General features: G+C 66.7%; 55 protein-coding genes and 1 tRNA gene (1 of these 56 cut by a window edge). 24 read left to right on the top strand and 32 right to left on the bottom strand.

Translation table 11 applies throughout. The annotated features are described in order from the left end of the window. On the bottom strand, positions 1 to 635 hold the 5' portion of the coding sequence (locus AC3WL7_RS14875) for an energy transducer TonB (RefSeq protein WP_108747847.1). It extends 4 nt beyond the left edge of the window; 635 of the gene's 639 nt are visible here — the first part of the coding sequence; it begins with the start codon at positions 633 to 635; its stop codon lies off the left edge, out of view. 113 nt (positions 636 to 748) lie between these two features. Between AC3WL7_RS14875 and serS the strand changes: the two genes are divergently transcribed. Then, positions 749 to 2,029, top strand: coding sequence for a serine--tRNA ligase (gene serS / locus AC3WL7_RS14870; RefSeq protein WP_283220800.1), 1,281 nt, complete (start codon positions 749 to 751; stop codon positions 2,027 to 2,029). A 94-nt stretch (positions 2,030 to 2,123) separates the two neighbouring features. Here serS and AC3WL7_RS14865 read toward each other — a convergent pair whose 3' ends face one another. Then, a complete protein-coding gene (locus AC3WL7_RS14865; protein ID WP_492751201.1) occupies positions 2,124 to 2,474 on the bottom strand; it encodes an SH3 domain-containing protein in 351 nt (116 codons plus the stop codon). A 147-nt stretch (positions 2,475 to 2,621) separates the two neighbouring features. Beyond that, the gene (locus AC3WL7_RS14860) at positions 2,622 to 3,206 is read right to left on the bottom strand and encodes an FMN-dependent NADH-azoreductase (protein ID WP_079222337.1); all 585 of its coding nucleotides are present in this window, start codon (positions 3,204 to 3,206) and stop codon (positions 2,622 to 2,624) included. Between the two features lie 125 nt (positions 3,207 to 3,331). Here AC3WL7_RS14860 and AC3WL7_RS14855 point away from each other — a divergent pair, with 125 nt between their 5' ends. Beyond that, a complete protein-coding gene (locus tag AC3WL7_RS14855; RefSeq protein ID WP_079222336.1) occupies positions 3,332 to 4,324 on the top strand; it encodes a LysR family transcriptional regulator in 993 nt (330 codons plus the stop codon). A gap of 72 nt (positions 4,325 to 4,396) precedes the next feature. Here AC3WL7_RS14855 and AC3WL7_RS14850 read toward each other — a convergent pair whose 3' ends face one another. After that, on the bottom strand, positions 4,397 to 5,743 hold the full coding sequence (locus tag AC3WL7_RS14850) for a DUF7256 domain-containing protein (protein WP_492751198.1): 1,347 nt from the start codon (positions 5,741 to 5,743) through the stop codon (positions 4,397 to 4,399). A 152-nt stretch (positions 5,744 to 5,895) separates the two neighbouring features. Here AC3WL7_RS14850 and AC3WL7_RS14845 point away from each other — a divergent pair. Continuing rightward, positions 5,896 to 5,985: transfer RNA gene (locus AC3WL7_RS14845), tRNA-Ser, on the top strand. A 688-nt stretch (positions 5,986 to 6,673) separates the two neighbouring features. On the opposite strand, the gene AC3WL7_RS14840 is transcribed toward AC3WL7_RS14845, so the two are convergent. The 4 genes from AC3WL7_RS14840 to acuI all read right to left on the bottom strand — a co-directional run bounded on the left by AC3WL7_RS14840 (position 6,674) and on the right by acuI (position 11,763). Then, a complete protein-coding gene (locus tag AC3WL7_RS14840) occupies positions 6,674 to 7,186 on the bottom strand; it encodes a hypothetical protein (RefSeq protein WP_492751196.1) in 513 nt (170 codons plus the stop codon). 185 nt (positions 7,187 to 7,371) lie between these two features. Next, positions 7,372 to 7,581, bottom strand: a complete 210-nt coding sequence (locus AC3WL7_RS14835) for a hypothetical protein (protein ID WP_492751194.1) — start codon at positions 7,579 to 7,581, stop codon at positions 7,372 to 7,374. A gap of 256 nt (positions 7,582 to 7,837) precedes the next feature. Continuing rightward, positions 7,838 to 10,624, bottom strand: a complete 2,787-nt coding sequence (locus AC3WL7_RS14830) for a UvrD-helicase domain-containing protein (protein WP_492751192.1) — start codon at positions 10,622 to 10,624, stop codon at positions 7,838 to 7,840. Between the two features lie 149 nt (positions 10,625 to 10,773). Then, positions 10,774 to 11,763, bottom strand: coding sequence for an acrylyl-CoA reductase (NADPH) (acuI, locus tag AC3WL7_RS14825; protein WP_492751190.1), 990 nt, complete (start codon positions 11,761 to 11,763; stop codon positions 10,774 to 10,776). A 102-nt stretch (positions 11,764 to 11,865) separates the two neighbouring features. On the opposite strand from acuI, the gene AC3WL7_RS14820 reads away from it, so the two are divergent. Continuing rightward, on the top strand, positions 11,866 to 12,213 hold the full coding sequence (locus tag AC3WL7_RS14820; protein WP_108746931.1) for a winged helix-turn-helix transcriptional regulator: 348 nt from the start codon (positions 11,866 to 11,868) through the stop codon (positions 12,211 to 12,213). Between the two features lie 1,733 nt (positions 12,214 to 13,946). On the opposite strand, the gene AC3WL7_RS14815 is transcribed toward AC3WL7_RS14820, so the two are convergent. After that, positions 13,947 to 15,143: a PAAR domain-containing protein gene (locus AC3WL7_RS14815; protein ID WP_492751188.1), complete on the bottom strand. Its 1,197-nt coding sequence runs from the start codon at positions 15,141 to 15,143 to the stop codon at positions 13,947 to 13,949. 631 nt (positions 15,144 to 15,774) lie between these two features. Here AC3WL7_RS14815 and AC3WL7_RS14810 point away from each other — a divergent pair. After that, complete coding sequence (locus tag AC3WL7_RS14810) at positions 15,775 to 16,182, top strand: hypothetical protein (RefSeq protein ID WP_492751186.1); 408 nt, start codon at positions 15,775 to 15,777, stop codon at positions 16,180 to 16,182. Here the strand turns inward: AC3WL7_RS14810 and AC3WL7_RS14805 are convergent. Then, complete coding sequence (locus tag AC3WL7_RS14805; RefSeq protein WP_492751184.1) at positions 16,130 to 16,576, bottom strand: DUF805 domain-containing protein; 447 nt, start codon at positions 16,574 to 16,576, stop codon at positions 16,130 to 16,132. The two genes, AC3WL7_RS14810 and AC3WL7_RS14805, sit on opposite strands and share 53 nt — an antisense overlap. A 275-nt stretch (positions 16,577 to 16,851) precedes the next feature. Between AC3WL7_RS14805 and AC3WL7_RS14800 the strand changes: the two genes are divergently transcribed. Beyond that, positions 16,852 to 17,307 carry a hypothetical protein gene (locus tag AC3WL7_RS14800; protein WP_108746930.1) on the top strand — a complete coding sequence of 152 codons (456 nt, stop codon included), beginning with the start codon at positions 16,852 to 16,854 and terminating at the stop codon, positions 17,305 to 17,307. A gap of 129 nt (positions 17,308 to 17,436) precedes the next feature. Here the strand turns inward: AC3WL7_RS14800 and AC3WL7_RS14795 are convergent, their stop codons facing one another. The 8 genes from AC3WL7_RS14795 to AC3WL7_RS14760 all read right to left on the bottom strand — a co-directional run bounded on the left by AC3WL7_RS14795 (position 17,437) and on the right by AC3WL7_RS14760 (position 25,243). Then, the gene (locus AC3WL7_RS14795; protein WP_313141358.1) at positions 17,437 to 17,814 is read right to left on the bottom strand and encodes an EF-hand domain-containing protein; all 378 of its coding nucleotides are present in this window, start codon (positions 17,812 to 17,814) and stop codon (positions 17,437 to 17,439) included. Between the two features lie 31 nt (positions 17,815 to 17,845). Then, entirely contained in the window at positions 17,846 to 18,238 is a 393-nt protein-coding gene (locus AC3WL7_RS14790; protein ID WP_492751180.1) for a hypothetical protein, read from the bottom strand. Between the two features lie 91 nt (positions 18,239 to 18,329). Beyond that, positions 18,330 to 20,300 (bottom strand): MacB family efflux pump subunit, encoded by a 1,971-nt coding sequence (locus tag AC3WL7_RS14785; RefSeq protein ID WP_492751178.1) that lies wholly within the window; start codon positions 20,298 to 20,300, stop codon positions 18,330 to 18,332. Continuing rightward, positions 20,297 to 21,490 carry an efflux RND transporter periplasmic adaptor subunit gene (locus tag AC3WL7_RS14780; RefSeq protein ID WP_492751176.1) on the bottom strand — a complete coding sequence of 398 codons (1,194 nt, stop codon included), beginning with the start codon at positions 21,488 to 21,490 and terminating at the stop codon, positions 20,297 to 20,299. The genes AC3WL7_RS14785 and AC3WL7_RS14780 overlap by 4 nt, the downstream gene beginning before the upstream one ends. 126 nt (positions 21,491 to 21,616) lie before the next feature. Then, a complete protein-coding gene (locus AC3WL7_RS14775) occupies positions 21,617 to 22,369 on the bottom strand; it encodes a hypothetical protein (RefSeq protein ID WP_492751174.1) in 753 nt (250 codons plus the stop codon). Between the two features lie 118 nt (positions 22,370 to 22,487). Next, the gene (locus AC3WL7_RS14770) at positions 22,488 to 23,828 is read right to left on the bottom strand and encodes a sensor histidine kinase (protein ID WP_492751172.1); all 1,341 of its coding nucleotides are present in this window, start codon (positions 23,826 to 23,828) and stop codon (positions 22,488 to 22,490) included. Continuing rightward, a complete protein-coding gene (locus AC3WL7_RS14765; RefSeq protein WP_492751169.1) occupies positions 23,828 to 24,502 on the bottom strand; it encodes a response regulator transcription factor in 675 nt (224 codons plus the stop codon). The genes AC3WL7_RS14770 and AC3WL7_RS14765 overlap by 1 nt, the downstream gene beginning before the upstream one ends. 93 nt (positions 24,503 to 24,595) lie before the next feature. Further along, on the bottom strand, positions 24,596 to 25,243 hold the full coding sequence (locus AC3WL7_RS14760) for a TetR/AcrR family transcriptional regulator (protein ID WP_492751166.1): 648 nt from the start codon (positions 25,241 to 25,243) through the stop codon (positions 24,596 to 24,598). 81 nt (positions 25,244 to 25,324) lie between these two features. Here AC3WL7_RS14760 and AC3WL7_RS14755 point away from each other — a divergent pair, with 81 nt between their 5' ends. Further along, complete coding sequence (locus AC3WL7_RS14755; RefSeq protein ID WP_492751163.1) at positions 25,325 to 26,848, top strand: FAD-dependent monooxygenase; 1,524 nt, start codon at positions 25,325 to 25,327, stop codon at positions 26,846 to 26,848. Here AC3WL7_RS14755 and AC3WL7_RS14750 read toward each other — a convergent pair. After that, positions 26,832 to 28,025, bottom strand: a complete 1,194-nt coding sequence (locus AC3WL7_RS14750; protein WP_492751161.1) for a GAF domain-containing sensor histidine kinase — start codon at positions 28,023 to 28,025, stop codon at positions 26,832 to 26,834. The genes AC3WL7_RS14755 and AC3WL7_RS14750 overlap by 17 nt on opposite strands. Positions 28,026 to 28,142: 117 nt before the next feature. Here AC3WL7_RS14750 and AC3WL7_RS14745 point away from each other — a divergent pair, with 117 nt between their 5' ends. Next, positions 28,143 to 28,559: a hypothetical protein gene (locus tag AC3WL7_RS14745; protein ID WP_492751159.1), complete on the top strand. Its 417-nt coding sequence runs from the start codon at positions 28,143 to 28,145 to the stop codon at positions 28,557 to 28,559. Positions 28,560 to 28,591: 32 nt separating this feature from the next. On the opposite strand, the gene AC3WL7_RS14740 is transcribed toward AC3WL7_RS14745, so the two are convergent. From AC3WL7_RS14740 to AC3WL7_RS14705, 8 genes are all read right to left on the bottom strand, one after another. Then, the gene (locus AC3WL7_RS14740) at positions 28,592 to 30,355 is read right to left on the bottom strand and encodes an EAL domain-containing protein (protein ID WP_492751157.1); all 1,764 of its coding nucleotides are present in this window, start codon (positions 30,353 to 30,355) and stop codon (positions 28,592 to 28,594) included. 189 nt (positions 30,356 to 30,544) lie between these two features. Further along, positions 30,545 to 32,665 carry a methyl-accepting chemotaxis protein gene (locus AC3WL7_RS14735; protein WP_492751155.1) on the bottom strand — a complete coding sequence of 707 codons (2,121 nt, stop codon included), beginning with the start codon at positions 32,663 to 32,665 and terminating at the stop codon, positions 30,545 to 30,547. 143 nt (positions 32,666 to 32,808) lie between these two features. After that, complete coding sequence (locus AC3WL7_RS14730) at positions 32,809 to 33,078, bottom strand: hypothetical protein (protein ID WP_079222317.1); 270 nt, start codon at positions 33,076 to 33,078, stop codon at positions 32,809 to 32,811. A 98-nt stretch (positions 33,079 to 33,176) separates the two neighbouring features. Continuing rightward, positions 33,177 to 33,920, bottom strand: coding sequence for an SOS response-associated peptidase (locus AC3WL7_RS14725; protein WP_492751152.1), 744 nt, complete (start codon positions 33,918 to 33,920; stop codon positions 33,177 to 33,179). Between the two features lie 15 nt (positions 33,921 to 33,935). Next, positions 33,936 to 34,118 carry a hypothetical protein gene (locus AC3WL7_RS14720; RefSeq protein ID WP_492751150.1) on the bottom strand — a complete coding sequence of 61 codons (183 nt, stop codon included), beginning with the start codon at positions 34,116 to 34,118 and terminating at the stop codon, positions 33,936 to 33,938. Between the two features lie 2 nt (positions 34,119 to 34,120). Next, positions 34,121 to 34,369, bottom strand: a complete 249-nt coding sequence (locus AC3WL7_RS14715; protein WP_079222314.1) for a hypothetical protein — start codon at positions 34,367 to 34,369, stop codon at positions 34,121 to 34,123. Positions 34,370 to 34,512: 143 nt separating this feature from the next. After that, on the bottom strand, positions 34,513 to 35,709 hold the full coding sequence (locus AC3WL7_RS14710; RefSeq protein WP_492751148.1) for an MFS transporter: 1,197 nt from the start codon (positions 35,707 to 35,709) through the stop codon (positions 34,513 to 34,515). Positions 35,710 to 35,817: 108 nt separating this feature from the next. Beyond that, positions 35,818 to 36,651 carry a hypothetical protein gene (locus AC3WL7_RS14705; RefSeq protein ID WP_492751146.1) on the bottom strand — a complete coding sequence of 278 codons (834 nt, stop codon included), beginning with the start codon at positions 36,649 to 36,651 and terminating at the stop codon, positions 35,818 to 35,820. 100 nt (positions 36,652 to 36,751) lie between these two features. Here AC3WL7_RS14705 and AC3WL7_RS14700 point away from each other — a divergent pair, with 100 nt between their 5' ends. Then, complete coding sequence (locus tag AC3WL7_RS14700) at positions 36,752 to 37,258, top strand: GNAT family N-acetyltransferase (protein ID WP_108758524.1); 507 nt, start codon at positions 36,752 to 36,754, stop codon at positions 37,256 to 37,258. Between the two features lie 40 nt (positions 37,259 to 37,298). Here AC3WL7_RS14700 and AC3WL7_RS14695 read toward each other — a convergent pair whose 3' ends face one another. Then, on the bottom strand, positions 37,299 to 37,523 hold the full coding sequence (locus AC3WL7_RS14695; protein WP_492751144.1) for a hypothetical protein: 225 nt from the start codon (positions 37,521 to 37,523) through the stop codon (positions 37,299 to 37,301). Positions 37,524 to 37,585: 62 nt separating this feature from the next. Beyond that, the gene (locus AC3WL7_RS14690; protein WP_079222310.1) at positions 37,586 to 38,023 is read right to left on the bottom strand and encodes an acetyltransferase; all 438 of its coding nucleotides are present in this window, start codon (positions 38,021 to 38,023) and stop codon (positions 37,586 to 37,588) included. A gap of 85 nt (positions 38,024 to 38,108) precedes the next feature. On the opposite strand from AC3WL7_RS14690, the gene tadA reads away from it, so the two are divergent. From tadA to AC3WL7_RS14670, 4 genes are all read left to right on the top strand, one after another. Next, complete coding sequence (gene tadA / locus AC3WL7_RS14685; RefSeq protein ID WP_492751142.1) at positions 38,109 to 38,636, top strand: tRNA adenosine(34) deaminase TadA; 528 nt, start codon at positions 38,109 to 38,111, stop codon at positions 38,634 to 38,636. A gap of 75 nt (positions 38,637 to 38,711) precedes the next feature. Next, entirely contained in the window at positions 38,712 to 39,284 is a 573-nt protein-coding gene (orn, locus tag AC3WL7_RS14680) for an oligoribonuclease (RefSeq protein WP_079222308.1), read from the top strand. Positions 39,285 to 39,452: 168 nt separating this feature from the next. After that, positions 39,453 to 40,325 carry an EcsC family protein gene (locus AC3WL7_RS14675; RefSeq protein WP_492751140.1) on the top strand — a complete coding sequence of 291 codons (873 nt, stop codon included), beginning with the start codon at positions 39,453 to 39,455 and terminating at the stop codon, positions 40,323 to 40,325. A gap of 99 nt (positions 40,326 to 40,424) precedes the next feature. Next, on the top strand, positions 40,425 to 41,540 hold the full coding sequence (locus AC3WL7_RS14670) for an alkene reductase (RefSeq protein WP_492751138.1): 1,116 nt from the start codon (positions 40,425 to 40,427) through the stop codon (positions 41,538 to 41,540). A gap of 85 nt (positions 41,541 to 41,625) precedes the next feature. Here AC3WL7_RS14670 and AC3WL7_RS14665 read toward each other — a convergent pair whose 3' ends face one another. Both AC3WL7_RS14665 and ppsA read right to left on the bottom strand, forming a co-directional pair. Further along, a complete protein-coding gene (locus AC3WL7_RS14665) occupies positions 41,626 to 42,510 on the bottom strand; it encodes a mechanosensitive ion channel family protein (protein WP_079222305.1) in 885 nt (294 codons plus the stop codon). A gap of 131 nt (positions 42,511 to 42,641) precedes the next feature. After that, the gene (gene ppsA, locus AC3WL7_RS14660; RefSeq protein WP_312738509.1) at positions 42,642 to 45,020 is read right to left on the bottom strand and encodes a phosphoenolpyruvate synthase; all 2,379 of its coding nucleotides are present in this window, start codon (positions 45,018 to 45,020) and stop codon (positions 42,642 to 42,644) included. Positions 45,021 to 45,163: 143 nt separating this feature from the next. On the opposite strand from ppsA, the gene ppsR reads away from it, so the two are divergent. From ppsR to AC3WL7_RS14635, 5 genes are all read left to right on the top strand, one after another. After that, positions 45,164 to 45,985, top strand: coding sequence for a posphoenolpyruvate synthetase regulatory kinase/phosphorylase PpsR (gene ppsR, locus AC3WL7_RS14655; protein WP_079222303.1), 822 nt, complete (start codon positions 45,164 to 45,166; stop codon positions 45,983 to 45,985). Between the two features lie 187 nt (positions 45,986 to 46,172). Next, complete coding sequence (locus AC3WL7_RS14650) at positions 46,173 to 46,685, top strand: DUF1249 domain-containing protein (RefSeq protein ID WP_079222302.1); 513 nt, start codon at positions 46,173 to 46,175, stop codon at positions 46,683 to 46,685. A 42-nt stretch (positions 46,686 to 46,727) separates the two neighbouring features. Continuing rightward, positions 46,728 to 47,216, top strand: a complete 489-nt coding sequence (locus AC3WL7_RS14645; RefSeq protein ID WP_108769173.1) for an NUDIX hydrolase — start codon at positions 46,728 to 46,730, stop codon at positions 47,214 to 47,216. 185 nt (positions 47,217 to 47,401) lie between these two features. Then, positions 47,402 to 48,031 (top strand): DUF2239 family protein, encoded by a 630-nt coding sequence (locus tag AC3WL7_RS14640; RefSeq protein WP_492751132.1) that lies wholly within the window; start codon positions 47,402 to 47,404, stop codon positions 48,029 to 48,031. A 118-nt stretch (positions 48,032 to 48,149) separates the two neighbouring features. Beyond that, positions 48,150 to 49,517, top strand: coding sequence for an MATE family efflux transporter (locus AC3WL7_RS14635; protein WP_492751130.1), 1,368 nt, complete (start codon positions 48,150 to 48,152; stop codon positions 49,515 to 49,517). A 62-nt stretch (positions 49,518 to 49,579) separates the two neighbouring features. Here the strand turns inward: AC3WL7_RS14635 and AC3WL7_RS14630 are convergent, their stop codons facing one another. After that, entirely contained in the window at positions 49,580 to 50,230 is a 651-nt protein-coding gene (locus AC3WL7_RS14630) for a class I SAM-dependent methyltransferase (RefSeq protein ID WP_492751128.1), read from the bottom strand. 345 nt (positions 50,231 to 50,575) lie between these two features. Between AC3WL7_RS14630 and AC3WL7_RS14625 the strand changes: the two genes are divergently transcribed. The 6 genes from AC3WL7_RS14625 to AC3WL7_RS14600 all read left to right on the top strand — a co-directional run bounded on the left by AC3WL7_RS14625 (position 50,576) and on the right by AC3WL7_RS14600 (position 54,542). Then, entirely contained in the window at positions 50,576 to 51,190 is a 615-nt protein-coding gene (locus AC3WL7_RS14625) for a CDP-alcohol phosphatidyltransferase family protein (protein ID WP_108746909.1), read from the top strand. 22 nt (positions 51,191 to 51,212) lie between these two features. Next, positions 51,213 to 52,298 carry a class III poly(R)-hydroxyalkanoic acid synthase subunit PhaE gene (gene phaE / locus AC3WL7_RS14620; RefSeq protein ID WP_492751125.1) on the top strand — a complete coding sequence of 362 codons (1,086 nt, stop codon included), beginning with the start codon at positions 51,213 to 51,215 and terminating at the stop codon, positions 52,296 to 52,298. Between the two features lie 6 nt (positions 52,299 to 52,304). Then, positions 52,305 to 53,372: a class III poly(R)-hydroxyalkanoic acid synthase subunit PhaC gene (gene phaC, locus AC3WL7_RS14615; RefSeq protein WP_283220753.1), complete on the top strand. Its 1,068-nt coding sequence runs from the start codon at positions 52,305 to 52,307 to the stop codon at positions 53,370 to 53,372. A gap of 83 nt (positions 53,373 to 53,455) precedes the next feature. After that, positions 53,456 to 53,824, top strand: a complete 369-nt coding sequence (locus tag AC3WL7_RS14610; RefSeq protein WP_492751122.1) for a YfeK family protein — start codon at positions 53,456 to 53,458, stop codon at positions 53,822 to 53,824. 65 nt (positions 53,825 to 53,889) lie between these two features. Continuing rightward, positions 53,890 to 54,093 carry a PspC domain-containing protein gene (locus tag AC3WL7_RS14605; RefSeq protein WP_079222293.1) on the top strand — a complete coding sequence of 68 codons (204 nt, stop codon included), beginning with the start codon at positions 53,890 to 53,892 and terminating at the stop codon, positions 54,091 to 54,093. After that, a complete protein-coding gene (locus AC3WL7_RS14600; RefSeq protein WP_079222292.1) occupies positions 54,090 to 54,542 on the top strand; it encodes a hypothetical protein in 453 nt (150 codons plus the stop codon). The genes AC3WL7_RS14605 and AC3WL7_RS14600 overlap by 4 nt, the downstream gene beginning before the upstream one ends. The last annotated feature ends 161 nt before the right edge of the window (positions 54,543 to 54,703 follow it).

Genomic DNA, 54,703 nt, shown 5'->3' with positions numbered 1-54,703 from the left:
TGCGGCTTGAAGTCAAACGGCACTTCAATGGAGCCCGGCACCGGCTGGCCATTGCTCAGCGCGGGGGTGAAGCGCCAGCGGCGCACCGCGTCGGTGGCCGCGCGGTCCAGGTCACGCGAACCGCTGCGCTGGATCACCGTGATGTTGTTGGCGTAGCCGGTGGCATCGACGTCCACCCGCACCACCACGCTGCCGGACTCGCCGCGACGCAGGGCGCCGGACGGGTAGGCCGGTGGCGGCGACTGGCCTGCCACGGGCATCGGCTGGCTGTTGCCCGTGGCCGGGGCGGTGCCGCCCGGTGCGGCCGGGGCCGGTTCAATGCTGGCCGGCGGCGGCGGGGCGGTTTCCACCAGCTTCGGCGCTTCCTCCTGCACCGGCGCCGGCTTGGCATCGGGCATGTCGCTGGAACCGGCCGCCGCGGCCAGGGGCTCGGGCAGCGGCTCGACCTGCGCGGTTTCCTGCGGGGTCTGCGTGGCCGGATCATCGGCGCGGAAGAATTCCTTGTCGCGGCCGGTCAACCAGACCACCACGAACAGCAGCACGCCCACGCCGAAGGCGATGCCGGCGATCTTCAGGGCGTTGCGCGGGATATGCACGGTGAACGACTTGGCAGGCGATGAGCGGGGTGCAGACATGGACCGGACCAGCAGGGAATGCCCCGATTCTGCCACGGCGGGAATGAACCGGGCGGCAGAAATCCGTATAACAGGCGATAATCCCGTCCCTGATACCCACCACGACACCTGCCATGCTTGATCCAGCCCTGCTCCGCCACCAGCCCGCCGACCTCGCCGAACGCCTGCGCACCAGCCGCGGCTTCGAGCTCGACGTGTCTGCCCTGGAGTCCCTGGAGGCCGATCGCAAGCGCATCCAGGTGCGGACCCAGGAGCTGCAGAGCCTGCGCAACAGCCGTTCCAAGGCCATCGGCCAGGCCAAGGCCAAGGGCGAGGACGTTTCGGCCATCATGGCCGAAGTGGCCGCGTTCGCCGATGAGCTGAAGGCCTCGGAAGTGGCGCTGGACGAGCTGCGCGAAAAGATCGACACCATCGCCGCAGGCATTCCGAACCTGCCGGCCGATGACGTGCCGGCGGGCGCCGATGAGAACGACAATGTCGAACAGGCGCGCTGGGGCACCCCGCGCACCTTCGATTTCCCGGTGCTGGACCACGTCGAGCTGGGCGCCCGCAACGCCGGCCTGGACGCGGAAACCGCCGCCAAGCTGTCGGGCTCGCGCTTCACCGTGCTGCGCGGCCAGATCGCGCGCCTGCACCGTGCCCTGGCCCAGTTCATGCTGGACCTGCATGCCGGTGAGCACGGTTATGAAGAAACCAACGTGCCGCTGCTGGTCAACGCCGATTCGCTGCGTGGCACCGGCCAGCTGCCGAAGTTCGAGGACGACCTGTTCAAGACCGCCGTGGGCGATTCCACGCGCTACCTGATCCCGACCTCGGAAGTGCCGCTGACCAACCTGGTGCGCGACGAGATCGTCGACGCCGAGCGCCTGCCGCTGCGCGTGACCGCCCATTCGATGTGCTTCCGCGCCGAAGCCGGCAGCGGTGGCCGCGACGTGCGCGGCATGATCCGCCAGCACCAGTTCGAGAAGGTTGAGCTGGTCTCGGTCTGCCGCCCGGAAGAGAGCGATGCCGAGCACACCCGCATGACCCGCTGCGCCGAAGTCGTGCTGGAAAAGCTGGGCCTGCCGTACCGCAAGGTGCTGCTGTGCACCGGCGACATGGGCTTCTCGGCCATCAAGACCTACGACCTGGAAGTCTGGCTGCCCTCGCAGAACACCTACCGCGAGATCAGCTCGTGCTCCAACACCGGTGATTTCCAGGCGCGCCGCATGCAGGCCCGCTGGCGCAACCCGGCCACCGGCAAGCCGGAACTGGTGCACACCCTGAACGGCTCGGGCGTGGCGGTCGGCCGCGCGATGATCGCGGTGATGGAGAACTACCAGAACGCCGACGGCACCATCACCGTGCCGGACGTCCTGCGCCCGTACATGGGTGGCGTCGAAACCATCGGCTGAACCCGGTAGCGCCGGGCCATGCCCGGCGGCTTTCGGTGGGGAACCGCGCATTGCGCGGTCCCGCATCCACGCATGGCGTGGATGAACCTCGCGATCACCCCACAACCTGCACCTTCTCCAACGGCACCCACCCGGGCTCGCCCGTCTCCGGCACGCACCACGCCCAACCATTGAGCGTGTGCACCCCGCGCAGCCGCTGCCCCGGCTCGACATCCAGCTCACGCGCGCAGTAGTCCTCCGTGGCAAACGCGTCACCCTGCGCATCGCGCCCGATTACCGGCGCAGGCACGAACCCCGGTTCCTGCCCCTCGGCCTGGCACAGAAACCAGTCTTCCCAGCCCTCGGGCCCTTCATAACGTTCACCCACCACCAGCGCCTGCCCACGGCGCAGGGTGATCGGGTGCGGAAATTCGCTGCGATGCGCAGCCGTCACGATGTAGTCCATGCCCCCAGCCTACCGGCAGCGCGCAACAAAAAACGGCCCCGCAAAGCGGAGCCGTCGGGGTGGGCCAGGATGGGGGAGGGACTCCCGGCCCGCAATCAGCGCCCCCGACGAGGAGGGGGGAGGGCGCCGATCGCTGGAACGCAGTACTTACGCAGCCACTTCTTCAGCAGCGTGCGACGGCAGGGCCGACAGCGCGCCGGCAATGGCGTCTTCGCGGTGCTTCGGCGAGTAGGCGATGCCCTCGGCACGCACGAACTCGACGTTGTCGATGCCCATGAAGGCGAACACCTGGCGCAGGAAGGGCTCCTGGAAGTCAGCCGGCGAATCGGTGTAGATGCCGCCACGGGCGCTGACCACGATCACGCGCTTGCCGCCGGCCAGGCCCACCGGGCCGTTCTCGGTGTACTTGAAGGTGCGGCCGGCCACGGCAACGCGGTCGATCCAGGCCTTCAGCGTGGACGGAATGCTGAAGTTGTACATCGGCGCGCCGATGACCAGGATGTCCGCTGCCAGGAACTGCTGCATCACCTGTTCAGCATCGGTCGCCTCGGCGGCATCCACACCGGCCAGCGAGCTGCTGCGCAGATGAGGTACCGGATTGGCGTCAAGATCGCGATAATCGACCTGCAGGCCGTCGATCTGGTTCTTGAACTGAGCGACCACCGCGGCGGTCAGCTGGCGGGAGACGGAGTTGTCGCCAAGCACGCTGGCGTCGAGATGCAGAAGCTTCATGGCAGTCACCTATGTTCTGGAAGGAGGGGCGGTGTTTGCCGCCGACGGAGAGAACGATAGGTTGTTGCATGGGCGGGATAAAGGTGGTTCAATGCCACGAATTGTTCTAGATATGGAACTCGGGTATGCATGACCTGAATGACCTGTACTACTTCGCCATGGTCGTCGACCACGGTGGTTTCGCCGCCGCCGAGCGCGCCCTGGGCATCCCCAAATCGCGCCTGAGCCGCCGTATCAGCCAGCTTGAGACCGACCTGGGCGTACGCCTGCTGCAGCGCTCCACGCGCCGCTTCGCCGTCACCGACGTCGGCACCAGCGTGCACCGCCACGCACAGACCATGCTGGCCGAGGCCCAGGCCGCGCGCGAGGTGGTCGATCGCCTCAGCGCCGAGCCGCGTGGCGTCGTGCGTGCCAGCGTGCCCGTCTCGCTGGCGCAGATGCAGCTGCCCAAGCTGCTGCCCAAGTTCCTCGAGCAGTACCCGAAGGTCCGCCTGCAGCTGAACATCAGCAACCGCCGCGTGGACATCATCAATGAAGGCTACGACGTGGCCCTGCGCGTGCGTTCGCGCTTGGATGACGACGGCAGCCTGGTGATGCGCAGCTTCGGCCAGGTGCAGGAACTGCTGGTGGCCAGCCCGAAGTACCTGGACCGCGCCGGTCGCCCGAAGGATCCGGAAGAACTGACCCAGCACGTCACCCTCAGCATCAGCGAAGACGAGGCGCGCCAGCGCTGGGAACTGCATGGCCCGGAAGGCGAAGTGCGCCGGGTGGATCTGCAGCCGCGCGTGGCCGGCTTCGATTTCCCGCTGCTGCAGAGCATGGTCAAGGACGGTTTCGGCATCACCATGCTGCCGGAAACCGTCTGCGCCGAAGCCGTGCGCAATGGCGAGCTGGAAGTGGTGCTGCCGGACTGGTCGCTGCCGCAGGGCGTGTGCCACGCCGTGTTCGCCTCGCGCCGCGGCCTGCTGCCGGCGGTGCGCGTGTTCATCGACTTCCTGGCCGAACACCTGCCGCCGCAGCTGGAGGCTTCGCGCCTGGATTGCGGTGGCGCGTGTGAGAAGGCCAAGGAGAAGATCAAGGCCAGTGCGCTGGGGGCGCTGGCGGTGGATGCGGGCTGAGGGTTGCCTCACCGCTGACATGACGAAACGCCCCGGCGATGTTCCGGGGCTTTTTGCTTTAACGCGAAAGGGTCACCCGCACGCCCAGTCGATCTTCATCTGCTGCAGATCCAGCTGCGCGTTGCCGCCACCGAAATTGAAGCCGCCAAAACCCTCCTCGAATTCGAGGTAGTAAGGGCCGAACTCAGGGTAGCCCTGCTGGGGCTGCATCGTTCCGCCGAGGTGGGCGATGGAATCCCAGCGACTGAGGTTCAGTTCCTCTCCACGCTCGCTGAATGCCTCGATGTAGCCACTGATGGCGCATTCGCTCTCCCATTCCCGCGGTGATCTGCCTACGTTCGGATCGTCAACACGGATGCCTGCGCTGATCGGCAACGCCACGGTTTCGCCGGAGGCACTTCCAATCCCCGCGCCAGGGATGACGGCGTCTCCGTTCCGGGTGTAAAGCCAGCGGTCGTAGAAGTAGCTCGCGTAGTCCTTCTCGATCCAGGTTGGCGGGTCATCCAGCAGGGCTGAATTCGGCTTGGGCGGCAAGGTCAGCTCGCCATCAAACTCCTGCTGCGTAAGCCAGATCGCGCAGAACTGCGTGCCAAGGATGTCTTCCATGCTGTGGCTGTGCGCATGCCTGGCCCGGCGATGCTGCCAGAAGGGAAGCAGGTCGCTGTCCTCTGGCGGGGTCATGGAAAGGGAGCTGGAGAAGTAGTCTGCGATCTCTTCCACAGAAGAGAGCTCCTCCTGCTGATCGTCGACGAACAGGGAAAGAGCAACCAGCTCATACCCCTTGGTTCGGTACTCCGACGGCAGATGCAAGGTAAAGGCGTGCCGCAGCGGATGCCCGTTGATGGAACTCAAAGGCCATTGTTCAGCGGTGATGCCTGGAGGAAGGCCCAGCGTCCAGCCTCCGTCCCATTCGGTGCCCCGTCCTGCTTTGGGGAGCACGCGCTGAGGGCCAAGCGCGATATCAAAGGCCTTGGTCAACGTCGGATCGAAGATGGGCGATGCAGGCTCACAGTAGGTGGCGTTCGGGTTCTCCAGACGAATGCTCTTGACCGTGTTGTCCCGCGTGTTCACGTTCGCTGCCACCTGCAGTCCGTCATTCGTGATGAAGCCGTAGGTCGCCCATCCCTCGCATGCGTCCTCGGGCTCTTCCGGCAGTACGGCGAGACGAGGGTCGTTGGCGAGAGCGTCGCCGATGGCCATGCCTGTACGCAGGCCCTCGACCAGCGCTGTCTTGGGCATTGAACAGGCGAAAATGACGTATCCAACGGCTCGATCTCTGTCCAGTCGAACGGAGACGTCTTTGCTCAGGCAAGTCAGATGACCTTGTTCATCCGGCTCCTTCCATCGGGTGCCCAGAAGCTCGGCGAGGGCGCTTGAAGGCATGCCTGGGCGTATGTCCAGGAGGCTGGCGTTGTCCATATGGGTTGGGACCAGAGGGAATTGGTCACTCTAGCCAGCCGGGGCGTGGGAAGGCTATGGGAATAGTTGCAGATGGCGGGGTGCAGGGGGGTCTTGGGCAAATCGCCCAGCCGTGCGAGAATGCGTCCCCGGCCAGCAGGCTGGGCCGATACGGAGAGATGGCCGAGCGGTTTAAGGCACCGGTCTTGAAAACCGGCGAAGGGTTAAACCTTCCGTGGGTTCGAATCCCACTCTCTCCGCCAAAGCGACGTATAAGTTGCTGTTTTCGCTAATTTATCTACGCTGTCCGCCCCGATTTTTGCCAGTATTCTGCGAATCGGTCACTTCGGCGGTCAAGCGGTCGATGTTCTCTTTTAACCATCCCCTGCGTGATCCAAATTTGTACGAATGCGGGAAAGCGACTTGCATCATTCGGCGGGAGATCGACGACTGGTCGAGGCTGGTGAGCACTTCGACAATCTCGATTGGTGGCAGATCCGCGTGCAATTCGGCGACCGTAGTCTCGCGTGTGTTTTTCGGCCGCTTTTTTGGGCCCGTGCACTTATGCGCGGCCCGCAATCACCTGGTGCTACCGGAAGAAGTGCAGCCGCTTCCGTGGCAGGTCAGAGGAAAATTGGCAGTGGTAACAATCCCCAATGGTGCAGAGTCGGCGCCTGTTTGGGGACGGCAGCAGAGTTGACCAATTTTATTTTACGGTTTCGTCCATCAGCCTCATGGCATCGAGTTTGATCTCCACCAGACCCAATTACGTACTGACGACCAAGCTGGAATTCTTGGCACGTTCCATCAGCAGGTACAAAGCTCGCGAGCGCGATTCACTGGGCAACATTCGGGCAAGTGACGCACGAAGTACTGCGCCTTGATAGCTCAGGCCGATCCCAAGCCGGAGACCAGAACTCGGAAGCCGGGCTGTCGCATGACAAGGAAGGCTCAGGGAAAGTAGCTCTCACTGCGATCAAGGGCGGCCAGAACGGACTGGGTGCTGCGGGGGTTGGCGTCGTAGACTGCATCGCACCCGTTGCAACGCCAGTAGTCCCCGTTATGCTGCAGAACCACCTTGGAGCCGCTAGCAAAGCAGGGCTGGCAGACGTAGTGCTTAGGCTGGGCACGGCCTGAAACGCCGGCCCCGCCTCCATCGGCTGTTACATTAGCCTCTAGTACAAAAACGCCACCACCGAGATCAACAAGGCTATAACTGTCTTTCTCCGCGACGCCTTCTTTGAGTTTTCGCAGTTCCTCTGTGGCCTGGAAATACTCACTCTGCAATTGCAGGAGCATTGTGTTATGAGCGAGCAGACCCTGCTGGGCTGCGAGCAGCTTCTCGTTGATCTGCGCGATAGCCGCGGCCGACTGGTTGAAGTCTCGAACGGACAGGGTGGCGGTTGCCAACTCTTGGGCGCTCTTGAGCGAGGCAATCGCAGTGGCAATTGAACTGAAATCCATTTCTGTCTCCGTCGGTAGTTGGGCTTGGTCTAACCGCTCCGCCAAATCTAACTGCAGACTGGCGTCTATACAGCCAGCTGATCTGGCCCTGCCTTGGTGCTTGCCAAGCTGAGGAGGCCGTGCTGGCCCTCCGCTCGCTGTCGTTCATTGCTGGCTGCTTCCGGTCGCTCGGCGTGCCCGATGACTCAGTCCGTCGAGTTCTCCTTGCCACGCAGCAACTCTATCGCAAGAGCAACGGGGTCGTCTGGCAGGCCCAGCGCGTGCCAGAACACTGGATGCCCTTCGTCGTCGACGCCGCCCTGGGTGGCTAGAAGGACCCAGCCCTCGCGTAGCATCCTGTTCACGTCTTCCTGTCGGTCAGTGTGGCCGACTTGCGAAATGTTCCTCAAATCCATGACTGCTCCTTCAGTTAATGGGGTAGTGCAAAGAGGAGTATCCCATGCAATGGTGGATTAAGACCGAGTAAACGCGGTGGCAGAGCTAGGATGGCCAGCAGAGGACCAATGCCGACACGTTGATGGTCGCCTGTTTGCTGACCGCCCCGCGCTTGAATGGCCTGCTCTGCTAGAGTTGCGCCGCCGACGCCGTGATCGCCGCCCTTCGCTGATCGATAGGAAGGGTTTTGGAAGATCTTTCCGGTTGTCAGCTGGCTTATCGCAACCCTCCGTAAGCCTGAATAGAATTCCTGCTATATCGCCCGCCATTCGGCTTGTTATGGCACAACGGATAACTAGAACACGATCGGAACGCCCCATGCGGGCCATTCCGCTCCACAAACACACCCACCTTGCACACCGGGCAGCGCTCCTCGTTGATCGCCGCACCTGAAACCCCGGTCACCTCCACAACGCCTTCCTCAACCAGCTCATCCAGGAAGGGCGAGTGCTTGCCCTGCAGGGTGAACATCGCCACGCTGCGCCGCGCACGCGTCAGCGCCACATAGAACAACCGCCGTTCCTCGCTCAGCGGGTACGTATCCCCATCCGGCATCGCCAGCGACAGCACCGGGTCATCCGCGCGCAGGCTGGGGAACCCACGGTTCACCATGCCAGGCAGGATCACGTAGTCCGCCTCGCGCCCCTTTGATCGATGGGCCGTGAGGAACTCAACCTCCATCGTGCTGCCAAATAACGTCTTCCAGTCTGCAGGCAGCGCATTCCGATCCGCTCGATAGCGGCCCAGCACAAACACGCGAACGCGCCCATCGCGCCCCTGCGGCACTGCCCCGGACAACAACTGCTGGTGCAGCTTGGCCAGGTACTGGCGAACACCGTCCTGCACTTCCTCACGCCGGGTCATCTGGAAGGCCTGCAGTACCGGCCCCATCGCCGGCGCAGCAGAACGCACCGCCTTGGCAATCTGTGCAGGATTGCGGCTGATGAAGCGGCTGGAGATATCGCACAGTTCCTGCGGGCAGCGGAAGGTCTGCTCCAGCTTCAGCACCTGGGCATGGCCCATCCATTCGCGGAACCCGGTCATCACCGAAACATCCGCACCGGCGAAGCGGTTGATCGACTGCCAGTCATCGCCCACCGCAAACAGGTGGCGGCCCGGCTGGCTGACCAGCGCGCGGCAGAGGCGGGCGCGGGCGCGCGAGGCGTCCTGGAATTCGTCGGCCATCACCAGCTCGTAGGGCGATTGGTAATGCCCTTGCTCCAGGATGCCAGCGGCCATGTTGAGCATGTCCTCGAAGTCGATGCCGCGCTCGTCGGCCAGCGCGTTGTCCCAAGCCTGGAAAACCGGCGCGGCGATTTCCAGGAACCGCCGATGGCGTTCCTTGAACTGGTCCTCGGGCATCTGCTGCAGGCGCGCGGCCAGATCGTCCAGCGTCAGGCAGTTGCTCTTGGCGTGGGCAATGAAGGTCCGCATCAGGCCGATCAGGTCCGCGTCCGGCATGGGCTTGGCGCCCTCGTTGGGCAGCTCACGGTCCGGGTTCGGGTCGAGTTGGACATCAGAATCGCCGAGTTTCCCGGCCAGATGTTCCAGTGCGTGCCCGCTGCGCAGGCCAAACGACGTCGTTTCGACCAGCGCGGTGCCGCGCGATACGTGCTGCTGGCGTTTCCACTGCATGCCTTCAGCGTAATTGGCGAAGTGCTTCGGCGGCTGGCCATTGGCATCCAGCGCAAAGTGCTCGTGATACAGCGCGGCGTCCGGGTAATAGAAGTCCGGTCGGTACTGGCGATGGGTATCGGTGGCGGTATCAAATTCGTAACGGCGCTCGTAGTCGTACGCCACGCCGTTGTAGAACAGCCAATCGGCAATGACGCACTCTTCCAGGCTCTTTACCCGCTCGCCCTGCAGGGTGCGGATGTAGGGCGTGCCATCGCGGTCGTAGCCATCGGCCATCATCTCGGCACCGAACGGCGGAAGATCGCGCCCGAACACCAATCGGAACATGTCCCACTGGGTGCGGAAGTGGATCGAGCGATCCTTCAGCTCGTCCACCAGCTCGGCCAGCTTGTTGAAGCCCAGCGTGGCATCGATGGCCCACTCGGGAATGTCGGGCTTGCGGCCGGTGGCCTTGCCGATGATCGCCAGGCCCAGCGCGTGGAAGGTCCGCGCCTCGACCACGGTGTTGCCCATGCCGAGCCGTTCGAAGGACCGCTGCGCGCGTTCCTCCAGTTCCTTGGCGGCGTCCTTGTTGAAGGCGAGCATCACGATCCGCTCGGGCTCAACGAACCCGCGGTGGATGGCATAAGCCGCCTTGGCAACCATGGTGGAGGTCTTGCCGGAGCCGGCCGAGGCGACGACCTGCACGCAGTTGTCGAAGCAGATGACCGCGCGGGCCTGTTCCTCGGTCAGCGGCCTGCTTTCCACCCGGTCCAGGAAGTCCTTGGCCAGCACCAGTTCCCGCGTTGTCATGGTCGCATTGGCGTCTGCCCACACGGCGGGCCAGTCCAGCTGCCAGTCGTGCAGGGCATCCAGCGCGACGCGGTGGCTGTGCGCCTGCAGATCGTCGTGCACGTCCTCATCGAGGAACAGTCGCTCCAGCTCGGCCGGCGACAGGGGCAGGGCGGGGCGCTCGGCCAGCAGCGCCTGCTGCTGCTCGTGGGTGATCCAGCGGCGGCCTGCAGTGCCCCGGTCGGTCAGGGCGTCGGCATCGGCCAGCCATGACTGGATCTGCTCCAGGATGTCCTCAAAGAGCGCCTTGCGCCCGCGCGTGGTGCGCGCAAAGAGCACCTGCTGGACAGCCGCCGAGAGCTGCGAAGCCTGGCGGTTCGGCAGGCCATCCACGGACAGCGTTTCGCCGTCATCGCTCTGCAGCGCAACCCTGGCCCAGAAAAGGCCTGGAAGCACCTGCACACGCTGGTCGCCGTCCACGTGCTGCCGGTACTGCCGGCCCGCAATCAGAAGCTCGACATGTTCGCCATCCAGCCGCAGCCGCCAGTCCGGCGAGCGGGTCACACGCTGGCCCCAGCCCGAGGGGCGCCATTCCATAGACATCCAGATACTGCCTTGCGTACGTCACTGGGCGTAAAGCGCCCTTACAGCCCCATGATAAGGGGGCTTGGTGTCGCGCGCAGGGCTTCTGGACTGGCGGGCCAGCTGCCAGCGATGGCGTTGCACCACCGCTGGCGTAACAGGCGTCAGGCGTTCACGTCGACCACGATCCGCCCGCGCACCTTGCCCGGGATGATCTGCTCGTACACATCCAGCACCTCGGCAAGGCCGATCTGCTGCACCGTGCTTTCAAGCTTCTGCGGGTCCAGGTCGGTGGCCAGGCGATCCCATGCACGCTGGCGCACGTCCTGCGGTGCGTTCACCGAATCCACGCCGGCCAGGGTGACGTTGCGCAGGATGAAGGGCAGCACTGAGCCATGCAGCGCATCGCTCTGTGCCAGGCCGCAGGCCGCTACGGCGCCGCGGTACTTGGTTTCGGCAAGCGCGTTGACCAGGGTCGGGCCGCCGGCCACGTCCACCACGCCGGCCCAGCGCTCTGCGCTGATCGGCTTCTTGCGCGGCTCGGAAAGCTCCGCGCGGTCGATGATCTCCGCCGCGCCCAGGCTGTGCAGGTATTCGGCATGTTCGGGGCGGCCGGTGGCGGCCACCACGCGGTAGCCCAGCTTGGAAAGAATGGCCACGGCAATCGAGCCCACGCCGCCATTGGCGCCGGTGACCAGCACATCGCCCTTTTCCGGGGTCACGCCCGCGTCTTCCAGTGCCAGCACGCACAGCATGGCGGTATAGCCGGCGGTGCCGATGGCCATGGCATCGCGGGTGGTCAGGTTGCCGGGAATCCTGTTCAGCCACTCACCCCGCACGCGGGCGCGCTGGGCCAGGCCGCCGTGGTGGCCCATGCTCAGGTCCCAGCCATTGAGCACCACGCGATCACCGGCCTTGAAACCGGCATTGCTGGATTCCAGCACCACGCCGGAAAGGTCGATGCCGGGAATGAGCGGAAACTTCTGGATGACCGGGCGCTCGTTGGTCAGCGCCAGCGCATCCTTGTAATTGAGGGTCGAATAATCAACCTGCACCAGGACATCGCCGTCCATCAGGTCGGCCTCGTCAAAATCGACCAGTTCGGTGGAAACACGGTCGTTGGTCTTGCTGGAAAGCAGAGCCTTGAACTTCATGGTGGGGCCTCACGTTCAGTGGATGAGGCCATGCTAGGCTCGCACCGTTATCGCAACAAGAACGACGATTTTTCGTAGGTACTATGGTTTTCCGGAGTATGTATGCGTAGCAAGCGTTGGGATGGCAAGAGCGGGTGCGCGGTTGAAGTCACGCTGTCGGTGATGGGCGGGGTGTGGAAACCGGTCATCCTGTTTCACCTGATGAAGCGCAAGCGTCGCTTCATGGAACTGACGCGGCTGGTGCCCAACGCCACGCAATCGATGCTGACCAGCCAGTTGCGGGAACTGGAGGCGGACGGCGTACTGATCCGCCATGTGTACCCGGAAGTGCCGCCGAAGGTGGAGTACGAACTTTCCGAATTCGGGCGTTCGCTGGTGCCGGTGCTGCTGGCCATGCGCGAGTGGGGCGAAACCTATCGCGGGTACCAGAGCACGCGCGGGGACAGTTGAAGGTTGGGAGCCTGGTGAGGTTCCTGCTGCAACGGTCTATATGGCTGCGCTCCTCTCATCAGGGAGGTAGCGAGGATGGGGGCACGTCCCCGCAGGTCACCACGATAGGCTTCAATTCGCGATCATCGACGGATTGATGTAGGTGAAAGCAGGCTTTGAACACGCGTTTCTTTCCCAGAGCCCCATTGTCTGGGTTGTCTGGCGTATATCCGGAGAGGACCACCTGGTAGTACGCGCCCACCTGAAGCGGCGGGGCAGGATGGGGTCCGGACCCATAGGGCATGCACTGGTCAGGTGGGAGCGCAGGTTCGGGAACATGCTCGTCCATGAAGACCCGTTCCCACATCGGGTAAAGACCCTGCCCAGCAGCGCTCACTCCGATGGAAGCAATCTCAGGCGGCTCGGATCGATTCTCGCGCGTGTCAGGAACACCAAAGCACAGCCTGCCGTCAGACGTGCTGACCGTGGCCTTCTGGTAGCGCCCGGGCGGTGGTGAGCAGCTGGCAACCAGTGGTAGCAGCAACGCGCAGAGGCCCCATGAGTGTCTGATCATCGTGTCGTCCTTGGAGGGAGCGCTTGTCGCCAGGCGGGTACTCCCCCACGCCGCCTCAGATGGCCGCTCACTGGACCTCCGCACTTCCGCTCATGAGGGGGGGCAGCGAAGATGGGGGCACCTCCCCACAGGTCACGAGGATAGGCTTCAATTCGATGCCATCGGCGGATTGACGTAGGTGAAAGCAGGCTCTGAATACACGCAGCTTTCCCGCAGTTCCATCGTCCAGGTTGTATGGCGTATATCCAGAGAGCACCACCTGGTAGTACGCGCCCATCTGCAGCGGCGGTGCAGCGATGGGTCCGGACCCATAGGGTATGCACTGGTCAGGTGGGAGCGCAGGTTCGGGAATGTGCTCGTCCATGAAGACCCGTTCCCACACTGGGTAGAGTCCTTGCCCAGCAGCGCTAACTCCAATGGAGTCGATCTCAGGCGGCTCGGATCGATTCTCGCGCGTGTCAGGAACACCAAAGCACAGCCTACCGTCAGACGTGCCGATCGTGGCCTTCTGGTAGCGACCCGGCGGCGCTGAGCAGCTGGCCACAAGGGATAGCAGCATCGCGCAGAGGGCCCATGGCTGTCTGATCATCGGGTGGCCCTCGGAAGGTGCGCTTTTCGCCAGGCGGGTACTACGCCGCACCGGCTCAGGTAGCCCCGTACCGCACCGCGAACAATTGGTCGCGGGCTCATGCGGCTGGCACCGCAGATCTTCGTGCTTTGTAGCAGTTCAGAACTACGGGTTTCAGTTCAGACCCGTCGGTGGCTTGACGAAGGTGGAAGCAGGCGATGAACACGCGCTTCCTTCCCGCACCACCTTTTTCTGGGCCGCTCGGCGTACTCCCGGAAAGGAGCACCTGGTAGTAGGTTCCTACCTGTAATGGTGGAGCCGGCGTCGGACCGGAAGCGTAGGGTATGCACTGGTCTGGAGGGAGAGTGCGCTTGGGCCTTTTCTCTTCCATGAAAATGCGTCTCCACATTGGGTATCGGCTTTGCCCAACCACGCTTACTCCGATGGTGACAATTTCAGGTGGAGCGGATCGCGTCTCACGCGTGTCAGGGACGCCAAAGCACAGTCTGCCGTCGGATGTGCTGACCGTGGCCTCTTGGTAGCGGCCGGATGGTGGCGAGCAGCTGGCGAGGAGCGGTGTGAGCAATGCGCAGAGAAACCATGACGGCTTGATCATCGTGTCGTCCTCGGAAGGTTGCTCTTGTCGCCTCTTGATGCAAGGAATCGCGAGAGAGTGCGCTCCAGCCGGACAAGGTCGTAGTGCACGGTATGATGAGCCGTATCGTTCTGCAGCCGTTGTGAATTACGGAATGCAGCGAGGAAATAGTCTGCGAGGATGTCGCCTTGTGCTTCCATGTTGTAATCGTGAAGCAGGCGCACATCATCAAGCACATAGTCGTAGCTCATGTTGGGTCGCGGTCCCCTTGTCAGCTTCACGTTGTAGCCAAGCTGATACTGCCAGACATGTGTCATTTCATGTATGAAGAGATGTTGGAGGTCAAGGTCCTCACGCAAGAAGTCATCGCTGTAAATCAGGTCTGGAAAATAGATCTCGCCATTGGGCGCAACCACAGTGTTATCTGGTTGCATCCCAATCAGCATCCAATACCCATGGTTGTGGATCCTCACCAGGCTGTAGTCAATCGCATCGCCGAATACCAGCTGTGCCATCTCGATCTCGCCTTGTGTCAAGCGGCGTTCATGGCTTGGCACCTGCACCGGTACGATCGACGTTCCCAAGGTGTCAGAGGTGGTGATCACACCGTCAACTTCAAAAATCTCTACATCATCGATCCCGGCCAACACAGTGCGTTCGCAACAGCCGCTCGTGGTACTGGGTGGGCGCAACTCCGCGCGCACCACTGCCACGCTTTCCCGGGTTGATACACGTGAGGTCTCGCCCAGCGCGCTGGTGATGCCGGAGAAGGTCTGGCCGTCCGACAGGTGGAGCGTGTAGGGAAGCTCACGCAACGGCATGCCCTGTGAGCCGGTGAAACGGATGGCCTGGTCGAACTGAAGGTGGCGGCCGCTGTGCAGCGGTGTTGCAGCAGGCTGCGTACTGGCTGAGTTGCGGCTGGCAGTTCCGCCTGTGGTGGCCGTATTGGATACATACACCCGGAGCTGCTGGCTGGACATCACCCTGCAGCCACACGCGAGCGCGCATCCGTCCAACGCAACAGGCTGGCCATCGATGATGATCGTGCTGTCGCCTTCGACAATAGAGAACACCCCTTTGTGCATCTGTGGGCAGGTCGCCTTGTCGCCCACGCGTGCAACGCCCATGCCCTCGATATCGGTTCGGTTCGACGCGGTGATTACACGCCCTCCGCTGGAGGTTGGGTCTCCCATCACAATCCAGTTCCGTGCCATGAATCGCTTCCATTGCTGATCGGCCGGGAGAATCCGATGCAATTCGGAATGGATTCGAGTGTCTTTTGCGACATGCCCGCCGGAATCGCACTGCAACGGGCGATTGCGGATTCTCTGGAGGCGCAGGCCTGCTCTCTGATGCCGGATCCGCAGAGTGTTCAAGGGTCGATTACGACACCTGATTCGTTCAGGCCTGAGCGGTTTTTGGGGGAGGCCTGAGCTAGGCGTGTCGCGTTCGGCTTGCTCGCATGCACAGCGGCATGCCATCTGCACGCGAACGTTCCCGCCCCATCGGGCACGTTTGATGGATAACTCGCCACAACATGACGCAAGTGCCATGACTGCACGCGAATGCGGCATTTCCCTACTTTTCATCCACGAACGAGTGCGCCAATCATCGCCTCGCCAAGGCACTCGCCCTGGCCGGGATTGGCGTCCCGAACTTACGTACCGCTACCGGTCGCGCTTGCAGCCAACGCTGCAGCCACGACAATGCACCGCCTGCCAGTCCATGGCGGACGGTGCGTGGGGATCTTTCGATCCGCCGGCTTTAGCGGTACGTATCCGGCACGCCAACCCGCACCGTCCGCCACCTTGCATCTGCAGGTGGCCACACCGTGAGGTTGCCGTCATGCCTGACCGTCTTCCCGATTATCCCCGCCTGCACGCGCTGCTCGGCGCTGCCCTGCGCGATCTTCCCAATACCCTTGCAGAAAAGCTCGAGGATGCCCTCTGCGACTCTGCCGAGCGCGCCGTACCTTCCACATTCCTTGCCCACTTGAAGGGCCATGGCGCGAACCTGCGTGCCGATGGGGAACCCTGGACCGAAACCCGCCTCAGCCCCGGGCGCGCCTTCGATATGGCCCTGGCCACCCGCAGCGCCTCGGGCATTACCGCACTGACTGCCGTGCTGCACGCGGCGCATGTGGCGCGGGAGAGCGAGGCCCCGGATGGCTACCCTTCGGCCGCCGTGGTGGAGGGCCTGTTCAACGCCTGCCAGGTGTTGTCGCTGCAGGTGGAGCGCTGCCTGGTGCCTTGAGGCTCAGCCCGGGCATCGAACGGGTCTGTGCGGTGCGTTCCGGGCCGAATCGGTTGTCATCGCCGGTTCCCGGCAGCAGCATCACCGGGAACAGGACGAACGCGCCCAACGGTACGAAAACGATCACCGCGTACCAGCCTGACTCGTCGATATCGTGCAGCCGGCGCACGATCGCGGCCAGGGTCGGGATGAACAGCAACACGGCTGCCGCCATGCCCAGCAACCAGCCGGCGGCAGCCAGTCTGTAGGCGTTTTCCCCATGGGGCAGCTCGATCAGGGCATGGCATGCGCCGAACACCGCGAGTACGAAAAGCAGGTACGACCAGAACTCCGTGCGGTCACAGCGGCCGGAGAAATCGAAGTAACGCCTGAGCGGCTCGAACGGGGGAAGCATCGGTGGTCGGCTCAATCCAATGGGGCAATGAGGTGTCCGCGCCATGGCATGGGCGGGGCATTCCGTTGCTGCGGTGGGCGAGGGCGCCACCGGCAGTTCCTGGCTGCTGTGTTAGCAGTCGGCCCTTGAGCACATCCTGAATCGCTAGGCCTGCTTCCATGCTGCGGTGCCGCCGCACGGTGCAGCGCGCGCGTAACCGGGGCCTCACGCCGTCTTTGCAACTTCGCGTCGAGCCATTGCTAAGTTCGCTGGGTATCCACTCCAGGAACTCTGCAATGACCCGGAAGTCCCCGCTTGTCCTGTTCTGCCTTTGCCTGGCCCCGGCGCTGGCCTTCGCCCAGTCTGACCGCCAGGTGGCCGAAGACATGGTCACCCGCGCCGCCAATGTCTGCCCCGGCCACAGCACTGAACGCACTACGCCGACCGTGAAGAAGGTGCCGGTGGGTGCGCTGCGGGTAATGCTCGACCGCGGCCTGGTGATGTGCCCGGACCGCCGCCTTGATGCCACTGCTCCGGCCGTGTTCTATGGCCGCGTGGGGGTGTTTGGCTGGAACCCGGACGTGCCGGCGGCGGCGACGGTGGTGGTGGCGAAGATCGACCAGATGACCCGCAAGGATGAGTACCCGGTGGAGACGCTGGTGTGGGATGCCAAGGGCACCGCGCTGACCCAGCAGACGGTGCCGGCGTTTGAACCGCGGCCGGGTGCGGCGGTGTTGTACAAGGTGCGTTGATTCATCAGCGCTGTGGGGCCGGTAGATGCCCACCTTGGTGGGCGCTTCGGCTTGCGCGCGCGGTGACGGAATCGTGCCCACCACGGTGGGCACCTACCAGAGCGATGTGAGGGCGCACCCACCACGGCGCTACTTCGCTGGTGCGTCCGCCGTCTGTGCGGCCACCATCGCCTGCTGCATCTCCTTCAGCGAGAGATAGCCGTCGCCATCGGTGTCCAGGCCGGCGAAGTACTTGGCGATCTCCGGCACGACGGCCGCTTCCTGCTTGCTGATCTTTCCGTCCTTGTTGGTATCCATTTCCTTGAACGCGGCGTCGATGGAATCGGCCTGCTTGCTGAAGCGCGCCTGCTGGTATTTCGCGTACTCGGCCTTGTCGATGCGGCCGTCGCCGTTGCTGTCCATGGCGGCGAAACTCGAATCAATGTAAGCCTGCTTCGGGTCGTTGCTGGCGGCGTGGCCAAGCAGCGGCGCGGCGCAGAGGGCAATCAGTAGAGCGGTCTTGTTCATGCGGTGGTTTCCTTGAAGGCTGCGGGGCAGTTCAGCGGCAGGGATAGCTGTAGCCGTCCGAGCCGCGGTAGGTGTCGTTGCGGCGGTCGTAGTTGCCGTAGCGGTTCATGCAGTAGTCGGCGCGCTCACGGTTCTCGCGTTCGCGCTTGGCGGCCGCCGCGATGACGCCGGCCACCACGGCCGCGCCCACCACACCCACCACCACGCCCTTGGCCTTGGCATCGTCACGGCGGTCGCGTTCCCGTTCCCGTTCGCGCTCGCGGCGCTCGCGTTCATCGCGCTGGCGGTCTTCGTAGCCGCGGTCCCATCCGGCGCGGTAGCCATCGCGGTGCTGCGCCTGCGCCGGGCCGGCATAGGGTAGCAGCACCAGAAACTGCACGGCGGCCGCCAGCAGCCATGCGCTGCGTCCTGTCTTCTCAACCATCGTTCCGCTCCTGTGCGGCTGTGTCGGTAGGGTCAGTACAGCGCGCGGACATTGCGCGAACCTGCCGTCACTGCAGCGTTCTGCATGCCGTTCAGCGGACCAGTGCTTCCACCGGGTCGAGCTGTGCGGCACGGCGTGCCGGCAGGAAGCCGAAGCCGATGCCGATCAGGCTGCTGCAGGCGAACGCGGCCAGGATCGAGGCGGAGGAGAACACCAGGCTGAAGCCGATATCGGCCAAGGCCAGCACCGCACCCAGGGCCAGCGCCACGCCGATGCCCAGCACGCCACCGAGCAGGCACACCAGCACCGATTCGATGAGGAACTGCTGCAGGATGTCGCTGCGCCGGGCACCCACGGCCATGCGCACGCCGATCTCGCGGGTCCGTTCGGTCACCGAGACCAGCATGATGTTCATCACCCCGATGCCGCCCACCACCAGCGCGATGGCGGCGATGGCACTGATCATCAACGTCAGGATGCGCGTGGTCTGTTCGATGGACTGGCGGATCTGCGCGTTGTTGCTCATGTAGAAGTCCGTGCGGCCATGGCGGCGCGCCAGCAGCCGGCTGATCGAGGCCTCCGCTGCCTGCATGCTCACCGCATCGGCAACGCGGACGGTGATGTTGGACACGTGGCTCTGCCCCAGCATGCGGGCCATGGCGGTGGTATAGGGCACCCAGACCTGCAGCAGTGAAGCGTCACCCACGGCGCCGGCTTCCTTCTTGACCACGCCCACCACCCGCACCGGCACGTTGCCCAGCAGCAGGCTCTGGCCGATGGGATCCTCCTGGGCGGCGAAGAAGCGTGCGCGCGTGTTGGCGTCGATCACCGCCACCTGCTGGTGGCCGGCCACCGCAGGCTGGCCGAAGAAGCGGCCGGCGCCCAGCTTCAACCCGTGCACGCGGAAGTACTGCTCGCTGACGCCCTGGATCTGCACGTTTGCTGCACGATTGCCGCGCTGTGCGGTGCCGTTGCTGGCCACGCCGGGCGTCGCGCTGTCCACGAAGGGCTGGCCGGCCAGGGCCACGCTGTCGCCCGGGGTCAGCGTTTCCACCTGCGCGGCGTGTACATCGCCGAAGCCCGAGCCGGGGTAGATCTCGATGGTGTTGGTGCCCAGCGAGGCGATGTTGGACAGGATGGCCTGTCGTGCACCGGTGCCCAGCGCCACCACCGACACCACCGAGGCGATGCCGATGATGATGCCGAGCATGGTGAGGAAGGTGCGCATGCGATGTGCGTTCATTGCGCGCAGGGCCATGCGGAAGGCTTCGGTGAAGCGGTCGCGCAGGGCCTGCCAGCCGCTGCCCTCGCTGCGGGCCTGCAGCGCGGTGGACGCGTTGGTACTCGCGGCCAAGGCAGCTGCGGTGGGACGGTCATCCACGATGCGCCCATCGCGGATCTCGATGATGCGCTGGGCGTGCTCGGCCACGGCCATGTCATGGGTCACCAGCACCACGGTGTGGCCTTCGGCATGCAGTTCACCGAGGATCTTCATCACCTCCTTGCCGGACTGCGTATCCAGTGCGCCGGTGGGCTCGTCGGCGAAGATCACCGCGCCACCATTCATCAGGGCACGGGCGATGGACACGCGCTGCTGCTGGCCGCCGGACAGCTCGCCGGGCAGGTGCTGCATGCGCTCGCCCAGCCCCAGCCGCTGCAGCAGCGCCTGCGCGCGGCGGTGGCGCTCGGCCGCTGGCTGGCCGGCATAGATGGCCGGCACTTCGACGTTGCCCAGCGCGGTGAGGTCGGTCAGCAGGTGGTAGCGCTGGAAGATGAAGCCGAAGTGCTCGCGGCGCAGTTCGGCCAGTTCATCCGGCGTCATCTGCGCGGTCTGGCGGCCGGCAATGCAGTAGGTGCCGGCCGAGGGCCGGTCCAGGCAGCCGAGGATGTTCATCAGCGTGGATTTGCCCGAGCCGGACTGGCCGACGATGGCCACCAGTTCGCCAGCGCGGATGTCCAGGTCGATGCCATCGAGCACCACCAGGGTCTGCTCGCCTGCGGCGAACTCGCGGCGGATGCCGCGCACGCGCAGCAGCGCCCCGTCCATCGCGGCGTCGGTCATGGCTGTGCAGCGCCGGTGGCTGCCGGGGCATCGGCGGTCTGTGCCAGCACCACTTGTTCGCCTTGCTGCAGGCCACTGCGCACCTCTACGTTGATCTGGTCATCCAGCCCGGTGGTGATGCGCCGCGCGGCTGGCCGGCCATCGGCGCCACGGACCTGCACGCTGTAGCTGCCATCGGCTGCCCGTGCGCCCAGGGCGGCCGATGGGATGGTCAGCACCCCCTTGGCACGGCCGAGCACGATGCGCACCTGTGCGGTCATGTAGCTGCGCAGGCGGCCATCGGCGTTGTCCACGTCGAACTGGCCGTTGTAGTACATGGCGGTGCGGCTGGCACCGGCCGACGCGCCGGGCGCGGCGAAGCCGGAGGTGTCTTCGTGGGTGATCGATTCCGGCGCCGGTGCGATGTCGCGCAGCGTACTGCTGTAGCGCCGGCCGCTGTCGCCGAGGATGGTGAAGTACGCCTCCTGGCCCAGGGCGGTGTGCACCACGTCGGCCTCGGAGATTTCAGCGTAGACGGTCATCACGTCCTGGTTGCCCAGCATCACGATGGTCGGTGCGCTCTGCACGGCGTTGACCGTCTGCCCCTGACGGGCGACCACGGCCAGCACGGTGCCGTCGGTGGGGGCAGTGATGCGCGTGTAGCCCAGGTTGGTCTGGGCCACGTCCACATCGGTCTGCCGTTGCACCACTTCGCCATCGAGGGCGGCGACCTGTTCGCGGGTGGCGTCGACCTTGGTTCTGGCCGCATCGTAGTCGGCACGCGCCACCAGTTGGCGGGCGACCAGCGCCTGCTGGCGCTGCAGAGTCAGCTGGTACTGGCGCAGGTCGGCAGCCAGGGCATCGCGGTTGGCGCGGGCGCTGCGTTGTGCGGCCTGGGCGCTTTGCAGCGCGTTGCGCTGTGTACGCGAGTCGATCTCGGCAATCAGGTCGCCGGCCTTCACTCTGTCGCCCAGCTTCACGTGCAGGGTTTCGATGCGCCCGGAAACCTGTGCACCCACGCTTACCAGGCGCGAGGGCTTCAGGGTGCCGGTGGCTTCGACCACCTGTTCGATATCGCCGCGTTGAACGGGCGACACCTCCAGTTCCGGCGGTGCGGCCGGCATCAGCCAGAGCACGGCCAGGGCCAGCAGGCACGCGCCAGCGGCGGCGGCGATCCACAGGCGGCGACGGGTGCGGGGTGCGGCGCTCATGGGCGCGTTGCCCGTTGTGCGGTGAACATCGGAAATCCTTGCAGGAATGACGGGCGTGCCTGTGCGTGCAGGCAGGGCCGAGTCTCGATGTCCAGGATTGCGCCAACCTTGCGGCGCCGGGCCTGCTCAGTGGCTGCCGACCTGCAGCGCCACGGCCACGGCCGCGCACAGGCTGCCCAGCACCAGCAACAGATGCCCTGTGATGCGGTGCGTGCCTGCACGCAGCTGCACGGCCACCGATACGCCGATGCAGGCCGCGCCCGCCAGCAGTGCAGCGCGCGCGGGCAGGGACAACAGCACCGCCTGCCCGGCCAGGGTGGCGGCCAGCAGCGTGGCCGTTGCCACATGCAGTGGCCGCTGCAAGGGGCGATGGCGGCCGTGTGCAGTGAGCCATGCGTTGAGCAGCAGCAGGGCCGCGCTGGCCCCGAGCATGGCGTTGGCGCCTGGGGCCGCGACCGTTGCGAACGGCAGCAGGCTGGTCCACGACAGCAGCGCTGGGGCTGGGGCTTCCAGCCGCTGCGGCCACGGTGAAGACACTCCGGTGCTGGCCTGTGACCATGCGGCCATGGCATGCAGCGTGGCGTGCGTCGCCACCAGCAGCACTGTGGCCGCCGCCAGCGCTGCGCCTGCTTGCAGTGCCACGAACACCACGAGGGCGGCGCCGGGCAGGGCCATGAACAGTGCGCCGAACAGTCGCGCCAGTGCGATCGGCCGCGCCGGCTCCGGCAGGTCACGCAGCCAGCGCGGCCAGTGTGCCAGCCCGCGCAGGCGGCGCGGTTGCGGGTACCGGTTCCAGGCGGCGACGGTCAGCGAAGTGGCCGCGGCGCCCGGTTCGGATCGGGGCGTGTTTTTCGGCGGTGCAGCGGCGGCCTGCGGCATGGGCATCCTTTCAGTACGGAACAGGGACGCGCACAGGCGCCCTGCGCCCGATACTGCGCAGCCAACATTGCCCCAAGCTTGCCGGCGCGTGCCGCACGCGCCCGCAGACAGGTGGCAGTCACGCCGCCGGCGGGTTCGCACCGGGGTGCGGCGGAAACTCCACGCGGATCAACGCGCCGCCACCGGGCGCGTCGAGAATCGTGACCTGCCCGCCGTGGCGTTCCACCACCTGCCGCACCAGGTTCAGGCCCAGCCCCGCGCCGCTCTGCCGGGGGCGCAGGCGCTGGAACGGCTCGAAAACGCGTTCGCGTTCGGCCACCGGAATGCCGGGACCATCATCTTCCACTTCCAGGCAGCCGCCCTGTACGCGCACGATCACGTTGCGGCCACCGTGCTCGGCTGCGTTCAAGACCAGGTTGGAGATCACGCGCTCGATCGCGCCGGCTTCGCCCAGCACCGGGTAATGCTGCTCCACCGACACCGCGACCGTGCGCTCGGACTGGATCAGCAGTGGCGCCAGGTCGGCCACCACGCGCTTGGCCACGCGCGCCAGGTTCAGCGTTTCCTTGGGCCCGTCTTCGTCCATGCGGTGCAGGTCCAGCAGCTGCTCGGCCAGCGTGGCCAGGCGCGCTACTTCCAGGGCCAGGCTGCGTGAGGTGGCATCGTCGGCGGCGTCCAGCTTCACCCGCAGGATCGCGATGGGCGTGCGCAGTTCGTGGGCAGCAGCCGCAATGAAGCGGCGCTGGCGCTCGTGGCCCTCGTCCAGCCGGTCCAGCGCGTCGTTCACCGCGTTCACCAGCGGTGCGATCTCCACCGGTACCGCCGTGGCGGTGAGGCGGATGCCGCGGTGGTTGGCGGAAATCTTCCCGGCCTCGGCGGCGATGCGCTCCACGCCGGCGAGTGCGCGGCGCACGATGATGGGCGTCAGCACGATGGTCACCAGCGCCAGCAGCAGGAAGATCGGCACGGTGATGATGTGCGCGGCCAGCGCCATCTGCCAGGTGAGGGTATCCACTTCGCCATGGGCCATGATCGTCAGCTTGCCCGCCGGGCCGGTGTGCTGGCGCACCACCACCGCCAGGCCGTCGCCGCGTTCGCGCCCGCGCAGGTCTCCATAGGGAATGCCGTCCAGCAGCCCCACCAGTGAGGCGTAGGCAGGCGGCACGTTGCCGAAGGTCACGTGGTGGCCGCTGTCATCCTGGGCGATGAACCAGGCGCCCGGGGCGATCTTCAGTTCTTCGGCCAGCTCCGGTGTGTTCTTCACGAACAGCCTGCCGCTGGCATCGCGATGCACGGCGTCGGCGGCCACCGGCGCGAAGGTCTGGATGGTGTAGTAGCCACCGCTGTCCACGCGCACCAGCACCATCAGCAGCACGAAGAACGCCAGCAGCAGGGCCAGCAGGTGGAAGATCAGCGGCTTGATGATCAGCGGCCACTTCAGCGAAGGACGCCGCGCCATTACTTGATTTCCCGCATCAGGTAGCCGACGCCGCGGATGGCGTGGATCTCCACGCCGGCATCGGCCTCGGCCAGCTTGCGGCGCAGGCGCGAGACGTGCGAATCGAGGGTGTTGGAGTGCACGCCATCATCGAAGCCGTACACCGCCATCTCGATGGATTCGCGCAGCACGGTGCGGCCGATGCGCCGCGCCAGCGCGGCCAGCACGCGGATCTCGCGTCGCGGCAGGTCCAGCCGCTCGCCGCCCACGCGGGTTTCGCCGGACACCGGGTCGAATCTCAGGCGGCCGACGGTGACAGTCTCGGCGTTGAGGCCGCTGGGGCGGCGGCCGACGGCGCGGATGCGGGCGAACAGTTCCTCCAGCGCGAAGGGCTTGGCCAGGTAATCGTCGGCACCTTCATCCAGCCCGGCCACGCGGTCGGGCAGCTGGCCCAGCGCACTGAGCACGATGATGGGTACGCCGGGGTTGTGCTGGCGCAGCAGGGCGATCAGGGCCAGGCCATCGCCGTCGGGCAGGGTGCGGTCCAGGAGCACCAGGTCGTGCAGCCCGCAGAGCGCCGCCTCGCGGGCCATCGCCACAGTGCCGGCCAGATCCACCACGTGGCGCTCGCGCTGCAGCGCACCTTTCAGCGTGGCCGCCAGTTCGGTTTCGTCTTCGATCAGCAGGATATGCATCGGCGGTACGGCGGGGCAGATGGGAAACGGCGGTGCCGCACCGTATTACAGGAACATTGCGTGAACATGGCGTGGCCCGGTGCCGTGTGGGATTTACCCCGGCGGCAGCGCCGGGGCGGTGTACGGCGTGCCGGCCAGTGCCACCAGAACCCCGGTCGTGCCGCGCACGATCAGCTGCAGCATGGCCTCGCGCGGTTCCTCATTGCCTGCCAGGGCCTGCAACCCGCGCTGATAGGCGGCCACCACCAGGCCCATCAGCATGCCCGCGCCCAGGCGGGCCTCGGCATCATCGGGCGCACGGCCTGCGGCAGTGGCCATCAGCAGGGCCAGATCATCGGTCAGTTGCGCCTGCAGGCGCCGCCCGTGGTTGGCCAGCACGGGGCTGTCGGCCACGGTGGCCCAGAACGCGGCGGCGCCGGGGTGGATGCGCAGCAGGGGATGGCCACTGTGCATCAGCTCGCGCAGCAGGGTGTTGAAGGCGGCCAGTGGGGTCAGGCCGGCATGCGCATGCATGCCCTCACGCAGCAGCTGCCGCGCCTCTTCATCGCGGTCGAAGACCAGGTGTTCCTTGCTGGCGAAGTAGTTGAACACCGTCTTGCGCGATACCCCGGCGGCCTCAGCGATCTCGGCCATCGACACGGCCTCGAAGCCGCGCTCGATGATCAGGCGCGTGGCCACATCGGAAATGGCTTGCCGGGTTTCGGCCTTGCGTTGCTCGCGGCGGCCTGGGGACTGGCTCATGACGGGTTCACATCGAAAACGTACACCCAGTGTAACATTCGCGGCTTCAGAGCGCCGACCCGGTGCTCATGGGGGTTTTGCATGCTGTACGACGTGGTCATCGCCGGGGCCGGCCCGGTCGGCCTGTTCCTGGCGGCCGAGCTGGCCCAGGGTGGGGCGCAGGTGCTGGTGCTGGAGCAGGCGGCAGTGGCCGACACGCCGCTGAAGCGGCTGCCGTTCGGCCTGCGCGGCCTCAACGCGCCCACCCTGGAGGCGCTGGACCGCCGTGGCCTGCTGAAGGCGGTGGCCGCCACCCAGGTGCGCATGCCCGCCAAGGGGGCGCCGCCGCCGGGCACCGCGCACTGGTTGGCGCAGGCGCGGCCACTGGGCGGGCACTTCGCCGGTATTCCGTTCGCGCTGGACCGCGTCGACAGCGGGCGCTGGCCGTACCGGTTGCCTGGTCCGGTGGCCACCCAGATGCCGGTGGAGCTGGCGGCGCTGGAAGCGGTGCTGGCCGGGCGCGCGCAGTCGCTGGGCGTCCGGATCATGCGCGGTACGGCCGTGGAAGACCTCCAGCCGCAGGCTGACCATGTGCGGGTTGATGCAGGCGGGCAACGCTTCTCTGGCCGCTGGCTGGTGGGCTGCGATGGCGGCCGCAGCACGGTGCGCAAGCGCGCCGGTGTTGCCTTCGTCGGCACGGCGCCTGAGTTCACCGGCCACTCCCTCAGCGTCACGCTGGAGGATCCCTCGGTGCTGACGCCTGGCCGCCAGTACACCGACCATGGCATGTGCAACTTCAACCCGCCCGGCACGCTGGCACTGGCCGATTTCGATGGTGGCGCCGGGCACCGCCAGCCGCTTGACCGTGATACCGCTGAGGCCCTGCTGCGCCGCGTTTCAGGCCGCGATGTGCGGGTGCGCGAACTGCACCTGGCGACGACCTGGACCGATGCCGCGCGCCAGGCCGAGCGCTATCGCCACGGGCGCGTGCTGCTGGCCGGTGACGCCGCGCACGTGCATTCGCCGCTGGGTGGGCAGGGGTTGAACCTCGGGCTGGGCGATGCGATGAACCTGGGCTGGAAACTGGCCGCGGTGCTGCGTGGCGAGGCGGGCGAGGCGCTGCTGGACAGCTACCACGCCGAGCGCCACCCGATCGGGGCACAGGTGCTGGACTGGTCGCGCGCGCAGGTGGCGCTGATGCGGCCGGGTGCGGGCTCGCGTGCGCTGGCTGCGGTGATGGCCGATCTGCTCGATACCACCGGAGGCGCGACCTACATGGCCGAGCGCGTGTGGGGCGTTGCGCAGCAGCTGCAGCTCGGGGGCGCGCATCCTTTGGTCGGGCGCAGCGCGCCGGATTTCGTGTCGGCCGATGGGCTGCGCATGGGCGAACTGCTGCGCGCGGGACGCGCTGTGTTCTGGGTGTTCGACGCGGCGTCGCCGCTGTGCGGCGTGCTGGATGCGTGGCAGCCGCAGGTCCAGTGCATCATGCGCCAGCCCACAGAGGGCATGGGACTGGCGGCGCTGCTGGTACGGCCCGATGGCATCGTCGCCTGGGCGGCCGACACCGGTGAGGCGGCAGGCGATGTGCGTGAGGCGGCATCGCGCTGGTTCAGATCCGCAGCGTAAGGACCGTGCCGGCGCCATCGGAGCTGGTCACCGACAGCGTGCCATCGTGGGCCTTGGCGATCTGCGAGGCGATGTACAACCCCAGCCCGAGCCCGGCATCCAGCCGCCGCTCCTGCGGCCGCGCGAACGGCTCGAACATCTGCGCCAGTTGCGCCGCCGGAATGACGCCTTGGTTGGCCACGCTGATTTCGATGCCGCCGTCGGTGCTGCGGCCATGCACCCGTATCGGCTGGTCCGCCGTACCGTGCACGGCGGCGTTGATGACCAGGTTGGCCAGCAGCTGGCACAACCGTGCGGCGTCGCAGACGAAGGTCAGCGGCAGCTGCAGGTCCACTTCGCAGGTGCGCTGCGGATAGGGGCGCATCGCTTCGCGGCAGGCCATGGCCAGGATGCCGGAGAGGTCCGACCACGGCTCCAGCTTCAATGCGATGCCGCTGCCCAGGCGTCCGCGTGTGAAATCCAGGGTGACATCGATCAGTTCGGCGATGCGGTCGGCACTCTCGTTGATATGGCCAAGCACCTTCTGCTGCGAATCGGACAACGCGCCCAGCGACAGCAGGTCGACACCGGCGCGGATGGCCTGCACTGGGTTGCGTAGATCGTGCGCCAGCACACCGATGAATTCTTCGCGCTGCTTGGCCACCCGCTGCAGTTCGGCATTGGACTGCTCGAACTCGGCCAGTTGGCGGCCGACCGAATCGCCCTGCGCCTTCAGGCCATCGATGGTGCGGCTGTCGGCATCGTGGCTGAGGATGGCATCGATCTGCGCCGCCACCAGTGCCGCCAAAGAGTTCAGCGACTGCACGCGTTCCTCATCCACCGGCCGGGGTTCCGGGTCCAGCGTGCACAGCGTGCCGAATATGGAGCCGTCGACCAGCACCAGCGGCACCGAGAGGAAACTGCGGAAGCCGTACATGCCAGGGATGGGGCTGCACTGGTAGTCCGGGTGGCTCAACGCATCGGCAAACCACACCGGGGAGCGCGACGCGCGGACTTCCTTGCAGAAGGTCTTGTTCACATCGAGGAGCATGCCGCTGGAAATGCCCAGGCCGGCGCTGTCGATGCTCTGGATGGAGCGTGCCGAGGTGTCGGTTACTTCAGCCACCAGTGCCACGCGCATGCCGGTCAACGCGCATGCCAGGTCCAGCGATGGCCGGAAATCGATTCGGGTAGGCATGGGGGTTCCAGACAGACTGCGGTATGCGGCCAGTATAGCGAGCGCTACTGGAGTTTCATCACGCCTTCGCGGCCGCATGCACACACTGCACGCCCTTCCCGAACCGCAAGGCATGCCGTGATCAGCAGTACGCTCCTCCAGACCTTCTCCGCTTCCCACCCGGCCGATGCGCGTGTGCTGCGCACCCGGTTTGGCAGCAAGGAGACTTTCGTGGGCTGCTGCGTGACCGGCATCGAACTGGGCCGGCCGGTGTTCGACATGGCCGGCGAGCAGATGCTGGATGCGCTGTTCGAGCGCGCCGGCCAGGTGAAGGTGGTGGTGCTGGGCAGCGCCTTCGAGTGCCCCATCCGCTTCCATCAGGAACTGCAGCAGGTGCCGGCCGATACCGCGCTGTGCTTCGCGTTTGCCGATGTCGTGGCGCTGGAGGAAGCGTTGCCGCTGCTGCGACCGCAGTACACCGGTGGCGTGCTGGAGCGCTGCGGCTCGCTGGAGGGTGTTGGCGTGGCTGAACTGCTGGCCGCACGCGCAGCGTAACCGCGCGCAGAGGCAGCCGAGCACGCTCGACGCTACGCCTGGGCGGACGCGGCGCGGAATCGTTCGCTGAACGCTTCAGCCGTCATCGGTCGGGCCAGGGCAAAGCCCTGGATTTCATCGCAGCCCAGTGCCTGCAGTCGCGCGACCTGCTCGGCGCTTTCCACGCCTTCGGCCACCGCAGCATAGCCCAGGCGCTGGGCCAGGCCGATGATCGCTTCCACCTTCAGCGCGGCACGCGGGTCCAGGCACAGGCGGTCGATCACGGTCTTGTCCAGCTTGAGCGTGCTGATCGGCAGCTCGGTGAGGTAGCCGAAGTTGCTGTAGCCGCTACCAAAGTCATCCACGGCGATGCGCAGCCCCGCCGCCGCCATCTGCCGCAGCTGCTGGCCGGCGGGGGAGTCCACGCGCAGCCATTGGCTCTCGGTGATCTCCACTTCGATGTCCGCGCAGGACAGCCCTTTCTGTTCGATCGCGCGGATCAGTCGCAGCGCCGCATCTTCCTCGCCCATGTCGCGTGCCGAGTAGTTGATCGAAAGGGTCAGCCGGATGCCCGCCGCGCGCCAGGCAACGCACTGGTCCAGCGCCTGGTCGATCACCCAGCGGGTGATGCCCTGCATGACCGCCGTGCGTTCGAACACCGGGATGAACTCGGCCGGGCTGACAGCACCCAGTTGCGGGTGGTTCCAGCGGATCAATACCTCGGCGGCCACCGGTTCCAGGTCCGAGGCGCGGAAGCGCGGCTGGTAGACCAGGTGGAACTGCTTTTCCTGCAGCGCTTCGCGTGCATCGGTGGCCAACCGATAGCCACGCCGCGTGCGCGCATCGCGCGTTTCGGAATACCAGCGGAACGGCGCGCGGCTGTTGATGGCGGCGTTCAGCCCCACCAGCATGCGGCGGATGGTTTCGTCTGCCGTGTGCTGGCCCAGGGTGACGCCACAGATGCCGGCATGGAAGGAAGGCGACATCGGCACCTGCGCGGCCATCATGGGCCGGGTCAGCCGATCCTGCAGCTCGGCCACCAGGTCTTCCACGGCCTTCGACGATGACAGCTCGACCACGAAGGCAAACCGCGCCACACCGACGTGGTAAACCTCGGCCATGCCGTCCAGCGCCACCCGCAGGCGCACGCCGATGCGGCGGATCAGTGTTTCCAGTGGTGCCATGCCCAGTACCTGGCCGGCCTCGGTAGCGGTGGTGGCATCGAAGACGTCGATCAGCACCGCATGCACGAAGGTGTCCGGCTCACGCGCGGCGTGGGCGTCGAAGTCCAGCGTGAACTGATGGCGGTCGGGCAGGCCGCTGACCGGATCGCGGCGGCCGGTCAGGGCGCGCAGCTCGAGTTCGTTCATCGCCGCATTGGCCAGGGTCTGCAGCTGGCGACGCTGCGCTTCGGAAAACTGCCGGGGCGCGTCGTCCATGATGCAGAACGCACCGATGGCCACGCCGTTGCGGGCAACCAGCGGCGTGCCTGCATAGAAGCGAAGCTGCGCATCGCCGGTCACCAGCGGATTGCTGGCGTGGCGCGGGTGCGCGCGCAGGTCATCGATGACCAGTGTCTCGGCGATGCCGATGGCAGAGGCGCAGATCGAATCGCGGATATGCGTCTGGGGGACGTCCAGGCCCTTGCGCGAGACCAGCCGCTGGCGATCGACCTCCAGCAGCGAAACGAACGCAACGGGCACGTTGAAGGCGTGTGTGGCGAGCTCGGTGAGGCTGTCGAGGGCGGCGCCGGAGACGTCGCCGAGCGCATTGAGGCCGGCCAGGGTGGAAAGGCGTTCTTGTTCGGGGGAGGGCATCAGGACCACATCAGAACGTACAGGGGGCTGCACAGGCGGAACGACCGCGGCAGCGCAACCACAATGTCGCGCAGCAGGGATCGGGGGAAGGGGTGCAGGCCGCTGCCTGCTGAATGCTTCAGGCCTGCGCCGCGATGGTAGTGCGGGGCCGATGCGGGCAGTGTGAGTGCCCGCATCGGTCCCTGCCGATCAGGCCGCGCGCTGGAGTGCGGTGGCTGCGTGGCCCGAGACGCGGAACACGGCGGCGGCCTGGTCCAGTTCCGCTGCCTGCCCGGCCATTGCGCGCGCGGCTGCACTGGCTTCCTCGACCAGCGCGGCATTCTGCTGGGTGGCCTCGTCCATCTGCGCGATGGTCTGGTTGACCTGTTCGATGCCAGCGGCCTGCTCGACGCTGGCCTGGGCGATCTGCTGCACCAGGTGCCCGGTCTGGCCCGCGGCAGCGGTCAGCTGCCCGATGGCGGCCTCGGTCTGGCGGGCGATGGTGATGCCCGCTTCCACGCTGCCGGTGGATTCATCGATCAGTGCCTTGATGTCCTTGGCCGATGCCGCCGCGCGCTGGGCCAGGGTGCGCACTTCGCTGGCGACCACAGCGAAGCCGCGGCCCTGTTCGCCCGCGCGGGCCGCCTCGACCGCTGCATTGAGGGCCAGGATGTTGGTCTGGAACGCGATGCCGTCGATCAGGCTGACCATTTCGCCGATGCGCAGCGAAGAGGCGTTGATCTGGCCCATCACGCGCACCACGTCCTGCACCGCGTGCGCGGTCTGCTGCAGGGCCTCGCCGGCACTGCGCGAGGCTGCATCGGCCTGCTGTGCATGCTCGGCGTTCTGGCGGACGGTGGAGGTCAGCTCTTCCATCGACGCAGCGGTTTCTTCCAGGTTGGCGGCCTGGCTTTCGGTACGCCGCGACAGGTCGGCGTTGCCTGCGGCAATCTCATCGGACGCGCTGGCGATCGAACCGGAGGCCTGCTGGATGCGGCGGATGATGCCGGCGAGGTTTTCCGCCGTGCGGTTGGTGTCGCGCTGCATGGTGGCAAACACGCCCTGGAAGTCGCCGTCGATGCGGCGGGTCAGGTCGCCCTCGGCCATCGCACCCAGCACCTTGGATAGCGCACCAAGGCTGCCGTCAGCCGTGGCCATCAGGCGGTTGAGATCTTCGATCATGCGGCGGAAATCGTGGCGATAGGCGGTGGCATCACCACGCGCGCTGAAGTCACCGGCTGCGGCGGCCGATGCCAGGCGCTGGATGTCCTGGTTGATGGCGTGCAGGCTGGCCTTGGCGGCATCCATCGACTCGTGCAGCATCGCGCGGCTGCCCGGCAGGCGCCGTGCGTCGCGGCTGAGGTCGCCCTGGGCATACTGGTTCAGTACCTCGATGGCGTCGACGATCGCGTCCAGGTGCTCGAACACCATGGTGTTCATGCCCTGCGCCAGTTCGCCGTAGACGCCGGGGAAATCCACCGGCATGCGGTGGCTGATGTCCTCGGCGGCATGCTTGCCGATCATCAGCTGGGTCTGCTGCGAGAAGCGCTGCAGCAGGCCGACCATGCCGTCGGTGGCGCGCAGCATCTGGCCCACTTCGTCGGGGTTGTCGTCCTGGTGGCGGATGCTGAGGTCGCCGCGGGTGACCGCATTGATCGACGCCTGCACCTGCGCCAGTGGGCGGGTCAGGCTGCGCGAGATCAGCCATGCGGCGATGATGCCCAGGCCCAGGCTGAGCATGCCGAACAGGCTGAGCAGCGCGGTCGTGCGTGCGGCCAGTGCCTGCATCTCCTTGGCGGCCTCGTCGACCAGGGTCTGCTGCAGTTCGGCGAACTCGGCCAGCGCGGCGTTCCAATCGGCGGCAGCGGGGCCGGCACGGGTCAGCAGCTGCGTGCTGGCCGCATCGAAATCGCCGGCCAGCATCGCCGCATCGAGGTCGCGGTTGAGTGCAACCGTGGCCTGCTGCTTCTGGGCAACCTTGGCGCGCATCGTTTCGGCCAGTGGGCTGGTGGCCGGGCGCTCGGTAAAGTGGGTCCAGATCTGGTCGTAGCGCTCCGACATCGCATGCGCCCTGGCGATGTCTTCGCCCAGACCCTGGCCGCGCTTGATCAGCATGTCTCGGCGCAGGAGCAGCAGTTCCTTGTTGATGATGAGCATGTCGTACAGCTCGCCCATGCGGGTGACGCGGACGTTCACGGCGTTGTCGAACTGTTGCCGCTGCTGGTAATTGCTGTGCAGGGCGATCGCAAGAATGGTGGCGATCAGGAGGAGCAGGATGGAAAACCCCGCAGTGAGGCGGGTGCCAACCTTGAAGCGGCGCAGCGTGTTCATTTTGTGAAATCCGGTAGTCGTTGTAGGCCCGACTGCCGGGCGTGTCTGCACAGGAGAGAGTCCCGGCAAGCAGTACAACGGTAGCGGCGGCGCAGGCTGAAGCTTTAGCGCCGCAGACAGATTTTTTCGGAGGTGCCTGCAGGTCAGGCGATGCAGAGCACGAACACGGCCGACAGGGCGAGCATCAGCACGAATACCCGCCGGCTGAGGGCCAGGCAGGCCAATCCAGCGGCCAGCGCCCAAGCGCCGAGCAGCACGCATGCCAGCAGCCACAGCCCCATGCCCATCAACGAGCCGGACACCACGCCGGACAGCGCCAGTGCCTTGAACAGGCCCACGCCCAGCACGCTGCCCAGCATTCCGGCCTGCAGGGCAACGGCATCATGGCGGGCGGGGGCAGGGCGGTGATGCATGGGCTGCACTGTGCAGGAAGCCACATCCACGCCATGTGTTTTTTGCGGTTCAGCGAAGGGGCGGGATGCCTTTGCAGCCAGACAGCTCCCCCCACCGCTCACGCGTCGTCGTCCAGCGCATCCCCATCCCAGTCGGCCGGCGCGTCATCGGCCTGCAGCCCGTCCGGGTCGACGGGTTCGAGCAGCGTGTAGTCATCGCGACGCGGGTCGCGGATACCGAGGCCGACGTACGTGGCTTCCAGTGCAGCGGTATGGGCACGCCGCCGCAGTTGTGCCGGTGTGGCCAGGGTGCCGCCGAGCCAGGCCGCAGCCGCGGCGGGCTCGAGGAACACCGGGCCATCGGGCGACAACGGGGCGGGGATGGCTGGGTTGCCATCGGTCAGGATCGAAAACGTATCGCGCTGCTGGCCCGCGTCATCCTGCCAGTGCTCCCACAGCCCCGCCGCCAGCAGCGCTACGCCATCCTGGCGCTGGACGAACATCGGCCAGGGCGGCCGTCGCTGCCGGTCCCATTTGAAATAGCCGGTCATCGGCACGATGCAGCGGCGCTTGTTCCAGGCATCGGCGAAGATGCGGCTGCGTGGCGCGCGCTCCAGCCGCGCGGTGACCGTGGTGTAGGGGGTGGAAGGCTGCTTCGACCAGCGCGGCACCAGGCCCCACTGCATGTCCGCAACAACAGTGCCCGCGGCTGCATCGGATGCCCCGACGGCCCAGACCCATGCGTGGCCGTCCTTGCCGATGTTGTAGCGCGCATCTGCACCGGCCAACGCGGCAGATACTTCGCCGGGCAGATCCGCGGGAAAGCTTTCCGCGTCGACGAAGGCCTGCACGAAGCGCCGCATGCCCGCCCCGCCGCGTCAGTGCGACGCGTGCGCCTGCAGTATCTCGCGGCCGCGCGGGGTCAGGTCGATGTCACCGTCTTCGGCCTGCACCGCAAGCCCGGCGGTGACCGCCCAGGTGGCGTCGTCGCCCTTCACCGGTTGCGCATCGGCGATCGCGCGCAGGATCTGCAGTTGCCCGGCCGTCAGGGTCGTGTCCATGTTCATACACCCAGTACCCGCGGCAGCTGCCAGTCGGCCACGCGCGCGTTGCTTACCGCCTGGTGGCAGCCGCAGTCATCGCAGCGGAACAGGGTGCCACCGGGAAGATGCAGCAGGTTGCCTTCGGTGGACGATGTCGTGGCATCGCAGTGCTTGCAGGTCACCGTCAGCGCGGTGATGCGTTCGACGCCACCGGCCATGTTGAAGACGGCCTCGAAGGCGCGAATGGCGAAGTGACCGGTGTCCGACATGGGAAAGGGGCTGCCAGGAAGAAGGTGCATTCATCGTCACACTTTCCCCTGTGACGGCACCGTCAGCCCGATGCGGCGGCGAAGTCAACGCAGCCCTCGGCAGGCGCAGCCCCTGCCAGCGGCAAGGGCTGCGGTCCGGGGGCTCAGGCCGCCTTGCGGCGGCGTTCCACCAGCATCGACACGCCCCACAGCAGCAGGCCACCGATGGCGGTGGCAGCACCGACATAGCCGGTGGTGGCCGGGCTGAAGCCGGCGCTGATGGCCATGCCGCCCAGCCACGGGCCGAGTGCATTGGCGGTATTGAAGGCGGCGTGGTTGGAGGCGGCGGCCAGCGTCTGCGCCTCGCCGGCCACATCCATCAGGCGGGTCTGCAGCACGGCTGCCAGCGCGCCCATGGTGCCCACGGTGATGATCATCGGGCCGATGGTCCACACCGATTGTGCGGCCAGCGGGTACAGCAGCAGCATCACGATGGACCACACCAGCACCACGGCCGCGGCCTTGAAGTGGAACTTGTCCACCAGCCAGCCGCCGGCGATGTTGCCGATGATCGCGCCGATGCCGAACACACCCACCGCCAGCGGCATCCACGACTCGGCCACGCCGGTCACCTGCACCAGGGTCGGTGCGAGATAGGTGAACACGCAGAACATGCCCGCAAAGCCGACCGCGCCGATGGCCAGCGCCAGCCAGACCTGGGTGGTGTTGAACGCGCGCAGCTCACGCATCGGCGAGGTACGCACCTCGTCCGGGTCGGGCAGCAGGAAGCGGGCGATCATCACCACGGTGGCGATGGCCAGCACGCTGACCAGGGCGAAGGCGGTGCGCCAGCTCAACTGCTGGCCCAGCCAGGTGGTCAGCGGGTTGCCGATCAGGATCGCGATGGACAGGCCCAGCAGCACCCGCGACATCGCCTGGCCACGCTGGCCGGCCGGGCTGATGGCTGCGGCCACCAGCATCGCCACGCCGAAGTAGGCGCCATGCGGCAGGCCGGCGACGAAGCGCGCGATCAGCATGGTGCTGTAGTTGGGGGCCAGGGCGCTGGCCAGGTTGCCCACCGCGTAGAAGCCCATCAGGGCCAGCAGCAGTTTGCGGCGCGGGAACGAGGCACCGATGAACGCGAGGATCGGCGCACCGACCACCACGCCGATGGCGTAAGCGCTGATCAGGTGGCCGACCTGGGTTTCGCTGATCGACAGGCCGCGGCTGATTTCCAGCATCAGGCCCATGCTGGCGAATTCGCTGGTGCCGATGGCAAAGCCACCCAGCGACAGGGCGAGGATGATCCAGGTACGCTGACGCGGCGTCAGCCGCGCGGCCAGGGGAGAATTGGGGCTCATGCGGGGGGCGGGCAGGGCGGAGGAAGCCGCCCATTGTACTGCTGCACCGCAACACCAACAGCTGCGCGGGGGTAAATCAGTGTTCGATGGGTGGATTGCTGCCGTGTTTCAGCCCAGGGGCGTGCCCGGTGTTACCGGTTGCCAGCGGGGCAGCGGCCCACAGGTGTCCAGGAAACGCTGCAGGATGCGCTCGGCGCTCTCGCCGTAAGGCGGCGTCCAGTCCGGCGTGCCCTTGTCGGTCCAAGTGTCGTACGCATCCAGTTCCATCTGGGCTTCCAGTTCCTGCGAAACGATGCCGCGCACCTCCGCCAGCGATTGCAGCACCTGTTGGCTGTGCATGAACAGCAGCAGCGCAGCGGCTTGTTCAGTTTCTTCCGTGAAGCCGGACGCGATGCGGTCAAGGCCACACACCAGCGTGTCCAGGCGCTCACCGGCCTCCATCAGCTGCACCAGGCGTTGGCGTGGCGCGGCCTCGTCGCGCTCGGCGCCAGGGCTGTAGCGCGGCGGGTGCAACGGCGTGCGCCGGGCGCCGAGGGCGGCCAGCGCGTGCCGGTACTTGCTGCGCAGCCGCTCGGCGGTCGCCGCATCCAGCGCGGTCAGGCGCGCCTCGTCGGCGTTGTCGGCGATATCCGCCAGTTTCACCTTCAACGCCACCGGGTCGGCGGCGATGCGTGCGTAGTACGTGTCGGCATCGGGTGCACTGTTGCGGCTCATCAGCTGCACCGTCCGCTGGATCGGGGCAGGGAAGTCGCCGACGCGGGATGCGTGCTCGGCGCAGTCTTCCACCACATCATGCAGCCAGGCCGTCGCCTGGGCGATCGGATCGTCCTTGATGGCGCCCGCCACGCGCGCCACATGTTCGATGTAGGGGCGCCCTGCTTTGTCCTGCTGCCCGGCATGGGCTTCGATCGCCAATGCGCGTGCTCGTTCGACCCAGTCCATCATCGCCTCCTGCAGGTGGGAGATCGATTATCGCCCAATCGTAGCCGCGCAACGCCCGCTGCCCGACAATGACGGGCAGACGCACTGAACGGGATGCACCGTGAACTACCTCATCCGCCCTGAAACCCCGGCCGACGTCGCCAGCATCCATGCACTGACGGCCGCCGCCTTTGCCCATGCCGCGCACAGCAGCCATACCGAAGCGTTCATCGTTGACGCACTGCGTGCGCGCGGTGAACTGACGGTGTCGCTGGTGGCGGTGGACGAGAGTCGGCTGCTTGGCCACGTGGCCGTATCGCCGGTGTCGATATCCGATGGCAGCGCTGGCTGGTTCGGCCTGGGGCCCATCTCGGTCGCGCCGGCCTGGCAGGGGCAGGGCATCGGGTCTGCATTGATGGACGCGGCCATCGACGCACTGCGCCGGCAGCATGCGCGGGGCTGCGTGCTGCTGGGTGAGCCAGCGTATTACCACCGCTTTGGTTTCCGTGCCGAACCGGCGCTGGTGCTGCCGGGCGTTCCTGCCGGGTACTTCCAGGCGCTGTGCCTGCAGCCACCGTTGCCACAGGGCGAGGTGCGCTATTCCCCGGCATTCGAAGCGACTGCCTGAGTATCCAGCCCAAGGGCGCGATGCCCCGGGCCGCAATGGTTCAGGGCATCTCGTCGTCGCGCAGCGGCACCCATGGCACCGGCTCGGGTTCCGGCGGCGAAATGCGCCGGCCACCGATATGGGTCAACAGCGCATTGGTGCGCTGTTGTTCGGCCAGCAGCCGGGCCAGCAGCGAGCGGCACGAAAAAATCGCGAAGGGCACGAACAGCCAGACCGCGCCCATCACCACCATCAGCAGGCCCCACATCACTTCGGCTGGTTGCATCGTTCGTCATCCGTGTCGAGGGAGTGCAAACCTAGCATCCAGTGCACGGATTGTGGGCGTGCTCAGCCGCCGTAGCGCAGATGGATCAGCGGATACGGCCGGCCGTGGCCATCGACCGGCGAGCGGCCGGTTTCGACGAAGCCCAGGTGCCGGTAGAAGCCGACAGCCTGCGCGTTCTGCGCGTTGACATCGGTAGTGAGCTGGGGGTGTTCGGCCAGCGCGTGCTGCAGCAGCAGGCGGCCCACGCCGGAACCGCGCGCAGCAGGGTCGATGAACAAGGCTTCCATGTGGCTGCCGTCCACGAGCATGAAGCCAAGCGGGCGATCCTGGGCATCGGCGGCGACCAGCAGCGGCGCCTGCGGCAGGAATCCGGCCACTTCGGCATCGATGGCCTGGCGGTCATCGGCACTGAGGAAATCGTGGGTGGCATCGACCGAGCGGCGCCAGAGATCGACCAGGGCAGCGCCTTCGTCGGCGCGGGAGGGACGTAGTGTGGGCATGTGACTGTCCAAGGTGCTTGTGAAGGACGCGTAGTATGCTGCTGCCTCACCCGCAATTGAACAGCCCCCAAGCGGGAGGAGAACCATGGTCGACACCCCGCTGGGCGTGCCTGTGCACGATGCCGATGAACAATGGATGCGCCACGCACTGGCCCTGGCCGAGCGCGCGCAGCACGAATTCGACGAAATTCCGGTGGGGGCGGTGCTGGTGGGGGCCGATGGCACGCTTCTGGGCGAGGGCTGGAACCTCAACATCGCCTCCCATGACCCCAGTGCACACGCCGAGATCGTGGCCATGCGCGAAGGTGGGCGGGCGCTGGCCAACCACCGGTTGATCGGCAGCACCCTGTACGTGACCCTCGAACCGTGTGCGATGTGCGCGATGGCCATCGTGCACGCGCGCGTGGCGCGGCTGGTCTACGGTGCCAGCGACCCGAAGACCGGTGCCTGCGGCAGCGTGTTCAACCTGCTGGGCGATGCCCGCCACAACCACCGGGTGGAGATCCACGGTGGCGTGCTGGCCAAGGAGGCCAGCCTGCGCTTGACCAATTACTTCCGCGCCAAGCGCGGCAAGCCGCCGCTGCTGCTGGAAGACCACGCCGGCGAGGGCTGAGCAGCGAAAGGGTATGATGGCCGCCTCTTTCCTTTTCCGGCGGGCGCCATGCCTGCCCAGCAACGAGGCGACACGATGGTGGAGAACGGCGCGGCCAACGAACGACTGATCTGGATCGACCTGGAAATGACCGGGTTGGATACCGACAACGATTCGATCATCGAGATCGCCACCGTGGTCACCGATGCCCAGCTGAACGTGCTGGCCGAGGGCCCGGAATTCGCCATCCACCACCCGCTGGAAACGCTGGAAGCGATGGACGAGTGGAACCGCAACCAGCATCGCCGTTCGGGCCTGTGGCAGCGCGTGCTGGACAGCACCACCACCCTGGCCCAGGCCGAAGCGCAGACCGTGAACTTCCTCGCGCAGTGGATTCCGTCGGGTGTTTCGCCGATGAGCGGCAACTCGATCTGCCAGGACCGCCGTTTCCTGCACCGCCAGATGCCGCGGCTGGAGAAGTACTTCCATTACCGCAATCTGGACGTATCCACGGTGAAGGAGCTGGCCAAGCGCTGGGCGCCGACCGTGGCTGCCGGGCTGGCCAAGAACAGCAACCACACCGCGCTGAGCGACGTGCATGATTCGATCGCCGAACTGCGCCATTACCGCCAGTTCATGGGCGTGCTGTCGGGCCTGCCGACGGCCTGAACAACGACGCCGGGCATGGCCCGGCGCTGCCGGGGTCACGCGAACTGGTAGTGCCGGCCGCTGGCCAGCAAGGCGCCGGGGTCGGATCCCTTTCCGGCGGAAAGGGCTCTGACCCCTCTGTCGTGCCCGCGACAAACCGTTCAACTCCATGGCGCTACTATCGGCCCCATGAACGAGCCGATCCTGCTGCCGCGCGATATCGCCCACGATGCCCGGGACTGGGCCGACCTGCAGCGGGCGGTGACCCTGCTGGAGGCGCCGACGATCACCGCACGCATGGCCAACCTGGTCGGCACGCCGCTGGAGTTCGCGGTGAAGGCGCTGCCCAAGGCGATCTCCGGGCGCATCCATGGCGCCGTCGAGGCGGCGCTGTCGAAATCCGCGCAGGCGGCGCTGTGGAGCATGGGCAATACGCCCGGCAAGTCGGCCTCCACCCGCTGGCACAAGGTGGCTGCGGCGACATCGGGTGCCGTGGGCGGTGCCTTCGGCTTCGCCGCGCTGTTCATCGAGCTGCCGGTGTCGACCACCATCATGATGCGCGCGGTGGCCGACGTGGCCCGCAGCGAGGGCTTCGACCTGTCGCAGTTCAGCACCCGCCAGGCCTGCCTGGAGGTGTTCGCACTGGGCGGCAATTCGCCACGCGACGATGCCAGCGAGACCGGTTACTACCTGGCGCGCGGTTTCACCACCGACGTGATGCGGCACCTGTCGGCCGAACTGGCCGGGCGCGTGGTGACCGGCCGCGACCTGACTCTGGGCGTGGCACCGAAGGAGGCCGGCAAGCTGCTGGCCAAGCTGGTGGAGAAGGTGGCTGCGCGTTTCGGCGTGGTGGTGACCGAGAAGTTCGCCGCGCAGGCGGTGCCGATCGTGGGCGCCGCGGCCGGCGCCACCCTCAATACGATGTTCACCGACTACTACCAGGACATGGCGCGCGGCCACTTCATCGTGCGCCGGCTGGAGCTGAAGTACGGCGAAGAGGTGGTGCGGACCTGCTATGACCGGGTGGCCCACGGCGCGGCCAGGATCGAGCCGACGCTGTAACCCTTGCCTTCACGGCACAACTGTTTTGCCCGCGGGCGGCTGTTGCGCGCCGCGGGCCGTCCCCATCCTTGCGGTCAGTCCCCCGCAAGAGAATGCGCCATGTTGTTCACTCCCCACACCCTGGGCACGCTGGCCCTGCCGAACCGCATCGTGATGCCGCCGATGACCCGCTCGCGCGCGGCCGCCGGCAATGTCGCCACCGCGCAGATGGCCCAGTACTACGCCCAGCGCGCCGGTGCCGGCCTGATTGTCAGTGAAGGCACCCAGATCAGCCCGCAGGGCCAGGGCTATGCCTGGACCCCGGGCATCCACAGCGAGGCACAGGTGCAGGGCTGGCGGAAGGTGACCGATGCGGTACACGCCGCCGGTGGCCGCATCTTCGCCCAGCTGTGGCACGTCGGCCGCGTCTCCCACGTCGCCCTGCAGCCGGACGGCGCGGCGCCGGTTTCGTCATCGGCACTGCTGGCCGAAGGGGTGAAGGTCTTCGTCGACCCGACCGGCGCCGGCCCCGGGTCGGGCGTGGGCGAGATGATCCAGCACTCGATGCCGCGCGCGCTGGCTGAGGACGAGATTCCGGGCATCATCGCCGACTACGCGCAGGCCACCCGCAATGCGCTGGCCGCCGGCTTCGACGGCGTCGAGCTGCATGGTGCCAACGGCTACCTGATCAACCAGTTCATCGATTCGCAAGCCAACCAGCGCACTGATGGCTACGGCGGCGCGCTGCAGAACCGCCTGCGCTTCCTGCGCGAAGTGGTGGAGGCCGTGGTCGCTGTCGCCGGTGCGCAGCGCGTGGGCGTGCGCCTGGCACCGCTGACGACCCTGCAGGGTGCGGTGGACGACACGCCGCAGGCGACCTACCTGGCCGCCGCGCACCTGCTGGGCGGGCTGGGCGTGGGCTACCTGCACATCGCCGAGGCCGACTGGGAGGATGCGCCGGTGATGCCGGTGGCATTCAAGCAGGCCCTGCGCATGGTCTACCCGGGCACGCTGATCTACGCCGGCAAGTACACCGCCGAACGTGCCGAGCAGGCGCTGGCCGAGGGCTGGGCGGACCTGATCGGTTTCGGCCGGCCGTTCATCGCCAACCCCGACCTGCCGGAGCGCCTGCGCAACGGGGCGGAGCTGAATCCGCCGGATCGCGCGACGTACTTCGGCGGCGGCGAGGCGGGGTATACCGATTACCCGGCGCTGGAAGAGGCCGTCGAGGCCTGATACCGAAGTGTGGTTGCCGGCCAGCGGCCGGCACTACCGGTCTGCACGGTTGCTGGTAGTGCCGGCCGCTGGCCGGCATTGCCGATCAGGGTTTGTCGCGCACCAGCGCCTCGGCCTCGACCACGCCACCATCCTTGCCATGCAGGTACAGGTGCATGTCCTGCTGCGGGTAGGGCAGGTTGATGCCAGCCTTGTCATAGCCCAGCTTGATCTGTTCCAGCAGGGTGACCTTGGTGCCGAACTGGTCGGCCGACTTCACGTAGCAGCGGATGCCCAGCTTGATGGCGTGGTCGCCCAGCTCGTACACCACGACGTCCGGCTCGGGCGAAGGCAGCACGCGGCTGTCGGCCTTCATCAGCGCGATGGCCGTTTCACGCGCCAGCTGGATGTTGTCCTCGTAACCGATGCCGACCACCAGTTCGACGCGGCGCGTCGGCTCGGCGGTGAGGTTGATGATCGGCGCAGCGGTGATCAGCGTGTTGGGGATGGTGGTGTGCTGGTTGTCGGCGCCGGTGATGACGGTCTGGAAGATGCGCACTTCGCGCACGGTGCCGGTCTGCCCGGCCACGGTCACCACATCGCCAACGCGGAACGGGCGCAGGGTCACCAGCATCACCCCGGAGGCGATGTTGGACAGCGAATCCTTCAATGCCAGGCCGACGGCCAGGCCGGCGGTGCCGAGCACGGCCAGCAGCGGGGAAATCGGTACGCCCAGCGTATTGATGGCCAGCACGACCACGATGACCAGCGAGGCCGAATACACCACGTTGCGCATGAAATTGCCGAGCATCGGGTCCATGCCGACCCTTGCCGTTGCACGCGGCAGAGTGTTGGACACCCTTCTTGCCAGCCACATGCCGACCAGTAGCACCACGATGGCGGCCAGCAGCGGCACGCCGTAGGTTTCGAACAGGCGTTCCCAATCCAGCGAATGGAACCAGGTCGTGGCGGGGGCGGTGACAGCAATCATGCGGGCTCCTTTGCAGCAGTCGTCATGGCGTATGCGGACGCCAGAAACAGGCACGCCCCGCAGAGGCGGGGCGTGCATGCAGCTGCAGTATGGGCGGACGCCAATGAAAGCGACGTCAGCCCATCAACGGATCAGCCGTTGGCCTTGTGCTTGGCCAGGCGCAGCCAGGTGTCGACCACGGTATCCGGGTTCAACGACAGCGACTCGATGCCTTCCTGCATCAGCCACTCGGCCAGATCCGGGTGGTCGGACGGGCCCTGGCCGCAGATGCCGACGTACTTGCCCTTGGCGCGGGCGGCCTTGATGGCCATCGAGAGCAGCTTCTTCACCGCCGGGTTACGTTCGTCGAACAGGTGCGCGACGATCGACGAATCGCGGTCCAGGCCCAGGCTGAGCTGGGTCAGGTCGTTGGAGCCGATCGAGAAGCCATCGAAGATCTCCAGGAACTCATCGGCGAGCAGTGCGTTGGACGGCACTTCGCACATCATGATGATCTTCAGGCCGTTCTCGCCCTGCTTCAGGCCATTCTGTTCCAGCACCTCGACGACCTTGCGGCCTTCTTCCAGGGTGCGCACGAACGGAATCATGACCCACAGGTTGTCCAGGCCCATTTCGTTGCGCACGCGCAGCACGGCCTTGCATTCCAGCGCGAAGGCGGCCGAGAAGCTCGGATCGACGTAACGGCTGGCGCCGCGGAAGCCGATCATCGGGTTCTCTTCGTGCGGCTCGTAGTTGCTGCCGCCCACCAGGTTGGCGTACTCGTTGGACTTGAAGTCCGACAGGCGCACGATCACCGGGTTCGGCGCAACCGAAGCGGTGAGGGTGGCGATGCCTTCAGCCAGGCGGTCCACGTAGAAGCTGACCGGGTCGCCATAGCCGGCGATCTTCTCGTCGATCTTCTTCCTGGTGGCCGCATCCTGGCGGTCGTATTCCAGCAGCGCGTTCGGGTGGATGCCGATGTGGCTGGCGATGATCATTTCCAGGCGGGCCAGGCCGATGCCGGCGTTCGGCAGCTGGCCGAAGTCGAAGGCACGTTCCGGGTTGGCCACGTTCATCATGATCTTCAGCGGTGCCGGCGGCATGTTGCCCAGATCGGTGGTGGTGCGCTCGAAATCGAGCTTGCCTTCGTAGATGAAGCCGGTATCGCCTTCAGCGCAGCTGACGGTGACCTGCTGGCCATCTTCGATGACCTTGGTGGCGTTGCCCGAACCGACCACGGCCGGCACGCCCAGCTCGCGCGCGATGATCGCGGCGTGGCAGGTACGGCCACCACGGTTGGTGACGATGGCCGAGGCGCGCTTCATCACCGGCTCCCAGTCGGGGTCGGTCATGTCGGCAATCAGCACGTCGCCCGGCTGCACGCGGTTCATGTCTTCCAGCGTCTTGACCACGCGGGCGGTGCCCGAGCCGATCTTGGCGCCGACGGCACGACCTTCGGCCAGCACGTTGCCGCCCTTTTCAGTCAGCGCGAAGCGCTCGATCTGGGTGGCGTGGCTGCGCGACTTCACCGTTTCCGGGCGCGCCTGCACGATGAACAGCTTGCCGCTGACACCGTCCTTGGCCCACTCGATGTCCATCGGGCGGCCGTAGTGCTTTTCGATGACCAGCGCCTGCTTGGACAGTTCCTGCACGTCCTCGTCGCTGATGGAGAAGGTGCTGCGCAGTTCGGCCGGGGTGTCCTCGATCCTGACGCGCTCGCCGGGGACATCCGAATACACCATGCGGATTGCCTTGCTGCCGAGCGAGCGGCGCAGGATCGCCGGCTTGCCGGCCTGCAGGGTGGGCTTGTAGACGTAGTACTCGTCCGGGTTGACCGCGCCCTGCACGACCATTTCGCCCAGGCCGAACGACGAGGTGACGAACACCACGTCACGGAAGCCGGACTCGGTGTCCAGGGTGAACAGCACGCCGGACGAGCCGACGCCCGAACGCACCATCAGCTGCACGCCGGCCGACAGGAACACGTCTTCGTGCTTGAAGCCGTGGTGGACGCGGTAGGCGATGGCACGGTCGTTGTACAGCGAGGCGAACACTTCCTTGACCTTGTGCACGACATCGTCGGCACCGGTGACGTTGAGGAAGGTTTCCTGCTGGCCGGCGAAGGACGCATCGGGCAGGTCTTCGGCGGTGGCCGAGGAGCGCACTGCAACGGCCACGTCGCCGCCGCCGTTCTCGGCGCTCAGCGTGGCGTAGGCGCTGCGGATGTCCTGGTCCAGCTGCGGCTGCAGCGGGGCGTCGATCACCCAGGTGCGGATTTCCTTGCCAGCGACGGTCAGCGCATTGACGTCCTCGACGTCCAGCGTGGCCAGCTTGTCGAAGATGCGCTTGGACAGGTCGTTGTGGGCAATGAAGTCCTTGAAGGCTTCAGCGGTCGTGGCGTAACCGCCGGGGACGGAGACCCCCAGACCGGCCAGGTTGCCGATCATTTCGCCCAGCGACGAATTCTTGCCGCCTACGCGGGCCAGATCGCCCAGACGCAGTTCGTGCAACCACAGGATGTTCTCGTTCAAGCGCGATGCTCCGTTTGGCCATCGCCCGAGGCGGGCTGAATGGCCGCGTCCGTAGGAAGAAGCCGATATGATGCCGGTCGCAGTACCGTCGGCACAAGCTTGTGCTGCAACCATTTTCAGCTTCGAAGGGGTGAAAACCGCCTATGTCGACCATCCGTCCGGTGTTCTACGTTTCCGATGGAACCGGTATCACCGCTGAAACCATTGGGCATAGCCTGCTCACGCAGTTCACCGGGTTCAGCTTCATCACTGATCGAATGTCGTTCATCGACGACCCCGAAAAAGCCCGGGAAGCCTGTGCCCGGATCCAGGCAGCGGGGGAGCGGTACCAGGTCCGGCCCATCGTGGTGAACTCCTGCGTGGACCAGAGCCTGAGCCTGATCCTGGGCGAAAGCGGGGCCCTGATGCTGGACGTGTTCGCCCCGTTCATCGAGCCGCTGGAGCGGGAACTGTCCAGCCCGCGCCTGGCCCGGGTCGGCCAGGCCCACGGCATGGTGGACTTCGAAACCTACCACCGCCGCATCAACGCGATGAACTTCGCCCTGACCCACGATGACGGCATCGCGGTGAACTACGACGACGCCGACGTGATCCTGGTGGCGGTGTCGCGCGCCGGCAAGACGCCCACCTGCATCTACCTGGCCCTGCATTACGGGGTGCGCGCGGCCAATTACCCGCTGACCGACGAGGACCTGGAAAGCGACCGCCTGCCGCCGCGGCTGAGAAACTATCGTCGGAAACTATTCGGCCTGACCATCGACCCGGACCGCCTGCAGCAGATCCGCCAGGAGCGCCGGCCGAACTCGCGCTACGCCAACCTGGACACCTGCAAGCGCGAAGTGGCCGCCGCCGAGGTGATGTTCCAGATGGAGCGGATCCCGACGCTGAGCACCACCCATACCTCGATCGAGGAGATTTCCAGCAAGGTGCTGGGCACGCTGGGGCTGCAGCGCGAGATGTATTGACCGGAACCCCCGCTGTAGAGCCGAGCCCACGCTCGGCTGGGCCATCGAGGGCTGACCGGAAAGCAGCCGAGCGTAGGCTCGGCTCTACAGGGGGAGCGCCGCCGGCAGCGCGGCGGCGGTTGAATGCCCCCCTTTGGCCGGGCCCATGCAGCCCCCACGTTGTAAGGCCAACGTGTAGGATCGACCCATGGCCCAAGCCTCGCCCCGCACCGAACGCATCCCCCGCCTGAGCCGGCTCAGCTGGCTGATGGGCCTGTATGCCGAGAACTACCGGCATCTGGTGCGCCTGTTCGCCCCGGCCGAACTGACCGCCGGCAGCTACGTCTCCTCCGTGGGCGACGGCCTGGACGTGCGCCTGGACGTGATCGAATGCCACCGCTACACGGTGGAGCTGCGCCTGACCTACGACCTGGCCGACCCGGTCACCGGCGAGCCGGACCCCTCGGCCTATGTGCGCCTGTACCGCGATGCCCGCCAGGCCGAGACCACCCACTGCTACGTGGGCCGCCGCTGGCAGGACACGATGGGCCTGTACCCGCCGCCGGCGGAGCTGATCAGCCACCGCATGCGGATGAACACCTTCCTCGGCAAGTGGCTGGAATACCTGGCCGAGCGAGGCCACGGCGTGGCCACCCTGCGCCGCGACCCGGAGGGCAGCGCGGCGCTGCCGGCCGAGCGCCGCCTGTCGCTGGTGCGCTGATCGGCCATAATCCGGGGCTGACCTGCCGCTGGATGCTGCCCCATGCCGTATACCCCGATCGTCGCCACCCTGGGCTATGTGCTCTCGCCCGATCGTCGCCAGGTGCTGATGATCCACCGCAACACGCGGCCCGGTGACCACCACCTGGGCAAGTACAACGGCCTGGGCGGCAAGGTTGAACCGACCGAGGACGTGGCGGCCGGCATGCGCCGCGAGATCGCCGAGGAAGCCGGCATCGACTGCACGGCCATGCGCCTGCGCGGCACCATCAGCTGGCCGGGCTTCGGCAAGCACGGCGAGGACTGGTTCGGCTTCGTCTTCGTCATCGACAGCTTCGAAGGCAGCCCGCACGGTGGCAACCACGAGGGCACCCTGGAGTGGGTGGACGTGGACAAGCTGGACACGCTGCCGATGTGGGAGGGTGACCGCAACTTCCTGCCGCTGGTGTTCGACGCCGACCCGCGCCCGTTCCATGGGGTGATGCCGTACCGGGATGGGCGCATGCAGAGCTGGGCGTTCAGCCGGCTCTGAGGTCATTCGGGTAGCGCCGGCCGCTGGCCGGCTGCCCGATGCTGCGATATTGCCGGCCAGCGGCCGGCACTACCGGCTGCGGCTGGGCGGGTTCGGCGCGTGTTTCGGGATATTAATACCCGGGTGATATTGACGTTTCAATATTACCCGGGCAATATTCGCGCATCGTCCCGGATGCCACCGCCATGCCTGCGCAGGAACTTGCCCCTTTCAGCTGTTTTGATGGCCATCGCCTGGTCATTTCCGGCACCCCAGCAATGGCCGCGCTGGCGCTCAAGCAGCTGCGCGCCGACAACGCTGCCGGGCCGCTGCTGGTGTTCGACAACGCCACCGGTCGTACCCATGATTTCGACACGCGTGGCAGCGACGCGCAGTTGCTGGCGCGCGTGGCCAAGGCGTTTCCGGTCGCGCCCGCTGCCGGGCCGGAGCCGCCTGCCGAAGCGTTGCCCGCCGCACCGCGCGGACGCGGTCGGCCCAAGCTGGGCGTGGTGGCGCGCGAGGTGACCCTGTTGTCACGCCATTGGGCGTGGCTGGCAGAGCAGCCGGGTGGGGCGTCGGTGGTGCTGCGGCGGCTGGTCGAAGCGGCCAGCCGCGAGGGTGCGGACAAGGATCGCCGGCGCCGCGACAGCGAGCGTGCCTACCACTTCCTGCAGACCATCGCAGGGGACCTGCCGGGGTTCGAGGAGGTCATCCGTGTGCTGTTCGCGCATGACCGTGACCGATTCCTCGCAGCGCTGCAGGCCTGGCCGGAGGACGTGTGCCGGCACGCGCTGTGGCTGGCCTTCGATGACAGCGCCGAACGCACCAACAGCTGACCTTCCATCGCGGCGCTGAGCCGCCGCTTCATCTGACCGCGGGCCGCAGCCCGCCCTGACTGTGCGTGCTTTGCTGGCGGAAACGCCGGGCAGGGCAGCGCCTTGCCCAAGGAATGCCATGACCATCGCCGCACCACCGATCGCCGCAGCCACCCCGTCGCTGTGGAGGACCTACCTGGCCCTGCTGGTGCCCATGCTGCTGACCAATGCGCTGCAGCTGGCGGCCGGTACGCTGGACAACATCTACCTGGGGCACCTGCTGGGAACGCGGGCAGTGGCGGCTGCCGCTGCCTTCTTTCCGGTCTTCTTCCTGCTGCTGGCCCTGGTGATGGGCCTGGCAACGGGTGCGATGGTGCTGATCGGCAACGCCTGGGGGGCGGGTCAGCCGCAGCAGGCACGTGCCGTGGCTGGCAGCGCCATCGCCCTGGTCCTGCTGCTGTCGGTGCTGGTGCTCTGCGTGGGCAGCACGTTCGCGCCGCAGCTGCTGGCGGCCCTGGGCACACCGGTGGCCATCCTCGGCGAGGCCACTGTGTATGCGCGCGTGCTGCTGCTGGGCGCGCCGGTGTTCTTCCTGCTGTGGCTGGCCACGGCGGTCAGCCGTGCGGTGGGCGATGCAAAGACACCGCTGCATGCGCTGCTGCTGGCAACCGTGCTGGGACTGCTGTGCACGCCGCTGCTGATCCTGGGCTGGGGCGGACTGCCGCGACTGGGCGCTGCCAGTGCAGCGGTGTCGGCGGTGTTCGCCTCCGCCGTGGCGCTGGGCTGGTTGCTGTGGCGCTGGCGACGCCTGCGGCATCCACTGGCGCCGGGCCGCGCGCTGCTGGGGGCGATCCGTTTCGATGGGCAGCTCGTCCGTCGCATCCTGCGGATCGGCGTGCCGGCGTCGCTGCAGATGTTCAGCCTGGCGGTGGCGGAAATCGCGCTGCTGGGATGGATCAACCAGCACGGTTACCAGGCCACGGCGGCCTATGGCGCGGTCAACCAGTTGATGAGCTGGGTGCAGCTGCCGGCGATGTCGCTGGGCATCACCGCCACCATTCTGGCGGCCCATGCATCGGGGGCCGGGCGCACGGCACGGCTGCCGTCCATCGCCCGCGTCGGTGTGTTGCTGGCGCTGGTGCTGCTGACTGCGGTCGTACTGCTTGTGGTGCTGCTGGCGCCGTGGCTGGTCGGCCTGATCCTGGATGCAGCCGAGGTGCACGCACTGGCCACGCTGCAGCTGCGGACGGTGGTGTGGGGCGTGCTGGCAATGGCGCCGATGGCGGTGCTGGTGGGGGTGATGCGCGGCAGCGGAACGGTGCTGTTGCCCGCCTTGCTGGGCATGGCGGCGGTACTGCTGCTCGAGCTTCCGCTGGCGATGTGGCTGCAGGCAACGCAGGGTCTGCCGGGGCTGTGGCTGGCCTGGCCGCTGGGATTGCTGGCGATGCTGGTGATGCAGGTGGCGTGTTTCGGCCGCTGGCGGCGAAGGTTGCCGGCGGCTGCCTGAGCGCTGCTGCCGATGTTGCCGGCCAGCGGCCGGCACTACCGGTTGCGGCCCGGCGGGGTGGTTCAGCGCCGGTGCGCCAGCAACAGGTGGAAGTGCTTGTCGCGCGCCTGCCCGTCGTTGCCCGCCGCCGTTTCCCGGTGGCTGCGCCAGGCCGAGACATTGAAGCCGGCTACCCGCAGGGCCAGCTCCACGGCATCCAGCTCATGCAGCTGGAAATCGGCGGCGAACGGCAGGCTGCGCATGAAGGCGGCATCGCCGAAGGCCAGGCATAGGCGGCCACCGCGGCGCACGACGCGTGCCAGTTCATCCAGCACCGGGGCCAGGTTGGGCCAGAAGTACAGCGTGTTGACCGCCAGCGCCGCGTCCACCGACGCATCGGCCACCGGCAGTGCATGGGCATCGCCGTGGCGCAGGACGGCGCGATCGGCCAGGCCGGTGCCGGCCAGGTAATGGTTGCCGGCATCGACCATCGCCGTGGACAGTTCAATGCCCAGGTAGCGGCTGTCAGCGCCCTGCAGCAGCAGCGGCGCAAAGGCGGCATTGCCAGGCCCGATCTCCAGCACCTGTTCGCCCGGCGCCACCGCCAGCAGGGTGATGGCGGCCCGATTGAGCTCGCCATTGCTGCGGTTCATCGATTCGCCCACGGCCAGCGCGGCTTCGCCGTGGGGGTGCCGCAACTGCGCGGCCAGGGTGCGTGCGTCCAGCATCGACAACGTCCATGAAAAAGGAATCGGACGTGGCGTCGGCGGGTCCGCCGGTGACCATAGCGCCGGGTCGGCAACTTGGGAAGTAGGGAAACCCCTCGTCGAGGTGATCAGCAAATGGCCAGCGTCGCAGTCCCTGAGACCAGGTTGTCCACAGGGGGTGTGGATTACGCGTGGGCAACTTTGTGGATAAGCCCCGACAGGCGCCACCCCCCTAGGCTGTCAAGATGGGTGGCCAAAAATTCACCGCTGGTGATGGGCGGTGACGGGCGGGTGAAGGTCGTCGTCGGTCCGCGCTGTCGCCAGCAGCGGCGCTCGCGGTACCCTGTCCGCCTTGATCCTCCGTGAGACCCCATGAAACGTCATTTCTCGATGCTGCGTGAGTTCCAACTGGCGGACTGGTTCACCCTGGCCAACGCCTTCTGCGGCACCGGGGCCGTGTTTGCCGCCATGCGCTTCCTGCAGGACGGCGAGCGCGGCTACCTGATGTTCGGCATGGCGCTGATCCCGCTGGCCTTCATCTTCGACGCCCTCGACGGCCGCATCGCGCGCTGGCGCAAGTCCAGTTCCACGCTGGGCCGCGAGCTCGATTCGCTGTCGGACGTGATCTCCTTCGGCGTGGCCCCGGCGGCGCTGGCCTATGCCTGCGGCATGCAGGGCGGCTGGGACTGGCTCGTGCTGAGCTACTTCGTCTGTTGCGGCGTCAGCCGCCTGGCCCGTTACAACGTGACCGCCGAGTCGCTGTCCGGCGACGAGGGCAAGGTCAAGTATTTCGAGGGCACGCCCATTCCCACCAGCCTGGCGCTGGTGATCGTGCTGGCCATTGCCGCCGGCACCGACGCCATCGGCCACAACCTCTGGTTCGGGCAATGGCAGCTCGGCCCGTGGCAGCTGCACCCGATGGTGCTGCTGTTCGCCCTGTCCGGGTCGCTGATGATCAGCAAGACCCTGCACATCCCCAAGCCATGACCCAGCCCAGCGGAGGCCCGCGATGACCAGCTCGGCCCACGACGCCGGCAGCAGTGATTTCGAGAACCTGTCCCGCCAGTACTTCGGCGCCTGGGGCGATGCCCTGCGCCATGCCGCCACGCCGGGCGCACCGGCCGGGGATGACCCGGGCAGCTGGCAGCGCCTGTTCGACTGGTGGGGACAGCTGTTGCCCGAGCAGGGGCAGGGCGCCCCGGAAGATGCGCTGCGCCGCTTCCGCGAGCAGGCCGGCAGCTGGTACGGGACCATGCAAGAAGTGGCCGCGCGCTTTGCCGGCCGCGACGCCAGCAGCGCCGACGTGGCCCAGGCCTGGCGCGAAGCCGTGCAGGGGCAGGGCGATGGCATGCTGCAGTGGATGCTGCAGGGCGCACGCGGCAGCACCCAGGCCGGTGCCTCGCTGCCCGAGTTCGCTGCCTGGCTGCAGCAATGGCAGGTGCAGGCGGGCCCGTGGCTGCAGAGCCCGGCGTTCGGCCCCGGCCGCGAGCATCAGGCGCGCTGGCAGACCCTGCTGCGCGCGCAGGAGGAATACCAGCAGCATTCGCGTGCCTACGTGGACCAGATCAAGCAGGCGCTGGAAGAGGCCTTCGACCTGTTCGAGAAGCGCCTGGCCGAGCACGAACAGCCGGGCAGCCAGCTGACCAGCGCACGGGCGATGTTCGACCTGTGGATCGAGGTGGCCGAAGAGGCCTACGCCAAGGTTGCCCTGTCCGAGGCGTTCCAGCAGGTCTACGCCTCGCTGGGCAATGCGCAGATGCGCCTGCGTGCAGGCCTGCAGCGTGAGGTCGAGCAGGTGAGCGAACGCATCGGCCTGCCCACGCGCAGCGAGATGGACGCCGCCCACCGCCGCATCGCCGAGCTGGAGCGCAGCCTGCGCCGCCTGCAGGCGCAGGTGGCGGTGCTGGCCGGTGCCGCCGAGGTCGACCCGGTGGCGCAGCCCGCCCCGGCCAAGGTGAAGCCGGCCGCGCGCAAGGCGGCGAAAAAGGCGGTACCGGCGAAGAAATCCGCCGTGGCCAAGCCGGCTGCCAGGAAGGCCGCAACAAAGAAAGCACCGGCGAAGCCCGCCCTACGCCGCACCAATGCGCGGAAATAACGACCGATGAAAGGACCGCTGGGCTTCAACGCCGATGACCTGATGCAGGAAACCCTGGCCATGCAGCGCAAGCTGATGGAAGGGCTGAAGCTGCTGCCGCAGGTGGAGGACGTGGATTATGGCGCCACCGCCCGCGAGGAAATCTGGCGCGACGGCAAGGTGGTGCTGTACCGCTTCGTGGGTGAGCAGGCGCCAAGCCGCAAGCCGCCGCTGCTGATCGTCTACGCGCTGGTCAACCGGCCGTACATGGTCGACCTGCAGGCTGACCGTTCGCTGGTGCAGAAGCTGCTGGCGCTGGGCCAGGACGTGTACGTGCTGGACTGGGGCTACCCGGACCGCTCCGAGCGCTTCCAGACCCTGGAGGACTACCTGCTGCGCTACATCGATGGCGCGGTGGATGCGCTGCGTGCGCGCAGCGGTGGGCCGGTGGACATGCTGGGCATCTGCCAGGGCGGCGTGTTCGCCCTGTGCTATGCCGCGCTGCGCCGGCACAAGCTGGGCAACCTGATCACGATGGTCACCCCGGTCGATTTCCATACCGCCGACAACATGCTCTCGCACTGGGCGCGGCAGGTGGACGTGGACCTGCTGGTGGACACGCTGGGCAACATCCCGGCCGACCTGATGAACGCCAGTTACCTGATGCTCAAGCCGTTCCGCCTGAACGTGCAGAAGTACGTGGGCCTGCTGGACATCCTCGATGACAAGGCCGCGCTGGAGGATTTCCTGCGCATGGAGAAGTGGATCTTCGATTCGCCGGACCTGGCGGGCGAGGCATTCCGCGACTTCATCAAGCAGTTCTACCAGGGCAACGGGCTGGTGAATGGCACGGTGCGGATCGGCGAGGAAGCGGTGGATCTGTCGCAGGTGACCCTGCCGGTGCTGAACATCTATGCCGAGCAGGATCATCTGGTGCCGCCGGATGCCTCGCGGGCCATGCGTGGGCGCTTGGGCACGGCTGATTACACTGAATCCAGTTTCCGCGGTGGCCACATCGGGATCTACGTGTCCGGCCGCGCGCAACGTGAAGTGCCGGCAACGATCGATGGCTGGCTGAAGGCCCGCGACCCGTAGAGTCGAGCTTGCTCGACTGCACCTGTAGAGTCGAGCCATGCTCGACTGCACCTGTAGCCATGCTCGACTGCCTCGAAACGATGATGACCTACCGTATTCCGTTGATTCTCGCCGCACTGCTGGCAACGCCGCTTGCCCACGCCGCCCCCAGCCCGCAGGCGCAGCGCGAGATCGCCCAGCTGATCGGCAGCCTGGACGGTTCGCAGTGCCGGTTCCAGCGCAACGGCAGCTGGCATGACGCGGCCGAGGCGCGCGCGCACCTGCAGCGCAAGTACGACTACCTGCTGAAGAAGGACAAGGTGGACAGCGCCGAGCAGTTCATCGAGCGCGCGGCCAGCCAGAGCAGCATGAGCGGCAAGCCTTACCGCATCCAGTGCCCCGGGCAGGCTGAACAGACCGCCGCGGCCTGGTTCGGCACCCGCCTGCAGGCGCTGCGCCAACGCACGCCGTAGACATGGCCCGGGTGTAGAGTCGAGCCACGCTCGACTGTGCCTTCTGATTCCCGAGGAGAACCGCCATGAACACCACGCCACGCACGCTGTCGCGTTCGTTGAACGATCGGATGATCGCCGGCGTGATGGGCGGTATCGCCCATCGCTTCGGCTGGAACCCGACCCTGGTGCGGATCGTGTTCGTGTTGATCTCGATCGGCTCGGCGGCTTTCCCCGGCATCCTGATCTATCTGATCCTGTGGCTGCTGATCCCGAACGAGGCCGATTGAACGCCGCCTCCCGGCCCTGGCCCCTCTGGCTGCGCGCGCTGCAGGTGCTGGGCGCGGCCTGGACCGTGCCCAATACGCTGATCGGCGTGATCGCTGGGCTGGCCGGCCTGCTGGGCGGGGCGAAGTTGCGCTGGAGCGGGCGCGACTGTGCGCTCATCTTCGACCACTGGCCCTGGGGGCCGGGTGGGGCGATCACGCTGGGCAATGTGATCCTGCATACCGGCCATGACCTGGGCATGTCGTGCCGCACCTATGCGCACCAGGCGGGGTGGGGCGTGGAGCCGCTGATCCGGCTGGATGACCACGAGCGGGCGCACGTGTACCAGTACCTGGTGCTGGGGCCGCTGTACCTGCCGGTTTACCTGCTGTGCGGGGGCGTGAGTGCGCGCAACCCGTTCGAGCGGGCGGCGGATCGTTACGCCCGGTTCGGGCATGGCTGGTGGCCGTAGTGTCCCGCCAACGGCGCAGCCCCTCGTGGCTGGGGCCGGTAGAGTCGACTGTCAGTCGACTGGCATCGTGGGTTGGGCCGGGCGGGGTGGGTTCGCGGGACACGCCGTAAACCCCTCCATGGGGGCTCGATGGCGCCATCCATGGCGCCAACGGTCCCGCG

Source organism: Stenotrophomonas sp. FW305-3-2-15-E-LB1, from assembly GCF_058787375.1.
This window is presented reverse-complemented; position numbering and strand designations above follow the sequence as displayed.

Excerpts from the sequence above, each read along its gene's own strand:
- AC3WL7_RS14605 (WP_079222293.1), top strand. The coding sequence starts at position 53,890 with ATGAACACCACGCCACGCACGCTGTCGCGTTCGTTGAACGATCGGATG.
- AC3WL7_RS14610 (WP_492751122.1), top strand. The coding sequence starts at position 53,456 with ATGACCTACCGTATTCCGTTGATTCTCGCCGCACTGCTGGCAACGCCG.
- AC3WL7_RS14770 (WP_492751172.1), bottom strand. The coding sequence starts at position 23,828 with ATGGCGCGGCGTCCTTCGCTGAAGTGGCCGCTGATCATCAAGCCGCTG.
- acuI (WP_492751190.1), bottom strand. The coding sequence starts at position 11,763 with ATGAAGTTCAAGGCTCTGCTTTCCAGCAAGACCAACGACCGTGTTTCC.
- AC3WL7_RS14640 (WP_492751132.1), top strand. The coding sequence starts at position 47,402 with ATGCCTGCGCAGGAACTTGCCCCTTTCAGCTGTTTTGATGGCCATCGC.
- ppsR (WP_079222303.1), top strand. The coding sequence starts at position 45,164 with ATGTCGACCATCCGTCCGGTGTTCTACGTTTCCGATGGAACCGGTATC.
- AC3WL7_RS14670 (WP_492751138.1), top strand. The coding sequence starts at position 40,425 with ATGTTGTTCACTCCCCACACCCTGGGCACGCTGGCCCTGCCGAACCGC.
- AC3WL7_RS14795 (WP_313141358.1), bottom strand. The coding sequence starts at position 17,814 with ATGAACAAGACCGCTCTACTGATTGCCCTCTGCGCCGCGCCGCTGCTT.
- AC3WL7_RS14775 (WP_492751174.1), bottom strand. The coding sequence starts at position 22,369 with ATGCCGCAGGCCGCCGCTGCACCGCCGAAAAACACGCCCCGATCCGAA.
- serS (WP_283220800.1), top strand. The coding sequence starts at position 749 with ATGCTTGATCCAGCCCTGCTCCGCCACCAGCCCGCCGACCTCGCCGAA.
- AC3WL7_RS14790 (WP_492751180.1), bottom strand. The coding sequence starts at position 18,238 with ATGGTTGAGAAGACAGGACGCAGCGCATGGCTGCTGGCGGCCGCCGTG.
- AC3WL7_RS14820 (WP_108746931.1), top strand. The coding sequence starts at position 11,866 with ATGCGTAGCAAGCGTTGGGATGGCAAGAGCGGGTGCGCGGTTGAAGTC.
- AC3WL7_RS14625 (WP_108746909.1), top strand. The coding sequence starts at position 50,576 with ATGAAACGTCATTTCTCGATGCTGCGTGAGTTCCAACTGGCGGACTGG.
- phaC (WP_283220753.1), top strand. The coding sequence starts at position 52,305 with ATGAAAGGACCGCTGGGCTTCAACGCCGATGACCTGATGCAGGAAACC.
- AC3WL7_RS14800 (WP_108746930.1), top strand. The coding sequence starts at position 16,852 with ATGACCCGGAAGTCCCCGCTTGTCCTGTTCTGCCTTTGCCTGGCCCCG.
- AC3WL7_RS14740 (WP_492751157.1), bottom strand. The coding sequence starts at position 30,355 with ATGCCCTCCCCCGAACAAGAACGCCTTTCCACCCTGGCCGGCCTCAAT.
- AC3WL7_RS14675 (WP_492751140.1), top strand. The coding sequence starts at position 39,453 with ATGAACGAGCCGATCCTGCTGCCGCGCGATATCGCCCACGATGCCCGG.
- AC3WL7_RS14815 (WP_492751188.1), bottom strand. The coding sequence starts at position 15,143 with ATGGCACGGAACTGGATTGTGATGGGAGACCCAACCTCCAGCGGAGGG.
- AC3WL7_RS14830 (WP_492751192.1), bottom strand. The coding sequence starts at position 10,624 with ATGGAATGGCGCCCCTCGGGCTGGGGCCAGCGTGTGACCCGCTCGCCG.
- AC3WL7_RS14725 (WP_492751152.1), bottom strand. The coding sequence starts at position 33,920 with ATGCGGCGCTTCGTGCAGGCCTTCGTCGACGCGGAAAGCTTTCCCGCG.
- AC3WL7_RS14855 (WP_079222336.1), top strand. The coding sequence starts at position 3,332 with ATGCATGACCTGAATGACCTGTACTACTTCGCCATGGTCGTCGACCAC.
- AC3WL7_RS14780 (WP_492751176.1), bottom strand. The coding sequence starts at position 21,490 with ATGAGCGCCGCACCCCGCACCCGTCGCCGCCTGTGGATCGCCGCCGCC.
- AC3WL7_RS14755 (WP_492751163.1), top strand. The coding sequence starts at position 25,325 with ATGCTGTACGACGTGGTCATCGCCGGGGCCGGCCCGGTCGGCCTGTTC.
- AC3WL7_RS14865 (WP_492751201.1), bottom strand. The coding sequence starts at position 2,474 with ATGGACTACATCGTGACGGCTGCGCATCGCAGCGAATTTCCGCACCCG.
- AC3WL7_RS14720 (WP_492751150.1), bottom strand. The coding sequence starts at position 34,118 with ATGGACACGACCCTGACGGCCGGGCAACTGCAGATCCTGCGCGCGATC.
- AC3WL7_RS14850 (WP_492751198.1), bottom strand. The coding sequence starts at position 5,743 with ATGGACAACGCCAGCCTCCTGGACATACGCCCAGGCATGCCTTCAAGC.
- AC3WL7_RS14710 (WP_492751148.1), bottom strand. The coding sequence starts at position 35,709 with ATGAGCCCCAATTCTCCCCTGGCCGCGCGGCTGACGCCGCGTCAGCGT.
- AC3WL7_RS14750 (WP_492751161.1), bottom strand. The coding sequence starts at position 28,025 with ATGCCTACCCGAATCGATTTCCGGCCATCGCTGGACCTGGCATGCGCG.
- AC3WL7_RS14645 (WP_108769173.1), top strand. The coding sequence starts at position 46,728 with ATGCCGTATACCCCGATCGTCGCCACCCTGGGCTATGTGCTCTCGCCC.
- AC3WL7_RS14810 (WP_492751186.1), top strand. The coding sequence starts at position 15,775 with ATGCCTGACCGTCTTCCCGATTATCCCCGCCTGCACGCGCTGCTCGGC.
- AC3WL7_RS14715 (WP_079222314.1), bottom strand. The coding sequence starts at position 34,369 with ATGTCGGACACCGGTCACTTCGCCATTCGCGCCTTCGAGGCCGTCTTC.
- AC3WL7_RS14695 (WP_492751144.1), bottom strand. The coding sequence starts at position 37,523 with ATGCAACCAGCCGAAGTGATGTGGGGCCTGCTGATGGTGGTGATGGGC.
- tadA (WP_492751142.1), top strand. The coding sequence starts at position 38,109 with ATGGTCGACACCCCGCTGGGCGTGCCTGTGCACGATGCCGATGAACAA.
- AC3WL7_RS14785 (WP_492751178.1), bottom strand. The coding sequence starts at position 20,300 with ATGACCGACGCCGCGATGGACGGGGCGCTGCTGCGCGTGCGCGGCATC.
- AC3WL7_RS14690 (WP_079222310.1), bottom strand. The coding sequence starts at position 38,023 with ATGCCCACACTACGTCCCTCCCGCGCCGACGAAGGCGCTGCCCTGGTC.
- AC3WL7_RS14760 (WP_492751166.1), bottom strand. The coding sequence starts at position 25,243 with ATGAGCCAGTCCCCAGGCCGCCGCGAGCAACGCAAGGCCGAAACCCGG.
- AC3WL7_RS14650 (WP_079222302.1), top strand. The coding sequence starts at position 46,173 with ATGGCCCAAGCCTCGCCCCGCACCGAACGCATCCCCCGCCTGAGCCGG.
- AC3WL7_RS14860 (WP_079222337.1), bottom strand. The coding sequence starts at position 3,206 with ATGAAGCTTCTGCATCTCGACGCCAGCGTGCTTGGCGACAACTCCGTC.
- AC3WL7_RS14835 (WP_492751194.1), bottom strand. The coding sequence starts at position 7,581 with ATGGATTTGAGGAACATTTCGCAAGTCGGCCACACTGACCGACAGGAA.
- AC3WL7_RS14765 (WP_492751169.1), bottom strand. The coding sequence starts at position 24,502 with ATGCATATCCTGCTGATCGAAGACGAAACCGAACTGGCGGCCACGCTG.
- AC3WL7_RS14635 (WP_492751130.1), top strand. The coding sequence starts at position 48,150 with ATGACCATCGCCGCACCACCGATCGCCGCAGCCACCCCGTCGCTGTGG.
- phaE (WP_492751125.1), top strand. The coding sequence starts at position 51,213 with ATGACCAGCTCGGCCCACGACGCCGGCAGCAGTGATTTCGAGAACCTG.
- AC3WL7_RS14665 (WP_079222305.1), bottom strand. The coding sequence starts at position 42,510 with ATGATTGCTGTCACCGCCCCCGCCACGACCTGGTTCCATTCGCTGGAT.
- AC3WL7_RS14730 (WP_079222317.1), bottom strand. The coding sequence starts at position 33,078 with ATGCATCACCGCCCTGCCCCCGCCCGCCATGATGCCGTTGCCCTGCAG.
- AC3WL7_RS14805 (WP_492751184.1), bottom strand. The coding sequence starts at position 16,576 with ATGCTTCCCCCGTTCGAGCCGCTCAGGCGTTACTTCGATTTCTCCGGC.
- AC3WL7_RS14840 (WP_492751196.1), bottom strand. The coding sequence starts at position 7,186 with ATGGATTTCAGTTCAATTGCCACTGCGATTGCCTCGCTCAAGAGCGCC.
- orn (WP_079222308.1), top strand. The coding sequence starts at position 38,712 with ATGGTGGAGAACGGCGCGGCCAACGAACGACTGATCTGGATCGACCTG.
- AC3WL7_RS14735 (WP_492751155.1), bottom strand. The coding sequence starts at position 32,665 with ATGAACACGCTGCGCCGCTTCAAGGTTGGCACCCGCCTCACTGCGGGG.
- AC3WL7_RS14705 (WP_492751146.1), bottom strand. The coding sequence starts at position 36,651 with ATGGACTGGGTCGAACGAGCACGCGCATTGGCGATCGAAGCCCATGCC.